The sequence below is a fragment of the Castellaniella hirudinis genome, from assembly GCF_047468865.1.
In the GTDB taxonomy this organism is placed as follows: Bacteria; Pseudomonadota; Gammaproteobacteria; order Burkholderiales; family Burkholderiaceae_B; genus Castellaniella; species Castellaniella hirudinis_A.
On the sequence record NZ_JBLGTV010000007.1, the window covers coordinates 81,691 to 138,924 of the forward strand.

The 57,234-nt window shown below is 62.2% G+C and carries 49 protein-coding genes and 2 tRNA genes (1 of these 51 only partly in view); 29 read left to right on the forward strand and 22 right to left on the reverse strand.

Annotation, left to right across the window (positions count from 1 at the left end):
• Positions 1-1,016, reverse strand: a 1,016-nt coding sequence (locus ACMHYJ_RS10545) for an anhydro-N-acetylmuramic acid kinase (protein WP_414246130.1), incomplete at its 3' end; no start/stop codon positions are given.
• A gap of 124 nt (positions 1,017-1,140) precedes the next feature.
• Entirely contained in the window at positions 1,141-2,481 is a 1,341-nt protein-coding gene (locus ACMHYJ_RS10550; RefSeq protein ID WP_414246188.1) for a peptidoglycan DD-metalloendopeptidase family protein, read from the reverse strand.
• 243 nt (positions 2,482-2,724) lie between these two features.
• On the opposite strand from ACMHYJ_RS10550, the gene tyrS reads away from it, so the two are divergent.
• Together tyrS and ACMHYJ_RS10560 are read left to right on the forward strand one after the other, a co-directional pair.
• Positions 2,725-3,951, forward strand: coding sequence for a tyrosine--tRNA ligase (gene tyrS, locus ACMHYJ_RS10555; protein ID WP_414246131.1), 1,227 nt, complete (start codon positions 2,725-2,727; stop codon positions 3,949-3,951).
• Positions 3,952-4,036: 85 nt separating this feature from the next.
• Positions 4,037-4,669 (forward strand): YbhB/YbcL family Raf kinase inhibitor-like protein, encoded by a 633-nt coding sequence (locus tag ACMHYJ_RS10560; RefSeq protein WP_414246132.1) that lies wholly within the window; start codon positions 4,037-4,039, stop codon positions 4,667-4,669.
• Positions 4,670-4,686: 17 nt separating this feature from the next.
• On the opposite strand, the gene ACMHYJ_RS10565 is transcribed toward ACMHYJ_RS10560, so the two are convergent.
• Positions 4,687-6,957, reverse strand: coding sequence for a hypothetical protein (locus ACMHYJ_RS10565; protein WP_414246133.1), 2,271 nt, complete (start codon positions 6,955-6,957; stop codon positions 4,687-4,689).
• A 319-nt stretch (positions 6,958-7,276) separates the two neighbouring features.
• Here ACMHYJ_RS10565 and glyA point away from each other — a divergent pair, with 319 nt between their 5' ends.
• The 5 genes from glyA to ACMHYJ_RS10590 all read left to right on the forward strand — a co-directional run bounded on the left by glyA (position 7,277) and on the right by ACMHYJ_RS10590 (position 11,089).
• Positions 7,277-8,521: a serine hydroxymethyltransferase gene (gene glyA / locus ACMHYJ_RS10570; RefSeq protein WP_414246134.1), complete on the forward strand. Its 1,245-nt coding sequence runs from the start codon at positions 7,277-7,279 to the stop codon at positions 8,519-8,521.
• A 35-nt stretch (positions 8,522-8,556) separates the two neighbouring features.
• Positions 8,557-9,024, forward strand: coding sequence for a transcriptional regulator NrdR (gene nrdR, locus ACMHYJ_RS10575; protein WP_414246135.1), 468 nt, complete (start codon positions 8,557-8,559; stop codon positions 9,022-9,024).
• Positions 9,011-10,258 (forward strand): bifunctional diaminohydroxyphosphoribosylaminopyrimidine deaminase/5-amino-6-(5-phosphoribosylamino)uracil reductase RibD, encoded by a 1,248-nt coding sequence (ribD, locus tag ACMHYJ_RS10580; RefSeq protein ID WP_414246136.1) that lies wholly within the window; start codon positions 9,011-9,013, stop codon positions 10,256-10,258. The genes nrdR and ribD overlap by 14 nt, the downstream gene beginning before the upstream one ends.
• Before the next feature lie 7 nt (positions 10,259-10,265).
• Entirely contained in the window at positions 10,266-10,889 is a 624-nt protein-coding gene (locus ACMHYJ_RS10585; protein ID WP_414246137.1) for a riboflavin synthase, read from the forward strand.
• Positions 10,890-10,998: 109 nt separating this feature from the next.
• Positions 10,999-11,089 (forward strand) — tRNA-Ser (locus ACMHYJ_RS10590).
• Between the two features lie 152 nt (positions 11,090-11,241).
• Here the strand turns inward: ACMHYJ_RS10590 and ACMHYJ_RS10595 are convergent.
• Entirely contained in the window at positions 11,242-11,571 is a 330-nt protein-coding gene (locus ACMHYJ_RS10595) for a helix-turn-helix domain-containing protein (protein ID WP_414246138.1), read from the reverse strand.
• On the reverse strand, positions 11,555-11,809 hold the full coding sequence (locus ACMHYJ_RS10600) for a type II toxin-antitoxin system RelE family toxin (protein ID WP_414246139.1): 255 nt from the start codon (positions 11,807-11,809) through the stop codon (positions 11,555-11,557). The genes ACMHYJ_RS10595 and ACMHYJ_RS10600 overlap by 17 nt, the downstream gene beginning before the upstream one ends.
• 143 nt (positions 11,810-11,952) lie before the next feature.
• Between ACMHYJ_RS10600 and ACMHYJ_RS10605 the strand changes: the two genes are divergently transcribed.
• The 3 genes from ACMHYJ_RS10605 (at position 11,953) to ACMHYJ_RS10615 (ending at position 13,742) form a co-directional block, all read left to right on the forward strand.
• Complete coding sequence (locus ACMHYJ_RS10605) at positions 11,953-12,201, forward strand: hypothetical protein (protein WP_414246140.1); 249 nt, start codon at positions 11,953-11,955, stop codon at positions 12,199-12,201.
• The gene (locus ACMHYJ_RS10610; RefSeq protein ID WP_414246141.1) at positions 12,198-12,455 is read left to right on the forward strand and encodes a putative metallopeptidase; all 258 of its coding nucleotides are present in this window, start codon (positions 12,198-12,200) and stop codon (positions 12,453-12,455) included. The genes ACMHYJ_RS10605 and ACMHYJ_RS10610 overlap by 4 nt, the downstream gene beginning before the upstream one ends.
• Before the next feature lie 66 nt (positions 12,456-12,521).
• On the forward strand, positions 12,522-13,742 hold the full coding sequence (locus tag ACMHYJ_RS10615; RefSeq protein ID WP_414246142.1) for a methyl-accepting chemotaxis protein: 1,221 nt from the start codon (positions 12,522-12,524) through the stop codon (positions 13,740-13,742).
• Positions 13,743-13,752: 10 nt separating this feature from the next.
• Here ACMHYJ_RS10615 and ACMHYJ_RS10620 read toward each other — a convergent pair whose 3' ends face one another.
• Positions 13,753-14,664 carry a ZIP family metal transporter gene (locus ACMHYJ_RS10620; protein ID WP_414246143.1) on the reverse strand — a complete coding sequence of 304 codons (912 nt, stop codon included), beginning with the start codon at positions 14,662-14,664 and terminating at the stop codon, positions 13,753-13,755.
• 144 nt (positions 14,665-14,808) lie between these two features.
• Between ACMHYJ_RS10620 and ACMHYJ_RS10625 the strand changes: the two genes are divergently transcribed.
• On the forward strand, positions 14,809-14,991 hold the full coding sequence (locus ACMHYJ_RS10625) for a hypothetical protein (protein ID WP_414246144.1): 183 nt from the start codon (positions 14,809-14,811) through the stop codon (positions 14,989-14,991).
• Positions 14,988-16,469 carry a sodium:solute symporter family protein gene (locus ACMHYJ_RS10630; protein WP_414246145.1) on the forward strand — a complete coding sequence of 494 codons (1,482 nt, stop codon included), beginning with the start codon at positions 14,988-14,990 and terminating at the stop codon, positions 16,467-16,469. The genes ACMHYJ_RS10625 and ACMHYJ_RS10630 overlap by 4 nt, the downstream gene beginning before the upstream one ends.
• Before the next feature lie 284 nt (positions 16,470-16,753).
• Here ACMHYJ_RS10630 and ACMHYJ_RS10635 read toward each other — a convergent pair whose 3' ends face one another.
• The 5 genes from ACMHYJ_RS10635 to ACMHYJ_RS10655 form a co-directional block, all read right to left on the reverse strand.
• A complete protein-coding gene (locus ACMHYJ_RS10635; protein WP_414246146.1) occupies positions 16,754-17,728 on the reverse strand; it encodes an Abi family protein in 975 nt (324 codons plus the stop codon).
• Between the two features lie 299 nt (positions 17,729-18,027).
• Positions 18,028-18,102: transfer RNA gene (locus ACMHYJ_RS10640), tRNA-Val, on the reverse strand.
• A gap of 61 nt (positions 18,103-18,163) precedes the next feature.
• Entirely contained in the window at positions 18,164-18,889 is a 726-nt protein-coding gene (gene dnaQ, locus ACMHYJ_RS10645) for a DNA polymerase III subunit epsilon (protein WP_414246147.1), read from the reverse strand.
• 92 nt (positions 18,890-18,981) lie between these two features.
• Positions 18,982-19,428: a ribonuclease HI gene (rnhA, locus tag ACMHYJ_RS10650; RefSeq protein ID WP_414246148.1), complete on the reverse strand. Its 447-nt coding sequence runs from the start codon at positions 19,426-19,428 to the stop codon at positions 18,982-18,984.
• 108 nt (positions 19,429-19,536) lie between these two features.
• Entirely contained in the window at positions 19,537-20,286 is a 750-nt protein-coding gene (locus ACMHYJ_RS10655) for a class I SAM-dependent methyltransferase (protein WP_414246149.1), read from the reverse strand.
• A gap of 15 nt (positions 20,287-20,301) precedes the next feature.
• Here ACMHYJ_RS10655 and ACMHYJ_RS10660 point away from each other — a divergent pair, with 15 nt between their 5' ends.
• The 5 genes from ACMHYJ_RS10660 (at position 20,302) to ACMHYJ_RS10680 (ending at position 25,400) form a co-directional block, all read left to right on the forward strand.
• Positions 20,302-21,201, forward strand: coding sequence for a hydroxyacylglutathione hydrolase (locus tag ACMHYJ_RS10660; protein WP_414246150.1), 900 nt, complete (start codon positions 20,302-20,304; stop codon positions 21,199-21,201).
• A gap of 70 nt (positions 21,202-21,271) precedes the next feature.
• On the forward strand, positions 21,272-22,846 hold the full coding sequence (locus tag ACMHYJ_RS10665; protein WP_414246151.1) for a transglycosylase SLT domain-containing protein: 1,575 nt from the start codon (positions 21,272-21,274) through the stop codon (positions 22,844-22,846).
• A gap of 172 nt (positions 22,847-23,018) precedes the next feature.
• Complete coding sequence (gene fabI, locus ACMHYJ_RS10670) at positions 23,019-23,801, forward strand: enoyl-ACP reductase FabI (RefSeq protein WP_414246152.1); 783 nt, start codon at positions 23,019-23,021, stop codon at positions 23,799-23,801.
• Positions 23,802-23,828: 27 nt separating this feature from the next.
• Positions 23,829-24,302, forward strand: a complete 474-nt coding sequence (locus tag ACMHYJ_RS10675) for a DUF4262 domain-containing protein (protein ID WP_414246153.1) — start codon at positions 23,829-23,831, stop codon at positions 24,300-24,302.
• A 99-nt stretch (positions 24,303-24,401) separates the two neighbouring features.
• Positions 24,402-25,400 carry a hypothetical protein gene (locus tag ACMHYJ_RS10680; RefSeq protein ID WP_414246154.1) on the forward strand — a complete coding sequence of 333 codons (999 nt, stop codon included), beginning with the start codon at positions 24,402-24,404 and terminating at the stop codon, positions 25,398-25,400.
• On the opposite strand, the gene ACMHYJ_RS10685 is transcribed toward ACMHYJ_RS10680, so the two are convergent.
• From ACMHYJ_RS10685 to ACMHYJ_RS10695, 3 genes are all read right to left on the reverse strand, one after another.
• The gene (locus tag ACMHYJ_RS10685) at positions 25,397-27,703 is read right to left on the reverse strand and encodes a hypothetical protein (protein WP_414246155.1); all 2,307 of its coding nucleotides are present in this window, start codon (positions 27,701-27,703) and stop codon (positions 25,397-25,399) included. The genes ACMHYJ_RS10680 and ACMHYJ_RS10685 overlap by 4 nt on opposite strands.
• 12 nt (positions 27,704-27,715) lie before the next feature.
• The gene (locus ACMHYJ_RS10690) at positions 27,716-28,699 is read right to left on the reverse strand and encodes a tyrosine-type recombinase/integrase (protein ID WP_414246156.1); all 984 of its coding nucleotides are present in this window, start codon (positions 28,697-28,699) and stop codon (positions 27,716-27,718) included.
• 67 nt (positions 28,700-28,766) lie between these two features.
• Positions 28,767-30,128, reverse strand: coding sequence for a hypothetical protein (locus ACMHYJ_RS10695; RefSeq protein ID WP_414246157.1), 1,362 nt, complete (start codon positions 30,126-30,128; stop codon positions 28,767-28,769).
• A 329-nt stretch (positions 30,129-30,457) separates the two neighbouring features.
• Between ACMHYJ_RS10695 and ACMHYJ_RS10700 the strand changes: the two genes are divergently transcribed.
• Positions 30,458-32,005 carry a class I SAM-dependent methyltransferase gene (locus ACMHYJ_RS10700; protein ID WP_414246158.1) on the forward strand — a complete coding sequence of 516 codons (1,548 nt, stop codon included), beginning with the start codon at positions 30,458-30,460 and terminating at the stop codon, positions 32,003-32,005.
• A gap of 233 nt (positions 32,006-32,238) precedes the next feature.
• Here ACMHYJ_RS10700 and ACMHYJ_RS10705 read toward each other — a convergent pair whose 3' ends face one another.
• The 4 genes from ACMHYJ_RS10705 to ACMHYJ_RS10720 all read right to left on the reverse strand — a co-directional run bounded on the left by ACMHYJ_RS10705 (position 32,239) and on the right by ACMHYJ_RS10720 (position 34,144).
• Positions 32,239-32,478, reverse strand: a complete 240-nt coding sequence (locus ACMHYJ_RS10705) for a DUF4351 domain-containing protein (protein ID WP_414246159.1) — start codon at positions 32,476-32,478, stop codon at positions 32,239-32,241.
• Complete coding sequence (locus tag ACMHYJ_RS10710; RefSeq protein WP_414246160.1) at positions 32,475-33,422, reverse strand: hypothetical protein; 948 nt, start codon at positions 33,420-33,422, stop codon at positions 32,475-32,477. Before ACMHYJ_RS10710 ends, ACMHYJ_RS10705 begins: the two co-directional genes overlap by 4 nt.
• Positions 33,394-33,675: a hypothetical protein gene (locus ACMHYJ_RS10715; protein WP_414246161.1), complete on the reverse strand. Its 282-nt coding sequence runs from the start codon at positions 33,673-33,675 to the stop codon at positions 33,394-33,396. The genes ACMHYJ_RS10710 and ACMHYJ_RS10715 overlap by 29 nt, the downstream gene beginning before the upstream one ends.
• A 271-nt stretch (positions 33,676-33,946) precedes the next feature.
• The gene (locus tag ACMHYJ_RS10720) at positions 33,947-34,144 is read right to left on the reverse strand and encodes a hypothetical protein (RefSeq protein ID WP_414246162.1); all 198 of its coding nucleotides are present in this window, start codon (positions 34,142-34,144) and stop codon (positions 33,947-33,949) included.
• Between the two features lie 88 nt (positions 34,145-34,232).
• On the opposite strand from ACMHYJ_RS10720, the gene ACMHYJ_RS10725 reads away from it, so the two are divergent.
• Positions 34,233-35,288, forward strand: a complete 1,056-nt coding sequence (locus ACMHYJ_RS10725) for an acyltransferase family protein (RefSeq protein WP_414246163.1) — start codon at positions 34,233-34,235, stop codon at positions 35,286-35,288.
• Between the two features lie 46 nt (positions 35,289-35,334).
• Positions 35,335-36,438 carry an acyltransferase family protein gene (locus ACMHYJ_RS10730; protein WP_414246164.1) on the forward strand — a complete coding sequence of 368 codons (1,104 nt, stop codon included), beginning with the start codon at positions 35,335-35,337 and terminating at the stop codon, positions 36,436-36,438.
• A gap of 295 nt (positions 36,439-36,733) precedes the next feature.
• On the opposite strand, the gene ACMHYJ_RS10735 is transcribed toward ACMHYJ_RS10730, so the two are convergent.
• The 3 genes from ACMHYJ_RS10735 to ACMHYJ_RS10745 are packed head-to-tail and all read right to left on the reverse strand — an operon-like array spanning position 36,734 to position 39,872.
• Positions 36,734-37,648, reverse strand: a complete 915-nt coding sequence (locus tag ACMHYJ_RS10735) for a class I SAM-dependent methyltransferase (RefSeq protein ID WP_414246165.1) — start codon at positions 37,646-37,648, stop codon at positions 36,734-36,736.
• 42 nt (positions 37,649-37,690) lie between these two features.
• Entirely contained in the window at positions 37,691-39,073 is a 1,383-nt protein-coding gene (locus ACMHYJ_RS10740) for an ABC transporter ATP-binding protein (RefSeq protein ID WP_414246166.1), read from the reverse strand.
• A complete protein-coding gene (locus tag ACMHYJ_RS10745; protein ID WP_414246167.1) occupies positions 39,063-39,872 on the reverse strand; it encodes an ABC transporter permease in 810 nt (269 codons plus the stop codon). The genes ACMHYJ_RS10740 and ACMHYJ_RS10745 overlap by 11 nt, the downstream gene beginning before the upstream one ends.
• A gap of 218 nt (positions 39,873-40,090) precedes the next feature.
• Here ACMHYJ_RS10745 and ACMHYJ_RS10750 point away from each other — a divergent pair, with 218 nt between their 5' ends.
• The 3 genes from ACMHYJ_RS10750 (at position 40,091) to ACMHYJ_RS10760 (ending at position 44,806) form a co-directional block, all read left to right on the forward strand.
• Positions 40,091-43,159 carry a rhamnan synthesis F family protein gene (locus tag ACMHYJ_RS10750; protein WP_414246168.1) on the forward strand — a complete coding sequence of 1,023 codons (3,069 nt, stop codon included), beginning with the start codon at positions 40,091-40,093 and terminating at the stop codon, positions 43,157-43,159.
• 65 nt (positions 43,160-43,224) lie between these two features.
• Positions 43,225-43,449, forward strand: coding sequence for a hypothetical protein (locus ACMHYJ_RS10755; RefSeq protein WP_414246169.1), 225 nt, complete (start codon positions 43,225-43,227; stop codon positions 43,447-43,449).
• A gap of 370 nt (positions 43,450-43,819) precedes the next feature.
• A complete protein-coding gene (locus ACMHYJ_RS10760; RefSeq protein ID WP_414246170.1) occupies positions 43,820-44,806 on the forward strand; it encodes an Abi family protein in 987 nt (328 codons plus the stop codon).
• 259 nt (positions 44,807-45,065) lie between these two features.
• On the opposite strand, the gene ACMHYJ_RS10765 is transcribed toward ACMHYJ_RS10760, so the two are convergent.
• Positions 45,066-46,775, reverse strand: coding sequence for a hypothetical protein (locus ACMHYJ_RS10765; protein WP_414246171.1), 1,710 nt, complete (start codon positions 46,773-46,775; stop codon positions 45,066-45,068).
• Between the two features lie 263 nt (positions 46,776-47,038).
• Between ACMHYJ_RS10765 and ACMHYJ_RS10770 the strand changes: the two genes are divergently transcribed.
• The 6 genes from ACMHYJ_RS10770 to ACMHYJ_RS10795 form a co-directional block, all read left to right on the forward strand.
• Complete coding sequence (locus tag ACMHYJ_RS10770) at positions 47,039-48,469, forward strand: hypothetical protein (protein WP_414246172.1); 1,431 nt, start codon at positions 47,039-47,041, stop codon at positions 48,467-48,469.
• 346 nt (positions 48,470-48,815) lie between these two features.
• Entirely contained in the window at positions 48,816-50,513 is a 1,698-nt protein-coding gene (locus ACMHYJ_RS10775; protein ID WP_414246173.1) for a beta strand repeat-containing protein, read from the forward strand.
• A gap of 283 nt (positions 50,514-50,796) precedes the next feature.
• Positions 50,797-52,401: a hypothetical protein gene (locus ACMHYJ_RS10780; RefSeq protein WP_414246174.1), complete on the forward strand. Its 1,605-nt coding sequence runs from the start codon at positions 50,797-50,799 to the stop codon at positions 52,399-52,401.
• A 59-nt stretch (positions 52,402-52,460) separates the two neighbouring features.
• Positions 52,461-53,570, forward strand: a complete 1,110-nt coding sequence (locus tag ACMHYJ_RS10785; RefSeq protein WP_414246175.1) for a hypothetical protein — start codon at positions 52,461-52,463, stop codon at positions 53,568-53,570.
• Between the two features lie 41 nt (positions 53,571-53,611).
• A complete protein-coding gene (locus ACMHYJ_RS10790) occupies positions 53,612-56,575 on the forward strand; it encodes a tetratricopeptide repeat protein (protein ID WP_414246176.1) in 2,964 nt (987 codons plus the stop codon).
• Positions 56,572-57,234 carry the 5' portion of a UDP-glucuronic acid decarboxylase family protein gene (locus ACMHYJ_RS10795; protein WP_414246177.1) on the forward strand. It continues 276 nt past the right edge of the window, so only the first 663 of its 939 coding nucleotides appear in the window; its start codon is at positions 56,572-56,574; its stop codon lies off the right edge, out of view. The genes ACMHYJ_RS10790 and ACMHYJ_RS10795 overlap by 4 nt, the downstream gene beginning before the upstream one ends.

The window sequence follows — 57,234 nt, forward strand, 5'->3', positions numbered from 1 at the left end:
GCATCCGCACCCGGCTCGGCGCGCAGGCCCGCCGCCGCCAAGCGCGACAGCAACCAATCCAGGTTGAACAGATCCCGCCCGGTGGATTTGGGCGGCGGCAGCGCCAGCCAGGGCTCGGCCAGCAGGGCGGCCAGCAGCCCGGCATGGCAGCGCCCGCCGGCCGCCCAGCGCCCCGCCATATCGTATGGCTGACCCAGGTGCCGTTGCGTCCAGGCGTCCATCAGCATATTGGCCGGCCCTGTGTCAAACCCTAGAATATTGCCGCCACCGCCACCGCCACCGCCACCGCCACCGCCACCGCCACCGCCACCGCCACCGCCATCAGCGTCGCCGCCGTCCGCGGCCGCCGCGCCCCCCAGCAGCGTGACATTGGCGATCCCTCCCAGGTTCAGCACCACGCGGCCCGCCTGGCCGCCAAACACCGCCGCATGAAAAGCAGGCACCAGCGGCGCGCCCTGGCCGCCCGCGGCCACGTCGCGGCTGCGAAAATCCGCCACGACGGCAATCCCGGTTCGTTCGGCCAAGCGGGCGGGGGCATTGATCTGGATGGTATAGCCGTCTTGCGGCGCGTGGCGCACGGTCTGGCCGTGCGCCCCGATGGCGCGGATATCTGTCGCCGACAGGCCGCTGTCCTGCAATAGCCGTCGCACCACCTGGGCATAGCAATCGGCCAGCGCATTGGCGGCGATGGCGCTGCGGGCCAGTTCATCGGGCCCGGGGGTGTTCAACGCCAGCAGCTGCCGGCGCAAGGCGCTGGGCAGCGGCAGGCTGGCCTGGGCCCGCAGCGATAAACGGGCGGCGGCGGTCTTGGTTGGCGCCCCCCCCGATTTCTCCGCCGATCCCGGCCTTGGCGCCTGTGCTGTTCTTGGCCCTGATGGCGCCGATCCCGGACTCGCCAGGCTGTCCGGGCGGCCGCCCACCCCGGCGCCATGGGCGCTCACCAGCACGCCATCCACCCCGTCGGTGCTGGTGCCTGACATCAGGCCGATGAAATAAGCGGGCTCGTCGTGCTGCATCGTTGAACATCCAGAAAAACCGCCATGGCCTGCAAAGCGGGCCATGGCGGTTTGTGATCTTGCCGGGGAAACGCCTGGGGTCGCCTGTCCGCCACGCGAATGGCCGCGGACAGGCGGACGGGAATCAGCGTTCGGCCAGCAAATCCACCCGGCTGTCCTGCAAACGGGCCAGCATCTGGATTTGGGGCTGATAGCGCTGAACCTGCGCGGCAAAGGCTTTTTTGTCCGACCCTTCCAAGGGGCGGGCCACGGGCAGATCCACCGCGAGGGGATCCACCTGTTTTTTGTCGATGCGGAATTCGTAGTGCAGGTGCGGCCCCGTGGCCCAGCCGGTGGAGCCGACGTAGCCGATCAGTTGGCCTTGCTGCACGCGGTCGCCTTTTTTAAGCCCCTTGGCAAAGCGGCTTTGGTGGGCATAGGCCGTGGAATACTTGCCGAAATTCTTGAGCACGATGATCTTGCCATAGCCGTTTTGCCAGCCGATGAATTCCACCGTGCCGTCGGCCGTGGCGTGGATGGGCGTACCCGCGGGCGCGGCGTAGTCCACCCCTTTGTGGCCGATCCATTTTTGGTGGATGGGGTGCTTGCGCATGCCGAAGCGTGAGCTGATCCGCGTGAACTTGATGGCCGAACGCAAAAAGGCGCCTTTCAGGCTGGCGCCGGAGAAATCGTAATAACCCCCTTGGCCCTGGGCGTTGCTGAACCAGACGGCGCTGTAGGTCGTGTCCTTGTTGATGAATTCCAGGGCGCGGATGTGGCCCGAGCCCACTTGTTCGCCGTCGTGCATGTAGGCGTCGTAGACGATGCGGAAGCGGTCGCCCTTGCGTAGGTCTTTCAGGAAGTCGATGCGGCTGCTCAGGATGTCGACCATTTCCATGGTGATGGCGTCGGGCACCTGGGCGACGTCGGCCGCCCCGAACAGGGAACTGGTGATTTCGCCTTCGGCCACCCGGGTCTCGCGCATGGCGGCGGTGGTGCGTTCTTGGGCGACGAATTGATTGTCCGCGTCCGGGCGGACTTCGAGCCAGGCCGATTGGATACCGGACTTGACGGCCGCGCCGGGGGTGTGGGCGTAGCGCAGCCAGACCAGGTTGCCCTGGTCGTCCAGGGCCGCCTGCACGGTGCGGCCCGGGTACAGCTTGTAGATGGCGCGCGCATTTTTATTGTGCGTCAGGAAGGCCAGCAGGCCGTCTTCACTGACCCCCAGCCGGTGCAGCAGGTCGGACACCGTGTCGCCCCGGCGGATGCGGGTCGAGGCGATATAAGGGGCGACTGATGCGGCGGCCTGGGGCGCGGCGCTGTCCAGCGCGGGGAGGGCCAGCGTCTGGCGCGCCTGGTAGATGGGTTCGGGAGGGGGGGAGGGTTTGACGACGGCCAGGGCGGCAGCGGTCAGGAACAGGCCACCGGCGGCAAACAGCACACTGCGGGTGACATGGCGTTGGCGTTTTTTATCGGCAGGCGTCATGGGAAAAAAAACGGGTGTCAAGAGGCGGAATCGGGGTACGGCCGACCCGGCAGGCAAGGCCCTTTTTGGGGGTTGCGACGCGGTCGGGGAGACCACCGGGCAAGCGACGCCTCTGCTAATATGGGGCTGCGCCAAAAACCTGGGCGCCCGATTGTTGTACAAAGGCTGCGGTGGCACGTTATGCTAGCGCATTGTGCTCGATATTTCGAGCCTTTTTTTAAATTTTCTGATAAAGCAACCACCATGTCGTCCCCGATCGCCCCCGAAGACCCCCAGATCACCCAGGATCTGCGCGTGGCCCAACGGGGCTGCGACGAGCTGCTCGTCGCCTCCGAATTTGCCGCAAAACTGGCCCGCAGCCGCCAGACCGGCGTGCCCCTGCGCATCAAACTGGGCCTGGATCCCACCGCTCCCGACATCCACCTGGGGCATACCGTGGTGCTCAATAAAATGCGCCAGTTGCAAGATCTCGGCCATACCGTCATCTTCCTGATCGGCGACTTCACCGCCCAGATCGGCGATCCCAGCGGGCGCAACGCCACCCGTCCGCCGCTCACGCCGGAACAAATCCAGGAAAACGCCAAGACCTACTACGCCCAGGCCAGTCTGGTGCTGGATCCGGCCCGCACCGAGATCCGTTACAACTCCGAATGGTGCGATCCGCTCGGCACGCGTGGCCTGATCCAACTGGCCTCGCGCTACACCGTGGCGCGCATGATGGAACGCGACGACTTCACTCGCCGGTTTCGCGGCGGTGTACCCATTTCGGTGCACGAATTCCTCTACCCCTTGCTGCAGGGCTATGACTCCGTCGCCCTGAAGGCCGACCTGGAACTCGGCGGCACCGACCAGAAATTCAATCTGCTGGTGGGCCGCGAACTGCAAAAAGAATACGGTCAGGAACCCCAATGCGTGCTCACCATGCCGCTTTTGGAAGGCACCGACGGGGTCGAGAAAATGTCCAAGTCCAAGGGCAACTACATCGGCATCACCGAAGCCCCGGATTCCATGTTCGGCAAGCTGATGTCCATTTCGGACACCCTGATGTGGCGCTACTTCGAGCTGCTGTCCTTTCAGTCGCTGGATGACATCGCCGCGCTGCAGGCCGAGATCGCCGCCGGGCGCAACCCGCGCGATGCCAAGGTTCTGCTGGCCCGGGAAATCGTCGACCGCTTCCATGGGGCCGGGCAGGGGGATACGGCGCTGGAACACTTCAATGCCCAATTCCGCGACGGCGCCCTGCCCGAGAACATGCCCGAAATCACCGTGGGCGCCGCGCCCATGGGCATCCTCAAGGTTCTGCGCGAATCCGGCCTAGCGGCGTCGGCCACCGAGGCCCAGCGCAATGTCCAGCAGGGCGGGGTGCGGGTCGATGGCGACCGCATCGAGGACAAATCCCTGCAGCTGCCCGCGGGCACTTACGTCATGCAGGTGGGCAAACGCAAATACGCCCGGGTGACCCTGACTTGAACCCGTCCGCCCCCTGTCCCATTGGATCACGTCAGTCAGCTAATTCGTTCGGGTCATCCTGGCCCGGCCACCCCTCGGAGGCACCATGAAACTGCATAGCGAATCCTTTCCCGACCAGGGGGTCATCCCCGAGCGCAACGCCTTCGGCCGCATCGACACGCAAACCCATGTGGCCCTGGCCGGCAACCGCAACCCGCATCTGGCCTGGTCGGACGTGCCCGACGGCACGCGTTCTTTCGCCGTCCTGTGTGTCGATCCCGACGTCCCCAGCCAGCCGGGCGACGTCAACCAGCCGGGCCGCGAAGTCCCCGCCGACCTCCCCCGGGTGGACTTCTACCACTGGGTGCTGGTCGATATCGGCGCCGATACGCGCAGCCTGCCCGAAGGCAGCTACGCCAATGGCATCACGCCGCGCGGCAAGGCCGGCCCCCTGGCCCTGGACAGCACCCGCCAAGGGCTTAACGACTTCACCGGCTGGTTTGCCGCCGACCGCGACATGAACGGCGATTATTTCGGCTACGACGGCCCGTGCCCGCCCTGGAACGACGCCCGGGTTCACCGGTATGTCTTTACGGTCTATGCCCTGGATGTCGCCGAATTCCCCCTGTCCGGGCGTTTTACCGGTGCCCAGGCCCAAGCCGCCCTGCAGGGCCACGTGCTGGCCAGCGCCAGCATCACCGGCACCTATACGCTGAATCCGCGCCTGCACGCCCTGTAGCGGCAGCCGCCCGCGTCTTACAGCGTTAAGGTATATTCCGCGGAAATCGTCGCGTCGGACAGGTCGTGCGTCCCCGACAAGATCACCTGGCTGTCATGCTCGTCGATGACACCCGGCGTGCTTGTTTTACTGAGGTGGGACTGATACGCGTCACTCAGCAAATACGTCTGATCATTGAATGTGCCCCATAAGACGTCCGTGATACTGTCCGTATTCGCGGCCGCCAGGGCACTGAACACCTCCGCATGGGTTGCGCTGCTCGCCAGGCCGGACAGGTCTACTTTGGTGGGGGTGGTCGCGGCGGTGCTGCCACTCAACTGGATTGCGTCATCCACCGTAAAATCCTGGATGGTCGTGATATTGTCCAGGCCGACGCCGGCCGTAGCCATGGTAATGACAAATAAATCATGGCCGGCGTCCCCCGTCAGGCTATCGCTGCCTTGCGTGCTATACAGGGTGTCGTTGCCCGCGCTCCCGGTGATCACATCGTCCAGCGTGCTGCCTATGATAGTCAGCGGCCCCGTAAAAGACGAGCCATTGATGGTCAGGCCAGGGCCGGTTGTCGTGGTCGCAGGCACGGAAAGCCATGCCAGCAAGGCATAATCCCCTGTCAGGTTGATGACGCTGCCGCTGTCTGTCGTCATCTGGGCAAGGGTGATGTCCTCTGGGTGGGTGACGCTGCCCGGGGTGCTATGGAGGTTTATCTCCTCCGCGCCAGTGAGGGTGATAATTCTGCTTTGTAGGGAAGGGAATTCGCTCGCATTGCCGATCAGGTTCAGGTTGAAAATCGTGTGGCCCGCCGCCATGGCCACCGTGCTGGCATCCAGCTTTACGCCGCTGACCGTCAACGAATCCGTATCCTCAAAATTCGTCCCGGTAAACACGCCGGTGCTGTTCATGATGAATTCGTCCTGGGACACCAGGCTGGCATCGACGGCGAATGTGCTGGCGCCATTGACCCGCAGGGCTTCCACCCCGCTGACACGATCCACCAGATTGGCCGCTTCGGTCACTGTGGTGAGGCTGACCGCATCGGTAAAGGCTAAAGTATCCCGGCCCGCGCCAAGATCAATCTGGTCGGCCGCGGTCAGCCCCGCCCACGTGGTGGTCATCATGTCGTTGCCGGCGCCGGTCTTCAGGGTCTGGTCTTCAGCCGCGGAAGCCGCCAAGACAAGCGCTTGATTGCCCGTAGATGCCGACGTATCGACGGTGCGCAAGACTGCGGACGTGACCGTGGCATTGACTGAACCTGTCCCCTCGACCGTCAAGCGGGTCAAGGTGTCCGCCGCCGTGGCAGTCGCGGTGCCCAGGGTGCCCAACACATTGACGCCGACCGCCTGTACCGTCAGGAATTCGATGTGGTCCATCGTGACCCCCGTCGCGGTGGCATCATGCAAAGCCAAAACCGCCGCATCGTCTATCGCCGCCGTTGCGTCGCTAAAGGAAAAAGCCGTGACATCCAGTGCTGTTGTCCCCACTTTTCCTTCCAGGCCGGCCGTTTGATCGGGTGTCAGGGCCACGATGTTATTGCCCGTGGTGCCATGGGTGAGCCAGACTTGTTGCACGTCTGCGTTACCGGACACATCGAGCGCGCCTGCGCCGGCCAGCTGCGCCTTGACGATTTCCACGGCGGTGACCGCCGCGCCGGCAAACGCAGCCCCATTGGCATTGCCGATCAGGTGGATCGTATCGGTGCCCGCGCCGCCGTCAATCTGGTCGCCAGCCGTCAGCGTGGCCAGGCGCGTCCCGCCTGCGTCAATGGCTTCCACCGCCATGATGGTGTCGTCCCCGGCCGTGCCGACGATAATGTCCGTGTCGGTCGTCAGGGTGAAATCCCTGATCGGCGGCGCGTCGTCCTCAGCAGGCGGCGCGTAAGGATCGTATGGCGCGTCGGGGCGGTCTTCTTGGTAGCCGTATCTGTAGAAATGGTTGGCCAGGGCGTCGCGCTGCGCATCGGATAGCGTGGTGGCGTCCGGGGAAATGCCAAAGGCGGCCAGAAGATCGGCGTTGCCCAGGGCATAGGCCAGCAGGCTGGCATCGTTGACCGCCGCTGCGGCGGGGGCCGAAGGCGCACGGCCCTCGTCAATCCCGTAAGTAATGAAATGAACGAACAGGTCGGCGGGAGACAGATCGGCCGCCCGCAAATCGGGGTTGTTGTCCAGATAGTGCTGAATATCAAACCAGGGGGACGGTGCGCGGGAAGCTTCCCCAGCCAGGGCTTCGTCCGCGCCGTGGTTGACGTAGTGCACCCATGCGGCGTCGGGGGTATTGATGCCGGCGGCCCACAAGTCCGGGTTGTTTTTCAGGTAGTATCGGGCGTTGAAAAACGGATCGGGCATATGGCTGAGTCTCCTGGCTGTCATTGTTCAATGTCGCTTCGCAGACCACCTTACCATGGCGTCAGTGTGGTTGTTGTTCTTTGCAAGGGAGAAACGCCCCTGCGCGGGGCGCCGGGATCAAGGCCCAAGGGCAAAACGCTGTCCGGGTTCGCCTGAACCAAAGCCATGGCTGTATGGGCCTCGTGAAAAATCCGGGCTAGAATGATCTGATTTCCCGTGCGGTGTCTGCACATATCACCATCCTTCCTCTCGCTACCAGGAATCCTCAATGTTTGACCGCTCCCGTACTCTGGACAAGGCCGACCCGGCCATCTGGTCCGCCATCCAACAAGAAAACACCCGCCAAGAACAGCACATCGAACTCATCGCGTCCGAAAACTACACCAGCCCGGCCGTCATGCAGGCGCAGGGTTCGCAGCTGACCAACAAATACGCCGAAGGCTACCCCGGCAAGCGTTACTACGGCGGTTGCGAATACGTGGATATCGTCGAGCAGCTGGCCATCGACCGCGTGAAGGAAATCTTCGGCGCCGAAGCCGCCAACGTGCAGCCCAACTCGGGTTCGCAGGCCAACCAAGGCGTGTACATGGCCGTGCTCAAGCCCGGCGACAAGGTTCTGGGCATGAGCCTGGCCGAAGGCGGCCACCTCACGCACGGTTCGCCGGTCAATGCATCGGGCAAGCTGTATGAATTCCATTCCTACGGCCTGGACGCCAACGAAGTCCTGGACTACGACAAGCTCGAAGAACTCGCCCGCACGATCAAGCCCAAGCTGATCGTGGGCGGGGCCTCGGCCTATTCGCTGCACATTGATTTTGAACGCATGGCCCGCATCGCGCACGACAACGGCGCCCTGTTCATGGTCGATATCGCCCACTACGCCGGCCTGGTCGCCGGGGGCCTGTACCCCAACCCTGTGCCGCACGCGGATTTTGTCACCACCACCACGCACAAATCGCTGCGCGGGCCGCGCGGCGGCGTCATCATGATGAAATCCGAATACGAGAAAATCATCAATTCCGCGATCTTCCCCGGCATCCAGGGCGGCCCGCTGATGCACGTCATCGCCGCCAAAGCAGTGGCCTTTGGCGAGGCCCTGCAGCCGGAATTCAAGGCCTACGCCGCCCAGGTGGCGGCCAATGCCCGGGTGCTGGCGGACACGCTGGTCAAGCGCGGCCTGCGCATTGTGTCGGGGCGCACCGAAAGCCACCTGATGCTGGTCGACCTGCGGGCCAAAGGCATTACCGGCAAGGCTGCCGAAGCCGTCCTGGGCGAGGCCCACATCACGGTCAACAAGAACGCCATCCCCAACGACCCTGAAAAACCCTTCGTCACCAGTGGCATCCGCCTGGGCACTCCGGCGATGACCACGCGCGGCTTCAAGGAAGCCGAGGCCGAGCTCACCGGCAACCTGATCGCCGACGTGCTGGACAACCCCGGCGACGCGGACAACATCGCCCGCGTGCGCGAACAGGTCAACCAGCTCACCGCGCGCTTGCCGGTCTACCGTTAAACGGGGGCGGGCGCTTGGCGGCGCCCGATATGCGCATGAAATGTCCGTTCTGCAGCTGTGCCGACACCCAGGTGGTGGATTCCCGGGTCTCCGAAGAAGGCGACACCATCCGCCGCCGCCGGCGCTGCACGGCCTGTGAACGGCGTTTCACCACCTACGAGCGGGTCGATCTCATGATGCCCGCCGTGGTCAAGCGCAATGGCTCCCGGGTGGATTTCAACCCGGCAAAATTGCGCGCCAGCATGGCGCTGGCCCTGCGCAAGCGCTCGGTCAGCGCCCCCGACCTGGATGCCGCCGTGGCCCGCATCCAGGAAAAACTGCTGACCAGCGGCAAACGCGAGATCACCTCGGATCACATCGGCGAACTCGTCATGGCCGAATTGCGGCAACTGGATCAAGTGGCCTATGTCCGCTTCGCGTCGGTCTATCGCAGCTTCGAGGATATCCGCGAATTCGCCCACACCATCAACGAGTTTCGCGCCCCGGACGATGACACACCCTGATCTTCCCGCGCTGCCGGATCCGGCGGCCGGCGGCCTGGTAAGGCCGGCCCCCAAGCCTGCCCAGGCCCAGGCGCCCTGCAATCGGTTTTCCATCGAGGATCACCGCTGGATGCGCCGCGCACTGGCCGTGGCCGAGCAATCCCTGTACCTCAGCAACCCCAATCCCCGCGTAGGCTGCGTCCTGGTGCGCGCCGGCCATTGGCTGGTCGAAGGCCATACCCAGCAGGCGGGCGGTCGCCACGCCGAAGCCCAGGCCTTGTGGCAGGCCGCTCAACAGCATCTGGATGTGCGCGGGGCCACGGCCTATGTCACCCTGGAACCCTGTAACCACCAGGGCCGCACGCCGCCCTGCGCCCAGGCCCTGGTGGACGCCGGTGTGGCCCGGGTGGTGGTGGCCCTGCAAGACCCCAATCCCCTGGTAGCGGGGCGGGGCATCGCCCATTTGCGGGCGGCCGGTATTCGCGTCGACGTCGGCTTGATGGCCCAGGACGCCTTGCTGCAAAACCCGGGCTTTTGCGCCCGCATGACCCGCGGCACCCCCTGGGTATGGCTGAAATCGGCCGCTTCGCTGGATGGCCGCACGGCGCTGCCCGACGGCCAATCCCAGTGGATCACCGGCGACGAGGCCCGCTGGGACGGCCACCGCTGGCGCGCCCGCGCCTGCCTGGTTCTGACCGGCATCGGCACGGTCATGGCGGACAACCCCATGCTGGATGTGCGGGCCGTGCCGACCCAGCGCCAGCCCATCCGCGCAGTGCTGGACACCCAGTTCATCATTTCCGAGCAGGCCCGCCTGTTCAATGGCGATCCCGTCTGGATTTTCACCAATCGCCCTGATGGGGCCAAAGCCGCGCGCCTGGCCGGGCGCAATGTGCGGGTGATTGTCTTGCCCAAGGGGGACAGCGGCGCGCTGGATCTGCCCGCCTTGATGCAGTGGCTGGGCCAGCACGACATCAACGAAGTCCATGTCGAAGCCGGCGCCCGTTTGCAAGGCGCCCTGGTGGCCGCCGGCCTGGTGGACGAATGGCTGGCGTACCTCGCCCCCTGCATTCTGGGCGAAGGCCAGGGCCTTGCGGCGCTGCCCGCCCCCCTGGCCGCGCTGGATCAGGCCTATCGCTATCAGTTCATCGACGCCCAGCCGCTGGGCGACGACATGCGTCTGCACCTGCGCCGCACCGACCACTGGCAGGCCCTGCGCGCTGCCTGCGGCCTGTCTGTTTCTAAAAAAGGATGACATGATCATGTTTACAGGAATTGTCGCCGCCGTGGGCCGCATCACCCAGGTACATCCCTTGGGCGACCAGGCAGAATCCGGCGTGCGCCTGGAGATCGATGCCGGCGGCCTGCCGCTGGACGCCGCCCGGCTGGGCGATTCCATCGCCATCCAGGGTGCCTGCATGACCGTCGTGGCCCTGCACGACGGCCGCTTCGAGGTGGATGTTTCGCGTGAAAGCCTGGTGCGCACCTGCGGCCTGGATGCGCCGGGCGAAGTCAACCTGGAACACGCCCTGCGCGTGGGCGACAGCCTGGACGGCCATCTGGTGTCCGGTCACGTCGATGGCATGGGCCAGGTGACTTGCTTCGACGCCGTGGGCGAATCCACCGAGCTGCGCATCATCGTGCCCGCGCACCTGTCCAAGTACATGGCTTACAAAGGCTCGGTCACCGTCAATGGCGTCAGCCTGACCATCAACCGTGTGGACGACCAGGAGGAAGGCACCGAAATCTCCATCAACCTCATTCCCCACACCATCCAGGTCACCACCTTGCGCAACCTTCAGCCCGGTGCCAACGTCAATCTCGAAATCGACCTCATCGCCCGTTACGTCGAACGCATGGTCGGCAGCATGGGTGCCGTGCTGTAGCCCGAGACCGCGGCGGTTTTCGGGTCACGCGGCCGTCGTGGCCCGCTTGGGTTTTTTCGTGCTAGAATAACGGACTTCGTCTGTTGGGCATTGGCCCGGCAGGGATGCAGGACAGGTGGCCGAGTGGTTGAAGGCGCACGCCTGGAAAGCGTGTATACGTGAATAGCGTATCGGGGGTTCGAATCCCCCCTTGTCCGCCAAAGAATCTTAATAAAATCAAGTGGTTGTAATTTTATCGTATCATTATTTTGGGGCTGTTTTGGCACCAGAATGACACGATAATGACACGCTCACCGGCGAGAATTTCTTCTCCGCCTTGCTGCCCGCTGTATATAATTAAATCAAAAATGCGCTAGGCGTCCAGTTGATCAGGACTGATCCCGAGCGCGGCGGCAATCTTTTCGCGGCTTGCTTTGCGTAGATTCCCTCTGGACTCTTGCTGAGAGTATGCGGACTGAGTCACACCCAGGCGATGAGCCATTTCTTGTTGGGTCACACCCAGGTGCTCACGCCAGGCACGCGCAATGCTCCACTCGTTATCGACCATCAGGGATACAACTTCATGAGGCACATAGGTCTCTGAGCCCTCGCGAGGCTTCACATATTCGTCGTAAGGGATCACCACGAAAGCAGGCTTTCCGTCCGCCCCGTTGATGATCTGGATGTTAGTAGGTGCGTTCATCGCGTTTCCTCACTTCTTCGATGTAAACAATGTGCACGGCGCCATCGAAGTTAAAAAACACTCGATAGTTGCCAACACGCAGGCGGTATTGGTATTTGTGATTGGTCAGTGCCTTCACGTTGCGGGTCTGCGGCATCGTTTCTAGCTCACCAGCAGCGTTCTTGATCACGACCTGCTCAGGGCGGTTGATCTTCAGAAGCTGCTTGATTGCTTTGGTTGACCAGCTTATCGAGTTCATGAGGATATTATAAGATTGAATATAAGGTTATGCAAGGATTTTACGTCATTATTCTTATATAAATGTTGTCTCCTCCCGAGGTCTTGTGGCCTCGTTTCGCGCCCCGCTGATCCTGGTGATTGGCGGGGCGCGGTTTATTTTCCATGGCAGAAAACATCCGTCCTGCGCCGCCCCAGGCCCTGCTGGCCGACGACCTGTTTCACATGATCCTGGCCCCCGCGCCTGATCTGGACGCCCGAACCCAGGACAGCATCCTGGCCGAAGACGGCCCGATCCACAATCCCGATCACATCCGCCTGCTGGACGCCGACATCGGTTTTCTGTGGGCGTCGTCGGCCTTCGCCAAGCGCGGCCGCACGGTGGTGGGCCAGGCCAGGCCGAGCAGGTCATGATCCGCGTCGACGGCTGGCAGACGGCCAGACAGGAACAGCAGCTCATCGAATGGTTCGGCCATGTGCCGGACTTCCTGATCACCCTGGCTGCTGACTACTGCGCCCAATGCAGTGACGCCGAGTTCTGCGCGCCGAAGTTCACGAAGGACGGTATGCCACGGCTGGCCCTGCGCGGTCACGATGTCGAGAAATTCATCGGCGCGGTGATGCGTGCGATTCCCGACGCCGTGAACCCTGCGCAAAAGATTGCCTGATGTTTCCGATTTGATTACTATCATAGTCAAGAAATTACTAATATATTAATTAGTAAGGAGACAAGCATGATGCTTTGGACGAGGGGCCGCCACCAGGCGGCGCTGCAGCAATTGGATGCGCAGGCCTTGCAGGTGGTGGTGGGTAATGCCAGCATGATGTCGGCATTTACCAATGTCGTGTCGGCGGCACAGGAACAATCGGCCGTGCTGGCCCAGTTGCAGGAACAAATGAACCGCCTGGCGGGGCAACTGGACACCGTCGATCAATCCGCCCAAGCCACCCAGGCCGAGGTCGATCGCACGCGCCAGCTGGCGCTGCAGGGCAATGCCTTGCTGGTCGAGACTTCGGCGCGCACGCGCGCCCTGGTGCAATCCGCCCAAGAACTCAACGACCGCTTCGCCAAGGTCAGCCAGCAGGCGGGGGCGATAGAATCCATTCTGCGGCTGATTCAGGATGTGGCCATGCAGACCAACCTGCTGTCGCTCAATGCCGCGGTCGAGGCCGCCCGGGCGGGCGAACACGGCAGAGGCTTTGCGGTGGTGGCGGACGAAGTCCGCAAACTGGCTGCGCGCACCGACGAAGCCACGGCCGAGATCCAGCAGATGGTTTCGGGCATCACGGACAGCACCACCGCAGCGGACGGCTTTCTGAAATCGGTGCTGGACGATATCCAGCAAGGGGCGGCGCAAACCGCCCAGGTCGAAGCCCTGCTGGCCGACATCAGCCAGCATGCCCAGCGCACCGGCCAGTTGGCGGACGACATGGCCGCTGTGGCCCAGGCCCAGGTGGCGCAGGGGCAGGTCATGGCCCGCGACGTGGACACTCTGTCGCAGGCCACCCGCACGGCCATCGAATGGGTGGCCAAAAGCAATACCGAAATCCGCGATATCCAGGGCCTGATCGGGTCGTTCAAGCGCGAAGTCTCGGCCCTGCTGCCCAGCCAGCGCGCCCTGGATGTCCTGGTCTCGTGCGCCGAAGAAATGCGCGCCTGCAACATCCTGATAAAGAACGCCGAATCCTATGCCCAGGTGGCGCCCGTCGTCGAACGCATCGGCCAGATCGACGCGCAAATGGACGGCGCTTGGGCGCAATACTGCCGGCGGCATCCCGCCAGCGACACCCGGCAGTCCTTCCAGCAGGCCCTGCGGGCATACCGCGAAACCCGCGCGCATATCCTGGCCACCGCCCGCGCCGAACGCTTCGCCGAAGTCCGCGACCTGATTTCCACCCAGGGGCGGCCCGCTTATGCCCGCCTCAAAGACTTGCTGAACCAGATGGCGCGGTAAGCCGGCCGGCTTATCCCAGCGCGGTGTCCAGGAACATCATCACCCCGAAGCCGGCCATCAGGCCCACGGTGGCGGCGGTCTGGTGGCCGTTGCGGTGGGTTTCGGGGATGACTTCGTGGGACACCACGAAAATCATGGCGCCCGCGGCAATCCCCAGGCTGATGGGGTAGGCGACGGGCAGGCCGCTGGCCATGCCCACCCCGATCACGGCGCCCAGGGGTTCCATCAGGCCCGAGGCCACGGCCACCCCGACCGCCCAGCCCGGCCCCAGGCCGATGGCGCGCAGCGCCAGCGCCACGGCCAGCCCCTCGGGGATGTCCTGGATGGCGATGGCCGTGGTCAGCGGCAGCCCCACGGACAAATCCCCCTGGGCGAAGCCCACGCCGATGGCCATGCCTTCGGGCAGATTGTGCAGGATGATCGCCAACACGAACAGCCATACCCCGCTGATGCGATCGACGTCCGGGCCGGACAAGCCGCTGTTTTCGTGGCTGTGCGGGGTGAAGTAGTCCAGCCCCAGCATCAGCAGCACTCCCAGCGCCAGCCCCAGCACCACGATGCCGGCCGCCGCCGTGCCGCTGTCGAACAAAGCGCGGGCCGCATCCAGCCCGGGCAGGATCAGCGAAAACGACGCGGCGGCCAGCATCATCCCGGCGGCGAAACCCAGCATGCAGTCCTGCGACCGGGTGTCCACCCGCCGCAGCGCCAGCGCCGACACCGCCCCCAGGGCCGTGGCGCCGAAGCCAGCCAGCCCGCCCAGCACCGCATAGCCCAGGTAGGTGCGGTTGTGTCCGGCGAAAGACTGCAACCCGCTGTCCAGCAGCAGCCACATCATGGCCGCCAGCGACAACAGCAGGCCCAGGGCCGGCACCCGGTGCGCCAGCACCTGGCGACGCCAGGATTGCAGCAAAGTTTTAGGCATGGATGACCCTTTTGGGTTCAGGGTGAAAACATTTCACACTGTATCAGAACCGCCCTGCCCTCCGCAGTGCCTTTGGCCCTGCGCGTGTCCAGAAACTGCTAGGATGGCTGCTTCGTTGTCTTGTCCCTGAACCACACAACCACCATGATAAGAAAACTCAGCCTTGCCTGCGTCTGGCTGCTGGCTGTTCTGTGCTATGTCGTGCCGTATCGGGTGCTGAATCAGGTCAATGCCTGGTATGGCAGCTTCCTGTTCTGGACGTTTGCCGGGGTGCTGGTCATCCTCTGCAATCTGCTGGCCACCCGGGACTGGGGGCGGGACGAATGAACGTCACGGCAATCTGGCTGGGTGCGGCCGTCTATCTGCTGGTGTCGGTGGCCGTGGCCTGGCTGTCGCGCGACGAAACCACCAATGGTCGGCAAGTCAGCATGTCGGGCTATTTCCTGGGGGCGCGGCGCTTCGGCGGCTTTGTCTCGGCCCTTAGCTACAGCGCCACCACCTACAGCGCCTTCATGATGGTGGGCCTGGCGGGGCTGACCTACACCGCCGGGGTAGGGGCCTATGGCTTTGAAATCGTCTACTTCGTGGGGGTCTCGCTGGTGGCCGTCTTTGGTCCGCGCTTCTGGCGCGTGGGCAAGGCCTACGATTTCATCACCCCCAGCGAAATGCTGGGCCACCGCTACCAAAGCCGGGCGGTCGCCGTGTCCACCGCCCTGACCAACTGCCTGTTTCTCATCCCCTACGCCGCCGTCCAACTGGCCGGGGTCGGTTACCTGTTGGCGGGGATGAGCAACGGGGCCATCAGTTTCACCACCGGCACCATTTTCGCCACCGGGGTGGCGCTGCTGTTCTCGTATATTGCGGGCATGCGCTCGGTCATGTGGACCGATGCCCTGCAGGCCGCCTTCATGCTGGTTTCGGCCTCGATCGTGGCCTGGCTGGTGGTGCGGCACCTGGGCGGGCCCGCTGCCATGTTCGACCAGCTGTCCGCCGTCCCGGGCGATGTCCTGACCGTCCCCGGCCCGGGGTTCTTTTCCTTTGCCACCTTTCTGGGGCTGACGCTGCCCTGGTTTTTCTTCAGCCTGTCCAACCCCCAGGTCAGCCAGCGGCTGTTCATGCCCAAATCCCTGCCGGCCCTGCGCCGCATGCTGCTTGGTTTCTTGTGCTTTGGCCTGGTCTACACCCTGGTGTCCGTCACCTGGGGTTTTGGCGCCCTGCTGGCCCTGCCGGGGCTGACCCAGGCCGACCTGGCCACCCCCAGCCTGCTGGCATCGGGCATCATCCCGCCCCTGTTGGCCGAAATCGTCATGATCGGCATCCTGGCCGCCGCCATTTCCACCATTGACTCCATCATGCTGACCTTGTCGTCCATGCTGTCGCGCGACGTCTACGCCCACGTCGCCGGCCACCGGGACGACGCCCGCCAGCTGCGCTTCGGCAAAATCGTGCTGGCCGTGGTGGCCGCCCTGGCCTGGGTGTTCGCCGAACTGCAGCTGAACCTGATTGCCGTCCTGTCGGTGGCCGCCTCCACCGGCCTGGCCGTGGTCGTGCCGGCGATTGTCGGCGCGTTTTTCTGGCGCCGGGGGACAGCGGCCGGCGCCCTGGCCAGCATCCTGGGCGGCAGCGCCGTGGTTCTGCTGCTGTTTGCCAGCGGCGTCCAACCCCTGGGCTTGTCCGCCGGGGTCTGGGTGCTGCCCGTGTCCATCGTGCTGTTCGTGGGGGTCAGCCTGCTGACCCGGGCGCCGGCGGCGTGCGCGGATGAATTCATGGCGCGGGCCAATGCGCGCGCAACGCCTTTGTCATAGCCGCCCTTGATTTGCTCCGGGTTCACAAATCGGCATGGGCCCATCCGGGGCCGCGCTTGCGACAGCGCGCTGGCGCGGGCCGAGCGGCGGTATTATCAGCAGCGTGTCGCCCAGGCTGCGGAGGGTGTCCTATTTTAGCTACCAAGCCCTGGGTTGGTTCCTACTCCGTACAGGATCAAGCCCAGTGACGCGAAAGCCCGATCATGCTTGACTGCATACGGCTTGTACCGTATGATCGGCCGCAATATGCCCGACGCCTCTGCACTCCGTGTACGCGTCGGTTCTCATTTGTACGCTAGGTTTTCCCACGGGGCACTATCTTTCCAGCCAGCAACCAGCCCCATGTCGCTGACCGACAACAGGCCGTCTGGAAATTGCGGAAATCCGTTTTCCAGCAGTTCTGTCATGCGCTGCCCCCAGGTCGAGTTGGGGCAGATCACGCCCAACAGCTGCCGCATCAGACACAAGTAGAAGAACGGCCGGGCATTGTTCAGTTTAGCGGGCCAGCCTGCTGGTACGGGAGACCGTTCGACGACGTTGATGTTCCACAATCTACTGTGATGTGCCGATACATTGCGGATGAAGTTCAAGCTGCGCAACCACTGTGCAAATGCAATGCCGTCTGGCGCTCCGTATCTCTTGGCAACCTGATCCTGATCCGCACGCTTCATGCCGGCAAATAGTTTGGAAAGAAGCCCAAAGTTCCAGATCTCAACGGCGGCCCAGATGGGCAACTTGCCGTAATAATGCTGCATGTGGTGTGAGATAAATGGCTCTTTGCGAGCGCGGTGGAACAGGCCCTGGTATTTCGTCAGCCAGACCTGATGTTTGGTCTTGCCCTTGTCTGGCCCGTAAGCAATGACCCTCTTCACAAAATTTCCATGCAAGCAAGCTGGGTTTTCGTGTGCGGCGGGGTCACGCTGCCCAAGCAGGTACGCGATATCTACACGCACCGCCATTTCTATGCGTTCCAACGCGTCCATTGCCAACAAACGCAGCTTTTTGTCGAAAACATACAGCTGAACGACATGCTCAAAGCGGCTACCAGGCATAAAAGTGTCCCGTCGGATCGGCTTACCCTGTGCCTGCGATGCTGCCTCATCGGTTTCCCGTAGCGGATACCAATAACCGCTCAAACGGTAATACCCCAGCCGTTCCAGGTAATCCAGCGCAGCAGCCGGAGCATCCACTTGCAAGCCGCGCGCTTCCAGTTGACGTAGCTGATCCTCGAACGACAGCCAGGGCTTGAGCGGTTTCAACTTATGAGTCTCCCAGTTTCGTGCGACACACATACCCTATCCTGTCATTCCGATCACGCGGCGAAGTCTGCTACAGAACGGTCAAGTCTACTACCGTGCCCCTTTTCCCTGACCGACACGGAGAAGGACGACGCCTGTGGGTAGGGTTGCTATTCTGGGCCTTTCTGGTGCTGTGTATAGTGCCAGTTTTAGCTACCTCCTTTCAGCCAATTTTCAAGCCCTTTTCTGGCTAAAAAAGCAAACAGGCCAAACCCTGTTTTTCGGTCTGACCTTTAAGTTTTGATTTTATTGAGGATTTCTGGTGGGCGGTACAAGGTTCGAACTTGTGACCCCTGCCGTGTGAAGGCAGTGCTCTACCACTGAGCTAACCGCCCAATCGGGATGCTGTTAGAATCAGCGCAAGAAACGCAAGACAGCCGACTGGAAAGATCGCCATTATACATGATTTTTTTCCCGCCATAGGCAGCGGCCCCCGACGGCTTTGTCCAGGCCGTCCAGGTAGGCTTCGTGGGCGGCCAGATCCGCCGCGCTGACCGGCGCCACGGGCAGGCTCGACGCGTCGAACCGCGCTGCGGTGCTGCCCAGCCGCACCGCGCCCGTCCGCTTGTCGGCATCGTCGTCGGTGTCGCCGCCCAGCAGGGAATTCTGGCCGCGCGTCATCGCCAGCCAGACTTCGCCCAGCAGCTCTGAATCCAGCAGCGCCCCGTGCAGCGTGCGGTGCGCGTTGGAAATCCCGAAACGGTCGCACAGCGCATCCAGGTTGTTGCGCTTGCCGGGGAACATTTCACGCGCCACCATCAACGAATCCGTGATCTGGGCGCATAAATCCGTAAACGGCGGCCGTTTGGCGCGTTTCAGTTCCGCATTCAGGAACTTCACGTCGAACGCCGCATTGTGGATGATGACCTCGGCATCGCGCACAAAATCCACCAGTTGCTGGGCCACGTCGGCAAAGCGCGGCTTGTCCGACAGGAATTCCGTCGTCAGCCCATGCACCTGCAGCGCCTCGGGGTCGCTGTCGCGATCCGGGTTCAGGTACAGGTGCAGATGCTGATCCGTGACCTGACGGTTCATGATTTCCACACAGGCCAGTTCCACCACGCGGTGGCCTTTTTCGGGCTCCAGCCCGGTGGTTTCAGTATCCAGAACGATTTGGCGCATGGCAGTCACTTTCAAAACAAAACAGGCGGAAATGGGTCGGGCGAGGGCAGGGGGCCTGGCGCAGCGGGCGGAACCGCGCTGCCTCGGTGTCTTTATTTCCCCATGAAGGCTTCGACCCCCTGGTTGGCCAGCGCGTCGGCGCGTTCGTTGCCCGGGTCGCCCGCATGCCCCTTGACCCAGCGCCAGTGTAGTTCATGCGCCGCGGCCAAGGCATCCAGGTCTTGCCATAAATCCGCGTTCTTGACGGGTTTCTTGTCCGCCGTGCGCCAGTTGCGCTGCTTCCAGTTGGGCAGCCATTGCGTCATGCCTTTTTGCACGTACACCGAATCCGTATGCACCGTGACCACGCAGCGGCGCTTCAAGGCCCGCAGCGCCTGGATCACCGCCATCAGTTCCATGCGGTTGTTGGTCGTCAGCGTTTCGCCGCCGTGCAAGGTTTTTTCGTGGGGCCCCTGGCGCAGCAACGCGCCCCAGCCGCCTGGCCCGGGGTTGCCCTTGCAGGCGCCGTCCGTCCAGATATCCACTACAGGTTCAGTCATTGAAAATCCTATCAAAACAAGTCAGGGTGGGCCGTGCCGCCGGCAGGCGGGCGGATTTTGCCAGACCGCCTGGCGGTGCCGATGAAAACAGCGGTTGGCGCGGGGCTTTTACCCGCCGGCCACGGGCACCGCCGCTGCGCGACGTACCCGGCGGCGCTTTGATTTGCGCCATGCCGGGCCCACCAGCCGCATGCCGCTGACCCGCTTGACGGCGGCGATGGCATACACCGCGCCCCCGGCGGGCCACCAGCGGTCGCCCGCATGTTCCATGAACTGCCAGCGCTGCAGCCACGCCGCTGTGGCGCACAGCGGGACGTAGCAGCCGAAACGGCCCCGATCCAGCTCGAAAGACAGCAGCTTGAACCAATCCTTCAACCGGGCGGGGGACACCTGCGACGGCACCGGCACCGGCAGTTGCAAGGCCAGCCCGGGCAGGGACTCGCGCAACCCCCACAGACTGTAGGGGTTGAACCCCGTCATGACCACCCGGCCTTCCGGCATCAGCACCCGCTCGACCTCGCGCAGCACGGCGTGCGGGTCGACGCACCATTCCAGCGTGTGCGGCATCACCATCAGATCGACGCTTTGCGTATCGAAGGGCAATTGTTCGGGTTCGCAGATCAGGCGGCCGGCACGCGTGCCATATGGCGCCTCCGGGCTGTGCGCCCAGGTTTTGTACGGAATGCGATTCGCCCGCAGCAAGTCCCAATGCGGCAGGCCGATTTGTATGGCATGATAGCCGAAGGCATTCCCGACCATCGCATCCACCTGGCGTTGTTCCCAGGCGCGCACGTATTGTCCCATCGGGGTGTCCAGCCATTCGGCCAGTGCTATAGGCATTGCGCGCTGCGGTGCCACCGTTGCTCCTTAACCATGAAACCACCCGTCCCCACCGCCATCCCGACCGCTTCCCTGACCCCCATCCCGGCGTTTTCCGATAACTACATCTGGATGGTACAAAAAAACGGCCATGCCGTGGTCGTGGACCCCGGCGATGCGGCCCCGGTGTTGGCGCATCTGCCTCCCGGCATTATCCTCGAAGCCATTCTCGTCACCCACCATCACCACGACCACGTCGGCGGCGTGCTGGCATTACACCAACAAACCGGCGCCCGCGTCTATGGCCCGCGCGATGAAAAAATCCCGCATTGCGACGTCCCTGTGTCGCAAGGGGATGCCTTCCACCTGCCCGGCAGCGGGCTGCGGTTCGACGTGCTGGATGTCCCGGGCCACACCGCCGGCCACGTGGCGTATGTCGGCCAACTGGACATCGCCGCCTCGGCCCACCCGGCGCTGGCGGCGGGCGTCGGCCAGCCGCCGGATGACGGTGTCGACGCGTCCGGCGCAGCGCATGCCGGTACCGCCGCCCAGCCCGTGGTTTTTTGCGGCGACACCTTGTTTGCCGCCGGCTGTGGCCGCCTGTTCGAAGGCACCCCTGCCCAAATGCTGCAATCCCTGGGTAAAATCAGCCATCTGCCGCCAGACACGCTGGTGTGTTGCGCGCACGAATACACGGCCGCCAATATCCGCTGGGCCCTGCAGGTAGACCCCGACAATGCCGCATTGCAGGCCCGCGCCCAGGATACCGCCCGGCTGCGGGCCCGGGGGCTGCCCACCGTGCCGTCGCGCCTGGGGCTGGAGCAGCAGACCAATCCATTCTTGCGCGCCGGCCACCCGGACATCCAGGCGGCCGTCCGCCGGCATGCCGGCGCCGCGCTGGATACCCCGCAGGCGGTGTTCGCCTGCCTGCGGCAGTGGAAAAACACCGCTTGATGGCGGCCCGTGTGTGCCTGGGGCTGTCTCCGCGCTACACGTTCGGCAAAATGATGAATAAAATCCACCCATGAAAATCCTGCGATACCTGCTGCCGTTGGCGCTGTCCGTCCTGGCGGGCTGTGCCACCGGGCCCAGCCCGTCATCCCGCGCCGACAGCCAGCCCTACGTGGCCGCCGATACCTCCCGCACGGTCGACCTGACCCATCCCCCACGCGATATGTGGGATCGCATCCGGCGCGGTTTCGCCATCCCCAACCTGCGCAGCGACAAGGTCGACCACTGGACGGATTATTACGCCAGCCATCCGCAATCCGTGCTCATCATGAGCCAACGCGCCGGCAAATACCTGTATTACATCGTCGACGAGCTCAACCGCCGGGGCCTGCCGACTGAACTTGCCCTGCTGCCATTCATCGAATCCGCTTATAACCCCAACGCGCTGTCGCGTTCGCAGGCGTCCGGCCTGTGGCAGTTCATCCCCAGCACCGGCCTGCACTACAACCTGCAGCAGGACTGGTGGCGCGACCAGCGCCGCGATCCCGTGGCCTCCACCCAGGCCGCGCTGGATTACCTCAGCTACCTGTATGATTTCCAGGGCGACTGGTACTTGGCCCTGGCGTCTTACAACTGGGGCGAAGGGGCGGTCAAGCGCGCCATGGACAAGGCCCAGAACAACGGCCTGGAACCCATCTACACCCAGTTGGCGATGCCGGACGAAACCAGCAACTACGTCCCCAAACTGCAGGCCATCAAAAACATCATCGCCCGGCCCGAAAAATACGGCATCACGCTGCCCGTGGTCAGCAATACCCCATATTTCACCACCGTGCATAAATCGCGCGACATGGACATCGCCGTGGCAGCCGCCCTGGCCGAAATGCCGCTGGAAGACTTCCAGGCGCTGAACCCCGCCTACAACCGCCCCATGATGCTGGCCGAACACCAGCCCGCCCTGCACCTGCCGCTGGACAAGGTCGACATCTTCAACGACAACCTGAAAGCCTATACCGGCCGGCTGTCTTCCTGGCAGGTGGTGCACCCCAAGCGCGGCCAGTCCCTGGCGGGTATCGCCAAGACCTACGGCATCACGCTGGATCAGCTGCGCCAGGCCAACAACCTGGGCCGCAAGCAAACCAAGGCGACCGCCGCCGCCTTGCTGATCCCCATGGACAACCTGCCCGCCGACAGCGGCTTCCGGCTGGCCTCGTATGGGTCGGCGGCGGCCGGCGACCGCCGCGTGGCCCCGGATGCCGCCAGCGATATCCGCATCGTCCAGGTCGCGCCGGGCGAGGCCGGGGACCGCCGCGTCATCCGCCGCGTCACGGCCGCCGCCCAGCCTGGCGGCGGCCGGGCCGGCAGCCCGCACCTGGTGCGCCGGGTCGTCATCCCCGGTCAGTCTGGCGGCGTTACGGCTACCGCCGCCGCGGCGCGGGTCGCCACCCCGCCCGCCCGCGTGGCACACCAGGCCGCCCCGTCCGGCGCCGCCCCTGTCCGCACCCACACCGTGCGCCGGGGCGATACCCTCTATGCCTTGGCAAAGCGCTATAACACCTCTGTGGATACCCTGCGTCAACTGAACAACCTCAAGGGCTCCGCCCTGTCCACCGGGAAACGCCTGCGCGTGCCCGGCGCCCAGGGCTAGTCGCCATGGCAGACCACCTTCGGCGCACATGCCGCCGCTGCACCGGCCCGGGCGCCTTGCGTCCGCAGGGCGGCGCGGGCCTACCGTTTGTGCGTGCCGTTCCCATAGCGGCAGGTATCCGGCCACGAAAACAAACCAAAAATCGCTAAATTACATATAAAGGACACTTATCATGGGCTTTCTCTCCGGTAAACGCATTCTGATCACGGGCGTCCTGTCCAATCGCTCCATCGCCTATGGCATTGCGCATGCCTGCCGCGCCCAGGGGGCCGACATCGCCCTGACCTACGTGGGCGAACGCTTTGAATCCCGCGTGCGCGGCTTTGCCCAAGACCTCGGCAGCGACATCGTCATCCCCTGCGACGTCAGCGACGATGCCCAGATCAGCACCGCCATCGACGCCCTGGGCCAGCACTGGGACGGCCTGGACGGCCTGGTGCATTCCATCGGTTTCGCCCCACGCGACGCCCTGGAAGGCGACTTTCTGGACGGCATGACGCGTGAAAATTTCCGCGTGGCGCACGATATTTCCGCCTACAGCTTTCCCGCCCTGGCCAAGGCCGCTTTGCCCCTGCTGCAGGGCCGCCAGGGCTCGGTGCTGACGCTGACCTACCTGGGGGCTGAAAAAGCCATCCCCAACTACAACATGATGGGCTTGGCCAAGGCCTCCCTGGAGGCCAGTGTGCGCTACCTGGCCAAGTCCCTGGGCAAGCAAGGTCTGCGCGCCAATGGCATTTCCGCCGGCCCCATCAAGACCCTGGCCGCCAGCGGCATCCGGGACTTCTCCAACATGCTCAAATTCGTCGAGGCCCAATCCCCCCTGGGCCGCAACGTCACCATCGAAGACGTCGGCAACGCCGCCGCCTTCCTGTTGTCCGACCTGGCCGCCGGCGTCACCGGCGAAATCCTGCATGTGGATTGCGGGTTTTCCAATACCGTCCCCGGCATGGGCTGACCCCCCCCCAAGAGGCTCGCTATGCCCATGACCGAATCCGAACGTAACCGCCAGAAACTGCAAGGGTTTCTGGAAGACAAGCTGAAATGGCACGAATACACCCATCTGGTGGTGGCCGATGACGATATGCCGAAGGCCGAATGGTTCATCCACACCATCGGCCTGGCCCGCTCCTCGTTGCCGGAACTCATCCTGACCGGGGCGCTGGATCACAGCCTGGCCATGGATGTGATCGGTGATGTCGTGGCTTATCTCAAGGCCCGGGGCGATACGCCAAGCGGGCCGATCGACGCGCCGGGTGACGCCGTGCGCCTCCCTGTGCGCCTCGTGGATGCCACCACGCCCTTCGTGCTGGCCCAGCGCGTCGCCCAGGCCAGCAGCCGCTTTGGCGCGCACATCCGCGTCCTGCAAATCCTGTGGGCCGACGAAAACGGCCTGTTTCCAGACGACCCTGCCTACGATCAGGCCGCCCATCCGCAGCAGTGGCTGGCGGAGGGGTGAAACGCCGTGTATGCCATCCGATGCTTATTCTGCAATAGATGTGCATCGCTTGGCGGTCGCCCAGCGCGGTTGGTCGATTTAATTTGATAACTAGGAATTATGGTGCCCCTATCGCTCCCCAAAACCATAGTGCTGTGCTATGAAGACAGGCACGACTGGACGCAGGCATCAACGCTGCCCCTGGCAGCCGAGGCAGCCCGCTGTCTCGCCCCCAAGGCCGATATCGAGCTGGCCGCCAGGCTGGTGTCGGCCAATGGGATGGAAGCTGTTCACCTGCCTCTGATGTCGGTTTCCCAGAAAGAAATCGTTTCGACTCTCAAGCGCCATCCCATGTCGATGCTATGGAATGTCACGGATGGGCTGACTGTCTTCTGCGGATCATTGATCCCCTCATTCGGTAAAATCCTGAAAATCCCGACATTCGGATCAAGCACGTATGTCCAGGGTCTCTGCCAGAACAAGCATCACTGGCGGGCGGTGCTGGAAACGAATGGAATACGCTGTCTGCCCGGGGCCGTAGTCCGGCAGGGAGCGCAGGATGAGCGCCACCGGATTGAGCAACTCGCGCCGCCTCTTTTCGTCAAAGTAGCCACCTATGGAAACAATGCCGGCTTTGCAGTGGCAAGCCCGATTGCGGTGTCTCATCAAGAGGCCTTCGCCAAAGCCCGTCATTTGCTCGATGGCGGCTTGGGGCCCGTTCTGGTGGAAGAATATGCGGCAGGCCGGGAATATTCTGTCTGGTGTTTTGAAACCCAGGCATGGAATACGGTCGTGTACGAAAAGGTCATGGATACCCCTTACCTGACCACAGCGGCCAAGGACAGAAGCCCGCATGCGGGGTGCTACCATTTAAGACAGTGCGAAGCCGCGCATATTTCAGCGCTCGCACTGCAGGTAGTGGCGGCGCTGGGGATTCGGGATTATGTCCGCCTGGATATCCGCGAATCCGAAGAAGGAGTGCCTTATCCCATTGACGTCAACACAGGGGCCTTTCTTGTGGGGAGAAGTTTCGAGCTGGCATGCACAGCCTTGAAGGGAAGCCCTCAGGCGATGTTTTCCGCCCTGGTGCGGCAAAGCTGGCGCCGCCAGACAAGCTAATGGCAAGTGGATTGCAGGGAAACCACTTCGTCTTGAGAGATCACGTGAAACGGATAGTCGTAAAAGCTGAGTGTCATGAGATTGGGCAGAAATCTTGTGTATAACCACGCAGCCTTGTCATAATCCTTTTTCTCAAGGCCTATGGCCTGATCACGCCGCGTGATGGCGGCTTTGATGGCCGAATGCCGCGCTTCCCTTTCTGCCAACCGGCGCGCGAATTGCAAAGGAACGACCCGTTCGATTTTTTCGTGGGCGGTGGTAAACCTGCCCAATTTCAAGTAAACCAATGCCATGTTTTCATAAAGACAATTATGCAGCAGGCGATCCCCAAGCGGGATCGGAGATGCCATCAGTATTTTTCCGGCTTCCTCCAGCGCATTTTTTGCTTTTTCATGATTGCCGACAAGCATGAAGCAACAGCCTAGATTATTCAGCATCCCAAAACGATCATACTGCTCTCGACAGAGGCACTGCGCATCCACCAGCCGCTCGATGGCCTGATCAATTTCACCGCGCGCAACATCCGCGACGGCAAGACACACAGCGGAATACGTGACAGAGACCGGATTGTCGCGTTGAAAAATTTCCTGGGCTGCTTGCAGACGTCCGACGCCCTCCACCCCATCGGAAATCAGCATTTCCTGTACGCCAAGGTTGTGGGCAAGACGCGCCTGGCCAACCCCTGTCGCCGCAGGCTGGGCCAAGTGATCCCGCATTCTTTCGATGGCCAGTTCTGGCGGTGAAACCAACTTGGCATTGAGCCGTGCCAATTCCTCGGAAAGATCGGCAAACCCGAATCTGGCCGCCCGGGCGACGGCATCCTCGAAAAAAACCCAGGCCTGTTCCTTGTGGTCGAGCTTGATGTCATTGGCAATTTTTATCGCCAGCGCAACCACAGCGGAACGGGGGTCGAGATCGGACAGACAGCCGTCGATCAGGGCATTGGATGTCTCGGCATCATTGCATTGGTGCAATGCCATGGCCCGCAAAACCACGGTTCGCGGATCGCCGGACAATAATTCCTCGGCGGCATCCAGCTTGGCCACCGCCACATCCGATCGCATGAGTTGATTAAGCGCCTGGATTTCCACCATTTTGACAATGCGCTCCTGGCGAACGGACAATTTCCCCTTACTCAGCAAAGCGTCGGCAAAGTGAAAGATTTCCGCCGCATTCTGGTTACGGTATGCGTTAACCAGACCACGCAGTCCATGAAATGTCACGGCATCCTCGTTATTCAGTTTTTGCGCAACCCGGACGACCGAAAGAGAATGCTCAATCGACTGATCAGACAAAGACTCAAGGTGAGTCAGGGTTTTAAGAAGAATTTTCCGATCCATGTGTGCACTTGGGTTTCGGCGCACCACAAGGCGGAAGGAGGGATGGCAGAACATTATTCCGGCCTCGTTTTCCTTGCATATGTTCGATCTTAAAAGACGCATGAAGACGGATTCGAAATCGCTTTTTTCATAAACCTTAGAAAAATATGACACGGGACACGGTTCTTCGAGACTGCTCAGGATATACGCCATTTCCCAGCAGCTCTGATCCAATTCTTTCAGCTTTTTATCGACCCAGCTTAGATTGAATTCGTCTGCATCCACGGATGCCTGGTATTCAACGGCAAGCGGCAGACCATGGGTGCGCTTGAAAAGATCGGGCGGGGGTTCGGCATGATGCAAGAAACGGTGAAATTCCAGGGTTTTTTCCCTGTCGAACTCGGATAGCTCGAAGATTCCCCGGTGTATCTGCGCCTTGGATATATGCCTGATTTCATGGCTTATTTTTTCCAAAGTCCCGACCTCAAAGATGATTCTTATATTTTGGCTGGCCAGATTGCCCAGTGCGCACAGCACCTGGATATCGGCGGGGTCTCGGCAAAGTTCGATGTTTTCTATGCACAAGGCGCGGTAGCCGGCCTGAAACAGGCATTTGAAAAGTGATTCGCAATAATTTTCATCAATTGCGCCTGGAACAACTTTAAAATAAGCCCCAAGCAAAGAGGGGATTCCAAGCCCAATCTTATCAATCCCGACTCTGAGATTTCTTTCCAGAGAAAACGGGTTGTTTCGTTTTTTCAGATCGACAAGAAAAGAGGATAAGGATGTGTTTTGATTCGGATTTTTTGGTTTGAACGAGAAAAAGATTGTGTTCAGCGATGCCTCGTTGAGGCATTTTTTCACCAGCACACTCTTTCCGACCCCAGAGTTCCCGAGCACAGTGACAGGGCGATACGGATTTTCTCTGAGAATCCGCAGTATCTCTTTTGTTTCCAATTCCCGGTCGAACAGTTCTCGGCCCATAATTCCTAGTTATCATTCCCTCCCCCGCTCGATTCGTGACAAGGCTTTGCGCAGTCCTTGATCCGTGACCTGTGTGTAAATTTCCGTTGTTGAGATGCTGTGGTGGCCGAGCAGCTTCTGGACATAGCGGATGTCCAGCCCATCTTCCAGCCATTGCGTGGCGCAGGTGTGCCGCAGCATGTGGGGCGTGATGTGGGTTTCGATGCCGGCGCGTGTGGTGATTCGGCGCAGCGCCTTGCGCACCAGGGGGGGCGTCATGACCCGCCCGGTTTGGGTAATGAACAGCCGTTCGGTGTTGGCGGCGCATTGCCGGCGCTTGGACAAATAGTTTTGGAGGCTGTCGTAAGCGGCCATGGAAATCAGGTAGGCAAAGCGTTGACGATTGCCTTTGCCGTGGATGCTGATCCGGCTGTCGATGAGCGAAACGTCGTTGATTTGGATGCTGGCAAGTTCGCCGACGCGTATGCCTGTTTCAAGCAGCAGGCATACCGCCGTTTTTTCGCAGAGGGCGTCATAATCCTCGTGCCCCTTGAGCGCGATGGCTTTTCTGAGCCGGGACGCGTCGCCCCGGCCCATCGCCCGTGGCAGGTTTTTTGGCAGGCGGATGCGTTCATTCAGCGTGTCGAATGGGTTGTCGCCCAGCATGCCTTCCTGTCTGGCCCACCGGAACAGCAGCTTCAGGCTGGCGATCCGGCGCTTGATGGTGCTTTCTTTCAGCGCCCTGTGCGTGCGCAGGTGCAAAATATACTGGCGCAGATTTTCCTTGCCGATGGCCGCCAGCGTGCTTTGGCCGCCAAAAAAACCCTGGAAATCATTCAGATCGCCGGCGTATGCGCGCAGTGTGTGCGAGGAAAGGTTGATGGCTGATTGGCAATGGCAAAGGAATTGTTCATGGGCTTGGTACAGCGTCGTCATGCGGGTCTCCCAAGGGGCTTCGATGTGCATGCGCGACGCCGCCCTGGCGATGACCCGGATGGCCTCCGTGAACCGATTCACGTGATCTCTGGCCCTCGGTTGAAAGCCGGGAGCCGGCTGCCGCGTTACCCGAAACCGCCACCCGGCATCAAGGATGCGGCCTGCCGTGCCAGACAAGAGAATGCAGCGCCCAGGCGGTATCGGGGTTGATGACCTCGCCGTGGCCCGTGATCTGTCCGGAGCCCGAGCCGTCCAACCCATAGATTTTGGTGTGGGGCTCTAGCCGGTATGGCTTGGCGGCGGTTTGCAAGGGGATCAGCCGTTCGCCCGATTGGCGCGGGCCATAGCCGCCCAGGGCGGCATAGCGGTTTGGCTGTTCGTTGAGCAGCCATTGGATGTCGACTTCTCCCACATCGGCATTGCGGATCAGGCCCCAGTGAAAGAACCGGTACAGCGCGCTGTCTTGCGAACTGAACGTTGAAAAGATGGGGGCCTCGACCCGATCCGGCAGGCCGTAGTAGCCGCCTGTCCCGCTTTTTCCCGGCAGGCGGTCGGCAAAGGCCAGATGAGAGATGGCGGGTTGCAGCAACAGGGCGGAATGGACTTTCCTGGATTTTGGATCGGTGTTGCCCAGCGCCGACAGCATGACCTTGGTGCCGTAGGAGTGGCCGATCAGATGGATTTTGGCCTGGCTGTGGTCAAGCAGCTGTTGCAGGACGGTGCTGACGCCGACGCGGCCGATCACCCCCGCCCGGTCTTTCATGGGGGCGAAGGTCAGCAGGCGGGCGATGCTTCGAAGGGGCGCCAGTGGCTTGAAGATCTTGCCTTGTATCTGCGCGTTCATGAGGTACGGGCCCTGGTTGCCGCCCCCGCCCCCGATGTCGATGCCGGTGGCTTGCGCCCAGCTGTCCAGCAATACCTGGGGGTTGACGTCCCCTCCGGCATGATCGCGTTCCCCCAGGGTGTCGGACATCCCTTTTGCCAAGAGTTCGGCCAGCTGCCGGGCCTCGTCGTGGCCGAAATCGGGTGCCCGCACAAGCGCATAGAAGAGCTCTCGGTCTCGGTCATCCAGGCTTTCGGCGATTTCTTCAAGATCGCTCAGGAACTGATCTTCGGCGTAGTCGGCGTCCATGTCCTGAGCCGCCATGTCTTGGAGCGTCATGTTGGTTGGGCCGCGCTCTGAGGCGCCGAAAGCAAGGGCGGCGCTGGGCCAGAACACGCCCACCATCATGGGCTTGTATCCCTTGGGCGTGGTCAAGTGGTGCTGTTGTCTCAGCTTTGAATATTCTTCAAAAAAAGACTCGTACCGTTTGGTTGCCCAGGACCAGTCGTTGTTCCATCCGTGTGCGAAGAAGAAAATATCGGAGGCTGTCCTGGCCTTGTCGATGATTTCGGCGATGGCATTCGATGCGTCGGATTTGCCCTGTTTGTCGAAGCGGACGATATAAAACGGCACGCTGATGCCATCGTGCGTGGTAAGAGTCTTGTATGGACCAGGCTGCGGGCGCATGGCGCATCTCCTGCCGTCTAACAAGCGGATTTTTGTGCCAAGTTGGCATGTTCGGCAAAGAACCGCAATATAGGGGAAACCCTTCTTGGCCGGCCGGGCAGGGCGTTGCCCGGGATGCCCTTGAAAAATCAGCCCGGCCTCGCCGCGACAGGGCGCGCAGTGGCCGGTTTTCTGGTTTTTCTTCAATTCCTTGCGCGGCGGCCCGCGGCGCGCCATTTTCGCGCCGCTCTTTTGCGTTGGATCGCCAAAACGCCTGAGATTTCCCCAATTTTTCCAGGATTTGCTTTAAAGTAGGCATCCATTTTCCACCTGACACAAAGTGAATCGACATGGGCGTATCCTGGAGCCAAGGCTACTTTACCGACGTAGGCTATACCTACGGCTATTACCGCGACATCAGTCCGGCATTCCAGCGGTTCTGCCTGCTGCTGCGCGGGTTCGATGCCCTGCAAGCCACGCCGGATGCCGTGCATTGCGAACTGGGTTTCGGCCAGGGTATATCGGTCAATATCCATGCGGCGGCCACGCCGGGACACTATGTCGGCACCGATTTCAACCCGGCGCAGGCCGCCCATGCCAACCAGCTGGCCCGGGCGTCCGGCAGCGGGGCGCGGCTGTATGACGACAGCTTCGAACAGCTGCTGGCTCGGCCTGATCTGCCCCAGTTCGATTCCATCAGCCTGCATGGCATCTGGACGTGGGTCAGCCGCGACAATCACAAAGTCGTCGCGGAATTTGCCCGCCGACACCTGAAGCCCGGCGGCGTGTTCTATGTCAGCTACAACTGTTTTCCGGGCTGGTCGCCCGCGTATCCCTTGCGACAGATATTCGCCCTGCACGACCGTTTTGCCAGCACCCACCCCGGCGCGGTAGAGCGGGTGGAACAAGCCCTGAAATTTTCTGAAAACCTGTTGGCGGCCAAGCCGGCCTATCTGCGGCAGGTGCCCGGCCTGGAAGACAAGCTGAAAGCCATTGCCGGGCAAAATCGCCATTACCTGGCCCATGAGTATTTCAATCAGGAATGGAACTGCATGTATTTCACCGACGTGGTGGATGCGCTGGAATCCGCCAAGCTGGATTACGCCGGCACGGCGGTGCCGCTGGATGTGGTGGATGCCATCAACCTGACCGCGCCGGCCCGGTCGTTTCTGGGCACCATCGAGCACCCCATCCTGCGTGAGCAGACGCGGGATTACTTCGTGGGCCAGCAATTCCGCAAAGACCTGTACATGCGCGGCGCGCGGCGTCTGACGCCTGTAGAGCAGCGCCAGCTGCTGCTGGAAATGCGCTTTGCCCTGCTCAAAGCGGCGGACGCGGTTACTTACAAGGTGACCACCCCCCTGGGCGAAGCCACGATGCAAGAGGCCCTGTACGCTCCGCTGGTTGCGGCGCTGGCCGACAAACAATACAGCCCCAAGACCCTGGCCGAGCTTGCGGCCCAGGCGCCGGCGCTGACGTGGCCGCAGCTGATCGAAGCCCTGACCGTGCTGGTGGGGATGGGGGCGGCGACGCCCTGCCAGACCGAGGCCGCCGCCAAACAGGTTCACAAGCGCTGTAGCGCGCTGAATCAATACCTGATTGGCCGCGCCCAGTTGGGCAATGACATCCAGGCTCTGGCCAGTCCGGTGGTTGGGGGCGGCGTGGCGGTCAGCCGCTTCTGCCAGCTGTTTTTGCTGGCGCGCCAAGGCGGCCACAAACAGGCCTCCGATTGGGCCCAGTTTGCCTGGAAAGTTCTGCAGGCCCAGGGCCAGCGGCTGTTGCTCGAAGGCAAGACAATCGAAAGCCCCGAGGACAACCTGGCTGAACTGACCCGTCAGGCGCAGGAATTTCACGATAAGCAGCTGCCGATTCTGCGGGCCTTGCAGGTGGCGGGATAACCGTTTAGGCGCGACTCATCGCGCCTAAACGTTTGTTTTATTTGAGCACATCTTCCATCGTTCGTGCATCCAGGATATTTAGCGGCCAGGTTTCCCATGATGGCCTTCCGATTGCGTTCAGAAGGAAACATGATGGGGGCTTGAATTCCGGTTGTGGGGGCGCTTGGGACGGTTTTGTTACATCGTGGGCCAGAGAAAGCCGACTACCATGGGCTTGCAGCCCTCGGGGGCCGTTAACACCCTTTGAACACATCCTCCAAGACCTGGGCATCCAGAATATTCAATGACCAGACTTCCAACTGGGCGTTGGTGGCCGAACGGACTTTTTCATGGATGTCAGCGGCTTGTTCGCCAAAGCGGCGTTCGATCTGGCGCAGTAACAGATTGGCCTGGCCTTGCTCGATGCCCTGCTCAATCCCCATCTTCAGCCCCTGCTGGGTATACACCCGCTCGGCAATCGTCACGTAGCTCATTTCATGCTCCTGTTCCAGCTGCCGGGCAGCCTGCAAGTAATCAGTTTCCAGATCGGTGGGCAGGCGCACCACCCATTCCACCAGGCGCACCAGTTGACCAATTCGATCCCGGTCGTAGCCATAGCCGTACAAGCGTCGCACCAAATCGACCAAAGGCCGCAACCGCGTGGCCTTGTCCGGGTGGCGGGACGCCTGGATCGATTCCGATCGTAGCCATAGCCGTACAAGCGTCGCACCAAATCGATCAAGGGCCGCAACCGCGTGGCCTTGTCCGGGTGGCAGGACGCCTGGATTTGCGCCATCACAAACACCGCGAACGGGTTGTGCGGGGCCAGGGCGTCCAAGTCGTCCAGCCGATTGGCCCATTGCCTTAATTCTACAACCGGAAAGACGAATTCGGTCTTTTGCGACAGGTACTTATCCCGGTGGGCCAGCTGCGTGACCGGCGCCTGCCCAGCGCCGGGCTGGTCGATCAGTATGCCCAGACTGTAGATGGGCGGCGGAGCTGCCAGACCCTGCCGGCGCATTTCACGGATCTGCAGCAGCGTGTGGTACTGGAAGACGCGCCAGGAAAACGCCCGAAAATCCGCCTCGGTGGCCAGCCGTCCCTGGACTTCCAGATGCACCTGCAAGTACGCGGGATGCCCGGACAATAGCCGTACCTTGACCAGCTTGTCCACCATTTTGCGGCCCTTGGATGGAACCGCCGCATGTCGGATAGCCTGCAATTCCTTGTCCAGAAACTCAATCGGGGCGCACCAATCGACCAGCGCGTATAAGTCCGGGGCCAGCAGCTGGATGGCCTGCGGGAAGAACAATTCCAGCGCCTCTTTCCAGGGACTGTCGTAGTCGTTGCGGGCCTGGGCGTCTGGCTCCGGCGAGTCGGGGGGTGTGGCGTGATCAACCGAGGCGGGGTCATGCTGCCGCAGCGGCGATGATGACAAAGACGATGGTGATGGCGACGGCGGTGGTGATGGCGACAACGATGCCGACAACGATGCCGACGACGATGCCGACGACGATGCCGACGACGACGGCAATGGTGATGGTGATGGCGGCACCGATGGCGACACCGATGACGACGCCAACGCCGGTGCCGATAGCAATGGCGAGGTCGATGACAGCGACGACGAAGACGACGAGCCAGACGGCGGCTGGGCCGAACGCGGACGGCGGGAAGACATGGCGGGCATCCAAAACAGGGTGCAGCCATTGTGGGTGCCGGCCCGGAAAACCACTATCCCGGAAAAATCCTGACAGCTAAAAATGTCATGGATTGTCGTGCTGGTATGCGTGTTACGACCTTCCCCTTGAGCGAATGGCTTACTCCTTGACCGAATGACCCTCCCCCTGAACGAATGACATCCAGGCAAGAATCAAAATCTGTTAAAGCCGGAGTATTGCCCCGGTTGAGTCTTGTTATTAAGATTCAACCCGGCCGCGCATTAGGCAATCGCGGTGACGCACCTTACTCCTTGAACACGTCATCCACCTGGGCATCGACAAAATCTGGCGCTTTCAGTCCTTGACCGCGCCACCCAAGGCCTGGGCATCCAGGATATTTAGCAATCAGACGTTCAATTCCGCTGCCTGTGCCGTGCGGATGCGTTGACCATGAACGGCGCGCCGATTCCCTTTGTGCTTTTTCCCATAAAATAGCGCCCATGCGCTGCTCTGTACCCACCAAACCCAAGAAGGAATGCCGTCCGTGTCAGTCGTCATCGCCGTTGTCATCCCTTGCTGTCGCGTGACGCATGCGGGGTAGTGCATTGGATGCGCCGCGTTCGCGGGCGGGTTCCGGCATGCCGGGGGTCATTGATCTGCAGCAGGCCCGCCTGGGCGGCTTGCAAAGCCTGCGGGCCATTGCCGCCTTTGGCGTCGTGTTGCAGCATGCGATTTATTATGCCTGCCAGGCGCTGGGCCTGGATTATATGCAATACCTGCGGATTGGCTTCGGCGGGATGGGCGTCAATCTGTTTTTCACGATTTCCGGGCTGGTCATGGCCGGCTGCCTTTACCAGGGAAACCAGTTTTTCTGGAACCGGCTTCAGCGCATTTACCCCGGTTATTGGCTGACGATCGCGGTATCGGCTGTGCTGCTGGCCAATCCCGTTCATCAATGGTCGTTCAGCTGGCCCAGTTTTTTTCTGGCCCCTGCCGATCTCAATAACAGCTATCGTATCCCGTATTGGACGCTGGCCTACGAACTGGGGTTTTATTTCCTGGTGGCCTGCGTGATCGCCCTGCGCTGTTCGGTGCGGACGATGACCCGGTTGTGTGTCACATGGCTGCTGTTGATCGTGGTGGTGTCGCGGTATACCGAGGTGTCCGTCGTGGCGCCCGGGCTGTGGCTCTGGCTGTCGCCCTATAATATCTTCTTTATTGCTGGCTTCTTGCTGGGCCTGCACTATCAGGCGGTTCGCAGCCTGCCTTCGGTGCCCTTGGCGCTGGCCGCGGTCGTGCTGTGCGCCTTGGGCGAGATCCTTTATACGATTTCATCCGCAGGGGCATGGATGCTGTATGCCATGGGGCTTTGCGCGGTTTTGCTGCTGGGGGTGCGCCATTTGCACGTGCCCTGGCTGGAGCGCGTGGGGGATGCCTCTTATGGCATTTACCTGGTGCATGCCCCGATCATTGTCTTGTTCATTGATGCGGCGCAAGGCTGGCTGCCCGGGTTTTATGCGCTGATGCTGGCGTCCCTGGTGTTCTCGATGCTGGCCGCCACCGCCTATGGTCTGGGGGAATTCAAGTTATACAGCCTTCTCAAGAAAAAGACCCGATCCCTGGCGGCCCTTCGCGGCCGTGAGTAAGTAGCGAATCAAGCCGCCGTATAGCTAATACAAGCCACCGTAGAAAATGAAAAGTCTGAATACAAGCTATCTGCCCCGCCTGGATCATCTCAGGTTTTACGCCGCCGCCCTGGTTCTGGTCTATCACTATTTTCATCATTTTGTCGGCAATGTGGTGTTTTCCAACCCGGTCGCCAGCCTGGTCAATGAAGGGCATGTGGGGATTGGCCTGTTCATGGTACTCAGCGGCTTTATATTTTCCGTGATTGCCCAGCACAAGACCGTCCGCTATGGCTGGTTTGTCTATAACCGATTCATTCGGATTTATCCGCTATATATATTCGCTGTTTTCCTGGCGGTGACCTTGATGGTCTACAACCAGGGGCAAAACCGCAGCGTGTTCGACATCATTGCCTGGCTGCTGGCGTTCAGGCCCGAAACCATCGCCCAGTTGTCCTATTTTTCCCATCTCTGGACGATCCCGGTCGAGTTTTCTTTTTACCTGCTGTTCCCTTTTTTGCATGCGTTTTTCCAGCGCTGGGGGGTCAAGTATTTCGTCGGCCTGTCGCTGCTGCTGCTGATCGTCCGTTCCGGGGTTTATCTGGAATTCGGTTCCGTGCGTTTCCTGGCATACGAAACATTGTTTGGCCGCCTGGATCAGTTCCTGATCGGCTACGTTTGCGGCTGGCTGTACAGCGCCGGGGGCGGCCGGCGCTGGTTTTCAAACGCGCTGGCGCTGCCCGTGTCCCTGGGCGTGCTGTTGTTTGCCGTCCGCTGGCTCAATCACCATGGGGGGTCGCCCAATATGGATGCCGCCTGGTGGATTGTCTGGCCTTTGGTCGAGGGCCTGGCCTGGGCGCTGTTGGTGCTGTCTTATATGTATTTTCGTTTTCGCCTGCCGGCGGCGCCGGGAAGGTGGCTGGCCAAGCTGGGGGAATTCAGCTTTTCCATCTATGTGGTGCATATGTTTGTCGTGATCGTCGTGGCCAAGCACATCCCGCTGATTCCCCTGCTGGGCGACGAAGCCGCCAATGTGGTGCTCAATGCTCTGCTGGTCGCCTTGCCCGCCACGCTGCTGGTGTCCAGCCTGACGTATTACCTGATAGAAAAGCCGTTTTTGCAGTATCGGCGCGTCTATGTGCGCGACCTGCCGCCGCCTGGTCAATCGTAAGCGCGTAGATCCCCAGGCCACAGCCGTGTCCGAGCCAAAGCCACTCGAGTTCGACAGTTGCGCTTACAACTTATTGATTGATAAGGAGCCAGCTTAAAAACACCCCACTACAAATTGATTTTTTTCCATCTCACGCTATCTTCTACGAAGATGATGTCACTATGACCCATATTTATAATCCGGTCAGCATATTTAAGCGGCTGTAGTGGCACGTAAATTTTCATTTAAATCAATGGATTAAATCCATACTGTCGAACTCGGGAAGCCACGCCCGAACCAAAGCCGCCCCGGGCTACTACCCTCGCCCGCGGCGCAGAAAAGCCGTCCAGCGCCAGGATCTCGACCGCTGCATGGCGTCCAGTCGCTCCGCCAATTGGTCGCGTTCTGTGGCGGCGGTTTGCAGGGCCTCGCGCAGCGCATTCAATTGGCCGTTCAAGGCGTCGATTTCCGCAAAGGGGATCTGCCCCCAGGTGCGCAGCCAGGCGGCTTGTGCCGCTGTCGGCGGCTCGGGCCGGGGGTCGGCGACAGCGTCGGACGGGGTCGCCCGCATGATGATCTGGTACGCCCGGCCCGCGGGGTTGCCGGCCAGGTGCTGGCGCAGGGGCGGGGGCAGGGCATCCCAATAGGCGGCGAATTCCGGGTGGTGCGGCCCGGTGTCCGCGGTGCTGGCCTGGGTGACGGCAAACCCGGCCTGCAGCAGCATCTGGCGCAGGCTGTCGCGGGTGAAAAAATGCACGTGGGTGCGATCCAGCAGGCCCGTGTCGCGGTACGGGAAGGCATCGCACAGCAATGCCGCCAGTACCCCGCTGTGGGCGATGTTGGGCACCGAGACAATCAGGTGCCCCCGGGGGGACAGCAGCCGGCGCAGCTGCCGCAGGCAGGCCAGGGGGTCGTGCAGGTGTTCCAGCACATCGGCGGCCAGGATGGCGTCGAACGCGGCATCCGCCAGGCCGGCGGCCCAGTCGGGGGATTCCAGATCCGCAACGCGGGCGTCGATGCCCTGGGCGCGGGCGGCCTCGGCTGCGGCGGGGTCGGCTTCCAGGCCGATCAGCTGGCACTGATAATGCCGGGTCAGCACCACCGACATCGCCCCGGCGGCGCAGCCCAGTTCCAGTACCCGTTTTTCACTACCCACCAGCCGGCAAATCTGCGCAGGGGTGCTGTCGTCATCGGGGTCGAATTGATAGTCGTAACGTGATGCGCTGGACATGGCTCGGGCCTTTGCGGCGGATTCAAATAGGGTGGGGATGACTTAAACCCCGGTGTCCGGTTCGGGCGGGGCGGTTTTCAGTTCGATCCCCAGCATGGGGATGCCCACCAACCCAGCCGATACCGCGCTGCATTGCGAACGAAACAGCAGCGCGTCGTGAATCCAGTGATGTTGGACGTGGTCTTCCTGGGTGCCGTCGGCCACGGCCACGGCGATTGAATAATCGCCCACCGGCAGCAGCGGCATGGGAAACCGGAAATGCGCGACCAACTGCTGGCTGACCGTGGCCGCGACGGGATTGTCGGCGGTGCTCAGGTAGGTGTTGTCGCCAAATAGGGTCTGCCCCAGGCGGTCTTTGACGTAAAAACCCACAATGGGGCGATCCAGCGGCTGATGGATGGCGATATGGATGGTCAGCACGGCGACTTCGCCGCCCACCACCCAGGCCAGGCGTTCGCCGTCCGGGTTGGTCAGGAAAACATCCGTCACCTGCGCCCCGCCCTGGCCGAAGCCGGCCTGCCCGGGGTCGAAGCGAAAGACTTCCAGGTCGTTGCGCAAATTGCTGGCATTGAGATACGGCAGGCGGGCGTCGCGCCATTGTTGGGGCTGGGCGGTTTCCGTCTGCCTGCCGCGCACCGCCTGCCGCTGGTTCTGGCTGCCGAACAGCCAGGCCAGATAGGATTCGCAGACATCCTTGGCGCTGCCTTGCTGCTTGATCTGCCCGTCGGCCAGCCAGATGGCCCGCTGGCACAGGTTGGTGACGGCGCTGCTGTCGTGGCTGACAAACAGAATCGTGCCGGTTTCGCGGAATTTCCGCAGGAACCGCATGCATTTCTGGGTAAACAGCGCATCGCCCACCGCCAGGGCCTCGTCGATCACCAGGATATCGGCATTGACATGGGCGATCACGGCAAACGCCAGGCGCACGTACATGCCCGATGAATAGGTTTTGACCGGCTGATCCACAAAATCGCCGATGTCCGCGAACGCGAAAATGTCGTCCAGGCGTTCATCCACCTGGCGGGGGCTCAGGCCCAGGATGGACGCATTGAGATAGACGTTTTCACGCCCGGTGAATTCGGGGTTGAAGCCCGCGCCGAGTTCCAGCAGCGCGGCGATGCGGCCTTGCACCGCGACCTCGCCCTGGGTGGGCGTCAGGGTGCCGCAGATCATTTGCAACAGGGTGGATTTGCCCGACCCGTTGCGCCCGATGATGCCGATGGTTTCGCCGCGCCGCACCTGGAAGCTGATGTCGTCCAGGGCGTGGAATTCACGAAACAGCGGGCGGCGGCTGAAGTGCTGCAGCAGGCGATCCTGCGGGCGCTTGTACAGGCGGAACGTCTTGCCCACCCCGCGCACGTCGATGGCGATTTCGGCGGCTTCGGGGGGTGTGGGCGTGGCCGGCCGGCTAAGATCAGAGCACATCGGCAAAGCCTTTTTTCAGTTTATGGAAGGCCGCCAGCCCCGCCCAGGCCACCCCGCAGGCCACCAGCAGGTACAGCCCCAGGGCGGTGAAATTCGGCGCCTGGCCATGCAGGATGACGGCGCGGGCCTGCTCGATGATGACCGTCAGCGGGTTGAGCTGAAAGAAAATATGAAACCGCGCAGGCAGGTTGGAAATCGGGTAGAACACCGGCGACAAAAACATCAGCACCATGCTGACCAGCCCCATCAACTGGGCGATGTCGCGCAGATACACCCCCAGCGCGGCCAGCAGCCAACTGATGCCCGCCAGCATCACCAGATAGGGCAAGAGCACCACGGGCAGCCACAGGGCCGTCCAATACAGGTGGTGTTCCAGTGTGGCGAAGAACACCAGCAGGACAATCACGCTGATGGCCGCGTGAAACAGCGCCGAAATCAGGTTGACCACCGGCAGGGTATCCAGCGGAAACAGCACGCGCTTGACGTAGCTGACATTGGAGACCACCAATACCGGGGCGCGGTTGAAGCATTCGGCCGCCAGCCCGTGGATGATCAGGCCCACGAAAAGCTGCAGGGCATAGTCCAGCGGCGAGGTCGAATCCGCCGACCAGCGGGCCTTGAAGATGCCGCTGAACACAATGGTATAAACCGCCAGCATCAGGATGGGGGTGAACAGCGACCAGGCCAGGCCGCCGGCCGACCCGCGATAGCGCCCGAGGATGTCGCGCCAAGCCATGCGGGCGATCAGTTGCCGGTGTCGCCACAGGGCGGGAAACTGGGTGGTCAGGGTGGAGTTCAAGACAGGAAGAATCGTGAGGACAGGTAGAATCGAAGTTTACCAGTTGACGCGGAAATCCTTGGCCGCCCGGCGCGCTCGCGGGTGTCGCGTCCGCTGGCTTCATCGAGAAAAAACGCCGCCCCGCCGGGGATGGGCGCACTGGGAAGCAGCAGACGCTTTGCCTGCTGGTTTCGCCCCGCCGTGGGTGTGCATTGGAAACAATAATCGGGATAATCGAGATGGGCGATGAACTGGATGCCGACCGGCGCTTGCAACTGGCCAAGGCGCGGGCGCAGGCGGCGGATGTCTGGCGGGCGCAGGTGGAAACCGGCGCGGTATTGCACCGGCAGCGGGCCGCGCATCTGGATGCCCAGGCAAAGCGGCAGCAGGTGGTGGCGCGTCGCCTGCAGCATCATGTGGATGAACTCAATGCCGTGCTGGATGCGCGGGATGCGGACATCAGCCGCCAGCAGCGGGAAATCGCCTGGCTGCGGGAACAAATTCGCCTGTGGCGGCTGGGGGGCATCCGACGCGCCCTGCGGCGCGCGCGCGCGATCCTGCTGCGCCGGCCCCTGGGATCCGACCTCGATCAGGGCCGCCCGGCTGCCGATGCGGCGGCGGCCCCAAGCGCGCAGGCAATCTCCGCCTTGACTGCGGGCGGTTGCGCCGCCGCGCCGGGTGCGGATGGCGCTGCCCCTGAAGCCTCGGCCTTTGCGCCGGATGCGGATGGCGCTGCCCTCGAAGCCCCGGTCTTTGCGCCCGAGGCCCCCTTTGCCGCAGGCCGGCAGGCCCGACGGGACACGCTGCCCGATCTTTGGCTGATCACCGCCCTGGGGCACACGCCCGCCGTCGCGGCGCAGTTGACGCCGATGCTGGCTGCGCTGGTCGGCCGGGCCAATGTGTTTCTGTGGGATCTGGGCGAGGCCGCCTCGGCGGATGCCGGCCTGCCCGATGCCATCCAGGCGCAGGTCGCGGGCCATGCGACGGTGCCGGGCATCCGGGAAGACTACGCGCTGGCGCGCCAGCGCGTGCGCCAGGCCCATGATTGGCTGGCCCGGCAGGCCCCGGAATGCACGGCCTTGGTGCTGGGGTCGCACTGCAAAAGCGTGCTGCCCGCGCTGGCGGGCTGCCCAGTGCCGCTGTTGTGCGTGCTGCCGGATGCGGCCGTGTACGCCGATGACATTTATTTCTGGCAAGAGCTGTTCTTCTGGTCGGATTACACGGCGTTTACCAGTGCCCCAGCCCGCCGCCAGGCGCTGGCGATCTGTTCCTACCTGCGGTCCGACCATGTGGGCCTGTTGCCGGGCGCGCCCTGGGCGCCCCCCGTTGCCCCGGATGCCGCCGCGCCCGCCGTTTCCGCCGTTCCCGCCGCGTCGAATGCCGCTGCCATGCCAGCGGCCCCGGGTGTCGTTGCATCGAATGACCGCGCCTCATTGGTGGCCCCAGATGCCGCCGCGTCCGCCGCGCCCCTGGCCACGCCTGCCGCCGCCGATACGCCTGCCACCGTGCCCCCCGCCGTGTCGCAGGTGCTGGGGTGGGGCCCCGCCAGCCGCGCCGGGGGGCTGGATGCCTTTGTGCAGTGCGCGCAGGCGCTGCACAAAACGGGCGCCGCCGCCGGTTGGCATTTTCTGTGGCTGCTGGACGATGCGGGCACCGCGCCAGACCCTGAATTCCTGCTCGACCTGCGCGAGGAAATCGCTCAGGCGGGTTTGTCCGATCTGGTCACCCTGGACGTTCTGGCCGAAAAGCAACGGGCCGATCCCGGCCTGTTCCAGCAGGCGGCGGTATGCCTACTGCCCGCCCGCGCCGACCTGTCGGGCTCTCCCGCGGGATACCTGCTGGGCCAGGGCGTTCCCGTGCTGGGGTTTGCCGGGACGGGGGCCATGGCCATGGCAATCGCCGACCAGGGGTTTGCCCAGCCCTGCCTGGCCCCTCCGGGGGATGTGCCCGCCCTGGCCCAGCGCCTGCGGGCTTTGACGGAAGATGCCGTGGCCCGCCGGACGCTGGCGGCGGCCCTGGCGCGGGCGGATTGGCGCGCCTTGGGCACGGCGGCCTATGCCGATGCCGTGCTGGGCTTGTGCGCCCTGGCCCGCGCCCGGATGCAACAGGCGTGGCGGGACGAGGCCGTCCTGGCGTCTTCGGGCCAGCTCGATGCGGCCTTCATGGGCGAAATCGTCAATCTGAAGGACGAGCCCGTCTGCAGCGACGCCCTGAACTACATTCAAGCCTGGCGCTGCGGCATGGGCGCGCGCAGGCCCCGGGCCGGGTTTCATCCGGGCATTTATGCGCAGTATCATGCTGCCACGCCCACGCCCACGCCCACGCCCACGCCCACGCCCACGCCCACGCCCACGCCCACGCCCACGCCCACGCCCACGCCGTCGGTCGCGCCGCCCACCCCGTTTGCCGATTACCTGGCCCGGGGCTGCCCCGCCGGCCCGTGGGATTATCCGGTGATCCGGCCTGCGCCGGCCCCCGTCGCATCGGCTTCCCCCGTGCCTCCCGTCGCATCGGCCTCCGCTGCACCTCCCGTCGCACCGCCCGTCGCGCCGGCCCCCGCCATCTCTCCCGCCGCGCCGTCCACCCTGCGCATCGCCTTGCACATCCACGCCTATTACCCGGACATGCTGGTGGACATGATCGAGCGCCTGCACGTCAACCAGACCCGGCCCGATGTGTACGTCAGCGTGCCGGGCCAAGCCCAGCAGGCGCAGGCCGCCGACCTGCTGGCGGATTACCGGGGGCGGGTGCGGGCCATCGAAATCGTGCCCAACCGGGGGCGGGACATCGGCCCTTTCCTCACCACCTTCGGCCCCCGGCTGGCCCGCGACTACGACCTGATCGGCCATCTGCACACCAAGCGCAGCCCCCACGCCGACCGTCAGGTGATCGACCGCTGGCGCGTCTTCCTGATGGAAAACCTGCTGGGCGGCCCGCAGGGCGGGGCCATGCTGGATCAGATTGCCGCGCAGATGGCGGCGCACCCCCAGTGGGGCATGGTATTCGCGGATGATCCGCTGCTGCTGGGCTGGGATGGCAATCTGCAGTGCGCCCAACTGCTGGCCCGGTGGATGGGGGTATCAACACTGCCGCAGCAGTTTCTGTTTCCGGCGGGCACCATGTTCTGGCTGCGCCCCCAGGCTTTGCAGCCCTTCTTGAACCTGGGCCTGCGGTACGACGATTACCCGGATGAACCCCTGCCCGTGGATGGCAGCGTGCTGCACGCGCTGGAACGCTTGTTTGGCGCCATCCCGCCCGCGCTGGGCCTGCCCGTGGCCGTCACCAGCGTGCCGGGCCTGAGCCGTTAGTCCAGGCAACGGTTTTGTGTGAATTTTGCCTAATGTAAAGTCGAAAATGAAAAAAGCAGGTTTTTATGCAGGCCATGCCTGCGGATATCCATTTGCCCACTGCGTCTTATGCCGATGATGGGGAAATAGTTCTTCCTTGGTTCCTGGGCCAGCGCCGTGCAGAGATGTCTTTTCTCGGTGAGGGTCAAATCGGCTGCACGATGCGTGAAAATGGGCGCTATGTTCCTGGCGCTGAAACGGCCAGCCCATCCTCTTTTCCTGCCGGTCTGCGGGATTACCTGCGCCGTTGACATGTGTGGGCCTGTCTGTTTAAAGGAACAACAGCCGCAGCATCAGTGTCACCATTGTTACAATATGCTATCGTCTGTCCTCGGGAGGAGGCTTTCGCCAGCAAGGCCCGAGGCTAACAAGCATGAGCATGGTGCTGTGCGTTGTGGCGAAGTGGCAGCCACGAGTTTGGTCTGGGGGGCGCAAGGAGAACCGCTGGCTCTGGGGGCCATGCCGATGATCTTGCAGAAGAACCCCAAAGATGCCTGGCACAAAGGAAAACGGCCACTTGCGCGGCCGTATCCTCTTTTGCGTCTTGGAGCCTAGCGTCCGTCCGAGGAGGGAGCTGCCAAACTATGTAACCCAAGCGCTTACGAGGCAATAGTAGCACACATGCTTAAACAGATCAAAAACAACACGGCAGGGAGCCAAGCACGTGTGCTGGCTTTATCGCATGCTCGCTTAAGCAGCTACCGCATCTTCTTCGGTGTGGTGGATGATGCCCAAGTGCTCGGACTTTATCAATGGAACGATGAACTGAGTGCGGTGCTTTTTCGCACGATCTCATTGGTTGAAATCGTGCTGCGCAACCAGTTTCATCGCGCGATGAGTTCACGGTACGGTGTTATCGGCGCGCAGGGCTCCAAAGACTGGTATGCGCATGTGGTCTTAGAACCTCGTTCTCAAGCAAAAATCACAGATATCACTCATCGTCGTCGAGGTAAGCAAACAGTGCCTCGTGTGCCTGCGCCTTCCCCTGACGATGTTGTGTCCAGGCTGACATTCGGCTTCTGGCCGCATCTGCTGAATCTGAAAAAGGATGCCTATCAGCAGCCGGTAGATTGGGGGTCGATTCTGGTTGATGTACTCCCTGGCCATCGGCAACGCCACGCTACGCATTGGGCCAAGCCCAAGCATCGTGATGCGTTGTTCGCACGGCTGGATCTGTGCAACGAACTACGCAACCGTATCGCGCATCACGAGCCCATCTGGAAACTTGGGCCTTTGATGAGTGAAAGCCGCTCCCGCCATGGGACACAGCAGGCTGTCCAGGCGCCAGCACCGTCTACGCCAGACGAGGCGTTGATCCGTCTTCATCTGCTGTACGGTCGCGTGATAGAACTATTGACTTGGCTGTCGCCAGACATTGCGGCGCAGCATGCTGTGAGTGATATGCACTTGCGCTGCTTGTATCTGCTGCAAAGCAAAGCGCTGAGTGCTTATCAGCGAACATTGCCGCTCGCTGAGGTTGACTTGGCTGTCTTTGCGAATTTGCGCACGCTACGTAAAACCTTGCGCTATGTCGCTCGACATCAGCAGCCGATCCTGCTTAAAGACGGCCACCGATTGATTGGTCATTTGAACTGCGCAGTCCGCTGAGTGGCCGTCAACCTCTGTTTTTCGGGACTGCCATCCTTCGTCGTCCCTGAAGTATTTATAAGCCATTGATCGCATGAAGGTGATCGGCTGAAAAGCGATCATCGTATGAGTCGCTGTCATTTGAAGGGCCAGACGAATTCCATAAAATTTACCTGTTTTTATAAGAAATCTAAATTTACAGGTAAATCTCTTATATAACAACAGTTTGACTCGTCCGCACAAAGGGGCATCCCCCCCGTGCGCCACCCCGCCCCAGCCGTCACCGCCCCTGACCCTGCAAAAAATCCGCCGTCTTACGCAGCAAAGTCTGCTGGCAGTCCGCAATCATCGTCAGATACCGCGAATTGCCAATCCCCCACAGGGTGGAATCCAAATCTTTGCGCAGGCTGGCGATAAACGGCAGGGCGATCACCGCCCGCAGCTGGGTGCGGCTGCCCAGGTATTGGTCGATGGTGTTGCTGTGCTCGTCGGCCGCCCCGGGGTGCCAGTCGGCCAGCAGCCGCAGCGCGCGCGGGCTGTAGATATTGCATACCGTGCTGACCATCCGGTTGACGGTAATGAAGCGCATGCCTTCAAAATCATCCACCCGCGCAATCCGGGTATCGTCGTGCACCACGGCGATCAGCCCGCAAAACACGTCCCAATCCCCGTCCAGGCTGTCCAGATAGCGGTGGACGACGGCCATCTTGGCCTCGAAATCCGGGCCGACCTCGGCGTCGTCTTCCAGGATGGTCAGGCGATCCAGCTGCTGGCGCATGGCGTGGTTGGCCATGGCCCCGTAAGACAGCCCGCAGCCGATCCAGCCGGGCGCATAGCGCACCCCGTCGAACACCAGGCTGTCGGCCACCGGGGTGGCCAGATAATCGCGCCGCCGCGTGATGGTTTCGGGCAGGGATAGGATCAGCCGGGGGTTGGGGTCCACGGCCTGCGCGGGCGGGTTCAGGTACAGCGGCTGGTGGTTCAGGTGCTGATAGGGCAGCAGCTTGGCCCCCACCATGAAGCGGTCGAACATAAAACAGAAACGCTGCCAGCTTTGGTGCGTGCTGCGCGCAATGGCATCGGCCGGCACCGGCTGATCCAGCGCCTGGCGCACCGCCGCCAGCATGGCGGCGGCATCCCCTTGGGGAAAAAACCGCACCGCGCCGTCCAGTTCCGGGTAGTCCGCCTGATCCTGGGCGGCTTCGGACACCACCGGCACCCCCAGGGACAGGCATTCCTGGATGCGCGGGGTTTCCAGCAGCGCGTTGTCGTAATAGTGCAGATTGATCACCACCCGCGCCCGGCGGATTTCACGCTGCATGTCGTCGCCGAAGATTTCGCTGCGGCAATGCACGTCGAACTGATCCTGCAGCGCCTGCAGCAGCGCCTGGCGGCGCGGCGAACTGGCCGCATCCCCGTAGAACAGCACGTCATATTGCTTGGGTTCCGGCGTCAGCCCTGCGGTGTAGTCCGGGTCGGCCCCCACCGGCAGATAATTAGTGTGCGGAAACCGGATCTGCTTGCCCTGCAGAAAATCCAGGTTGACCAGGGCGTAATCCAGCACTCCCCGGCAATTCAGCAAGGTGGTCAGGTAAGCCTTGGTAAACCAGCGCGAACTGACGGATTGCTCCATCTGAAACAGAAACGTGCGTTCCGGCGGGGGCAGCTGGGTAAAGATCTGCGGGCAGAGCACGATATAAAAGTGGTGCTCTATCTTGTCCGGCGGATGGGTGCTCACCTGCACGCTACAGCCCAGCTGGGACAAGCGCCGGGCCAGCAAATGGGCCACAAACAGCGTATGCGGCGGCGTGATCACCCCCCAGCGCAGAATCGTGCCCGGCAGCACATCGCCCGGGCGCTCGGCATACAGCGGCGCCGCCTGGCGCAAATGCCGGATGCGGGCCAGCAGGCTTTTGAACTCGCCGCGGGCGACATAGCCCAGGGCATTGCGGGCGCGGGTAAAAAAACGGTGCACGGGGGTCGACGACATAGGTTTTCAAGGCTTGAAGGTGGGGCAATTTTAGCGGTTTGAGGCAAAAGGCCCAATGCGACTTGTAAAAAGCCCCGAAAACCCTGTGGAAACAAGCCGCAAGCGCCCTATCGCCCCGGTTGTCAGACCATCCAATTTTATTAAAAATCAGTCATTTAACAGTATTTATCAAAAGAATAAAATTCATGGTTTTCCTTACACTGACAAAGCATCTATTGATGCTTGAAATACTTTCGATCGTTTAAACATAAGGAAACCGCTGAATGTCATCCCACATCCCCGCTGCCTTCGACGCAGCCCGCTATATCGCCGCCAACCCGGATATTTTCGCCGCCGGCGTCAACACCGCCGACGCCGCCTGGCGGCACTACATCGACCATGGCGCCGCCGAATCCCTGCAGGGGGCCGCCAGCCGCGCGCCCGCCCCCTGGTTCGACGCCGCCTGGTATCTGGGCCAACACCCGGATCTGGCCGCCGCGGGCCTGTCGCCCCCGGACTTGTTCATCCATTTCCTGACCTGGGGCCTGGCCGAAGGCCGCCTGCCCAAGGCCGGCCACCGCCTGACCCAGGACGAACGCATCGCCGTGCAGGCCGACTACACCCTGACCCCCGGGCATGACGACCTGACCGGCAGCGCAGGCGACGATACCTTCCACGCGCCCCTGGCGATGCTGGACAACACCCATACCGGCACCCTGCAGCCGGGCGACCGCATCGACGGCGGCGCGGGCTTCGACACCCTGGTGGCCCAGCTGGCGGGCAACGTGGTGGCCCCGCGCCTCGACAGTGTGGAACACATCCAGTTAAGCGCCTATTACCCCTCTACCCTGCAGGCCGCGCATATCCAGGGCCTGCAGCAGTTAAGCATCGGCCAGACCTTCGCCGCCCTGGCCGTGCAGCAGCTGCCAAACCTGGTGTCTTTGGATTTAAGTGATATCGCGGCCGTGCAGGCCGGCGGGCAGGCCAACCACATCACCCTGGGATACCAGCCCCAGGCGCTGGCGGGCCACAGCGTGCAGACCATCACCCTGGACAATGTCCAGCTGCAGCCGGGCGGCGCAAAGCTGTACCTGGACGCCGATGGCCCCGCCACCCTGGACGTGCTGGACATCACCGTCGCCCGCGCATCCACCCTGGCCGGCATCGAAGGCGCCCCCAAGATCGGCCTGCCCGCCGCCTCCGGCATCCTGCACGGCACCCACCGCGTGCAGATCACCGCCCACGAAAGCGTCGACCTGGGCCTGCTGGCCGCCCCCAACCTGCAGCAGTTGGATGCCGGCCCCTCCCGGGCCGGGGTCTCGGTGGACCTCAGCCAGGTCGCCAGCCCGCACCTGTTCATCCAGGGCGGGGCGGGGGACGATAGTTTTGTCCTCGGCGCCCAGGCCACCCAGCTGGTGCACGTCGTCACCGGCGGCGGCCATGACACTCTGGTGCTGCAGGGCCTGGCCGTGACCGACGCCCCCGTGGTGCTGCATGGCCCGCACACCGCCGCCGACGCGGATGCCGCCCTGGCGGCCCGCCTGTCCGCGCCCGATCCCGTCCTGGTCTACTGGCAAGACGCCGGCGGCCAGGTGTGGCTGGGGCTGGACGACAACGGCGGCCAGGATGATAATGGCGCGGGCATCCAACTGCTGGCGGGTATAGACGATCTGGCTATATCACAAATTGCGGGGGGGATTACCCTGATCTACTAAATATTAGGCTTGAAATCCGCCTGCGGGTGCCGTAAACCCTTCGGGCGGCAAGCAAGGCGGCCTGCCCGGCGCGTGTTGCAAATCCGCAACCCGCGCCGGGTTTCACCGCAAGAAATTGGGAACTCAGCCGCTTGATGCGGGTCTGATCAGCACAGGATAGGTAAACTATCCCGTACTTGTCTATCCGGTTGGCTGTCTTACCGTCTGCCGTTGACAGTTTTTTTCATAATGTTTAGACTCCGCCTTTGTTACTGAAGGCTGGGTTTGACGACATAGGGTCAGTTGGCCGGCAACAGCTAACATCCATCGATGGGTTCGACCCGCAACAACTAGGATGAATATTCACATGGCTAATCCGTATTTCGACGCTGCCTACTACCTGGCACACAACTCTGATCTGGTCAAGGCTGGTATTACCGCTGCCACCGCCGAATGGCACTATGACACCTATGGCGCAGGCGAAGGTCGTGCGCCCAATGCTTGGTTTGACGCCAACGCCTACCTGCTGGCCAACACCGACCTGATCGCCAACGGCGTGACCATGGCCACCGCCCTGGCGCACTTCGCTAACTACGGTGTCAACGAAGGCCGGATTTTCAATAACAACCCCGCACTGCAGCCCGGCAACTTCAGTGCCAAGGCCTATGCCGACCTCAATGCCGACGTGGCTGCCGCCTTCGGCATTACCGATACCAGCGCCATCACGCCCGAGCAAGCCAACCAACTGCTGGGCCATTTCCTGGCCTATGGCCTGCCTGAAAACCGCGATGCCGGCGCCGCCAACGCCGCTTTCGTGGCTGCCGCCGTTGCCACCATCACTGTCGCGGAAGGTGTTGTGACCGTTGGCACCAGCGGTAATGATTCCTTTGTGTGGAATGTGGATGCAATCACCGGAACCCACGCGGCACACGACGCAGTGAGCGTCAATGGCCTGGATGGCACGGATACCCTCACCATCAACGGTAATGCTGCTGGTGCTGACAACCAAAGTTTGGTCGTCAACGTGGCTTCGGTGGAAAACGTTGCCTTCAAGGGCGATGTCGATGATCTGGCTGGCGGTGCTACTTCTCACCTGCAGGTCAATGGTACGGGCGTGCAGTCCCTGACAATCGACAATGATGATGCCGCCGTTGCGTTTGTCTATGCCGGCGCCAAAGTCAACACCCTCAACCTGGTGGACGGTGCTGCTACCCTGAACTTCGCGGCTGCTTCTGTGGCCGGTACGGCCGATGCCTTGGCTGTCACGGTGGGTAAGGAAGCTGGTAACCTGATCGTCAACGGTATCGAACAAGTCAGCGTCGCCGTGGCGGCGGGTGCAACCACTGCTAATATCACGGATAACGGCGTGGCAGGTGACTCGCTGGTGTTCAACGTCAGCGGTGGTAAAGCGGGCACTGGTACCGCGCTGACCGTCGAGAGCACTGGCTCCGCTTCTTTGGGCTCCGCTACGGTTGATGGTTCTGCCTTTGTTGGTAACTTGACTGTCAACATTGGCACTGCCTTGGCAGGTGTCAAGGCCATCAACGTCACCACTGGCTCGGGCGACGATGTCTTGAACGCTACCACTGCAGTTGACACGTTGACGGGTAACGCAGGTGCCGACACGTTTACGTTCGCAGTCGCCGACAATGCTCTGATGGCGTTGTCGTCTACCGGCAAGATTGAGGGCGTCGACACCATTACCGACTTCTCCACGTCCACTGCCAGCACTGATGTGTTCACTTTCACCGGCGTTACCGCTGGTGGTGCTAGCTCCGCTATTAAAATCGGCGCCGACACCATCGCCAACACCGATGCCAATAGCGTGGTGACATTCGATACCGGGTTCCTCGCGGGCAAAGACTTGACTGCCATCGTCACTGCCTTGAGTTCTTCTGATTTGGCTGATACAGAAGGCGTTATCTTTGACTTCGGCGGCAGCACCTACGTCTTTGTCTCCGATGGGGTCACGACCGGTATCACCGGCGACAGCTTGGTTCAACTGACCGGCGGTGTCAGCGCTGCTGATTTGGCTGTTGGTGCTAATGCCATCACATTTGCCTAACTGGCTTTACAGGCTGGTTCTGCAGTGCGCTGCAGGCAGCACGGGGCTAAATGACCCTGCTGCCAGATGGCAAAACAAATGGAACATGGCGTAAGCCAAGCCTGAAGCAATAAAAACCAACCCCCGATACCATCAGGTTCGGGGGTTGGTTTTTGTGCTTCCGGCGGAGAGGCGTAATTAAAAATTAAGCTATTGAACAACTGGCATAGATTGCTGCCACTGGCAAGACTGGCGCGGCTACGATTAAAATCATCCCACCATCGGCACACAGGATAAAACTCACATGGCTAACCCGTATTTCGACGCTGCCTACTATCTGGCCCAAAACCCGGATCTGGTCATCGCCGGCGTGACCCTCGCCACGGCAGCGCAGCACTACGACAACTACGGCGCTGCCGAAGGCCGTCAGCCCAACCCCTGGTTCGACCCCAACGCCTACCTGCTGGCCAATACAGACCTGATCGCCAACGGCGTGACCCTGGCTACCGCACTGGATCACTTCACCGCCTTTGGCGTCTACGAGGGCCGCCTTTTCAATAACAACCCTGATCTTCAGCCAAGCAACTTTGACGCCGCCGGCTACGCCCGCGACAACGCCGATGTGGTCAAGGCCCTGGGCATCGAAGACATCGCCCACCTGACCCCCGGCGACGCCCACCTGCTGATGGCCCATTACCTGGCCCATGGCGCGGCCGAAGGTCGCGGCGGCGCGGGGGACGCCTTTGCCGAAGCCGTGGCTGTCGCGCCGATTGTCGTCAAAATCAATGGCGATTTCACGGTGGGAACCGCCGTCAACGACACCTTCTTGTGGACTGGCGCCGCGGCCGGCGATGGCGTGCTGGCGACTGACGCGGTGTCCATCAATGGCCTGGCGGGCATCGATACCCTGAAGATCATTCATGACAATTCGGCCAGTGTCACGGTTGCCGAAGCGGTCGTGCTGGCTTCGGTGGAAAACATCGCGGCGGTGCTGGCCGGCGATCTGGCCCTGGAATTCGCAGACGGCGCGGCCGTGCAGTCCATCCGTATCGAAGGCGGCAATATCCTGGATGTGGGTTTCCTGGCCGGTGCGGCGGGCGCTGCAGATAGCCTGAATGTGTCGCTGGACGGCACCGGCACCGGCTTGGTCGTCGATGGCATTGAAACCATCAATGCCACGCTGGGCAAAGGCGATCACGTTTACACCCTCACCTCCGATTTCGCCTGCGGCGACGCAATCACCTTCAATCTGGCCGGCGGCCAGGTCGGCAACACGGCCACGGTTACCGTCGAAAGCGTGGGCTCTCCCACCCTGGAGACAGCCACGGTCAATGGCGCGGCTTTTTCCGGTAACCTGAATATCGTCATCGGCGGCGACTTGCAAGGCGTACATGCCGTCGTCATCGCTGCCGGTGCGGGCAACGACGTGCTGAACGCCACTAAAGCAGCCGATACGCTGACGGGCGGGGCGGGTGACGATGTGTTCGAGTTCGGCGCGCTGGCCGCTGGCAACGCCGGCGTTTCTTTCAACGCAGCCGGTGACGAAATCGTCGCCCACGATGTCATTACCGACTTCAAGCAAGGCGATTCGATTGAATTCGATGCGCTGACCGCGGCCAATAGCGCGGATGCCTCGATTGGCACGGTAAACGCGGGCGTGCTGACGTTTAGAACCGGATACCTTCCTGGCAAATCCCTGGCCGACATCTTCACCGATCTGTCGATGAACGGCGGGGTTATCACGGACAGGGGCCTGCTCTTTGATTTTCACGGCAGTGCCTATCTATATGTATCGGACGGTAGCGCGGCCGACCTGAATGACGGTCTTATCCAGCTGACCGGCGGTGTCAGCGCCGCAGACCTGAGCTTCAACAGCAACGCCGTCGTGTTTGCCGCCCCTGTCGTCTAAGCCCCGGGGAAACCCATCCCGCCCCGGGTTTCCCCATTACACCAGAGGCGTCATCTTCCGTGTCCACCAGCCGGCGTCTGCGCCCTTTACTGCCTAACGAACCCAGCCTGAGCTTGTCGGCCGCCGAGCGGGCGTTGACCGAACAGCATTTGCTGCCGGTTCTGGCGCATGTCGAAGCCTGTTTTCTGGCCGTGCGGTTGCGCCTCGACCCCGAACTGCGGCGGCTGCAGCCGGTAAAATTAGGCAAGCCTTATCCATTGGGGCAGTGCCTGGAAATTGCCCGGGCGGTAAAGAAGCAACTGCGCGGTGTGGATCGGGACACCTTGCCCGCCGAGGCCGCCCGGGGCTTGAGCGCCTTGCGCGACTTCTTCGGCGCGGGCGGTTCGTTTCGCCTGGTGTGGGGCGATCTGCGCGGGCAGTTTTTCCAGAACGCTTTTCAGCTGGGCAGCCTGTATGTCGATGTGGCCAACGACACCGTCGTGCCGAGCAAGCCCAAGGTGGAAATCCTGCCTTTCGAGGCGGCGAATTTTGTCCCCATCACCAGTTTTACCCAGTTTCGCCAGGTGGCTGCGGACTACTGGCAAGATCAAATTTATCCCAACCATGTGCTGCCCGAGCTTGCCCCGCATTGCCCGCTGATTCACGTCAGCCCAACCGGGGGCATCAAGCTGCATGAGGCCACGAAATACATGCTGGCCCTGACGCATGCGGATGCCTTTCGTCCCAGCGAGGCCGTGTTGCGCGATGTCCCCATGCCGGCGGCGCTGTTCAACCGGATATGCCGCCTGCTGACTGCGCATGGCTATAATCTGCCCGCCGATGCCGCTCAGGGGCGGCGGCTTGCCTTGCAGCGCTGCAGCCAGTTTCGCGCCAAGCGCCTGCACCATCAGCCGGGGACTGCCCCCCAAGTGATTGCAGCCGTGCAGCAAATCAATCGTCAACTGGCCCAGGCCCGTTTTGCCCAGCGGCAACAGGAAAAACCCATGCCCACACTCAAGATTGACGATGTTGAATATGATCTGGACGGCCTCTCGGACGCAGCCAAGGCGCAGTTGCAAAGCATCCAGTTCGTTGACCAGGAACTCGCCCGCCTGCAGCGGCAAATCGCAGTCATGCAGACAGCGAGAAAATCCTATCTGGCTGCACTGAAAGCGGCGCTGCCGTCATAGTCATCCTCCGGCCCCATCGCCATCACCGCCCTGACCCGCCCATGAAACCCAACCCGACACTCACCCTTGAACAAGCGCTGCAGCGTGGGATTGACTGCCACCGGGCGGGTGATCTGCCAGCGGCCGAGCGTGTTTATCGCGCAATTTTGGCGGTTGCGCCCCGCCATGCCGATGCCAACCACAATCTTGGTGTGCTGTTGGCGAAAACGGGGCCTTCCCAGGCCGCCTTGCCGTTTTTCAAGGCGGCCCTTGAGGCCAGCCCCCAGACCGAACAGTTTTGGGCCAGCTACGCCAATGGCTTGTGCCGGGCGGGCAGGGCCGACACGGCGCGACAGGTGTTGGCGCTGGCCGAACAACGCGGCCTTGGCGGCCCCGCCATCCAGCAGGCCGCTGCGGCGGCCGGCGTCGGTGTCAACGCCAGCGTACCGGCCGTCGCTTCAACCGGCGTCAGCGCCAGCGCACCGGCCACCGCTTCGGCCGACGCCAGCGCCAGCGCGTCAGTCGCCGCTTCGACCGCCGCCAGTGCCAGCGCGTTGGCCCCCGCGTTTCAGGCCCGCGATACCGGTCAATACCAGGCGGCGGCCCGCTGGCTTGAAGAATGGCTGCGGACGCACCCGGATGACGCGGCCGCCTTGGCGCTGCTGGCGCAAGTGCTGTTGCTGGATCAGCAGGACAAGCGCGCTGCCGACGTGCTGCGGCAGGCGCACGCCCTGGCGCCCGGTCTGCCTGCCGTCCAGCATAATCGTGTGCGCTTGGCGCTTAAAAGCAAGCAGTTCGACAGTGCGTTGGAAATCGCCGGGCAAACGCTTAAAGATGATCCCGACAACCCCGAAACCTGGCTGATCTGCGCGGCGGCCTTAAGCGCCAAGCAGCGCGACGCCGAAGCCCTGGTGCTGGTCGACCGTGCGCTGCGGGCCCGGCCGTCTTACGCCGAGGCCTGGGCCAGCCGCGCCCTGATTAGCCAGCGCGCCGGCAACCGGGCCGGTGCGCTGGCCGACTTACAGAAGGCCCTGGCGCTGAAGCCGCACTTGTTGCAGTGCTGGCAGTTGGCCGCCAGTTTGCATTACGCCGATAACAACCTGGCGGCGGCGATCCATGCGCTGCGCAAAGCGCTGGAAATAGAACCCCGCAATGTCCATGACATGGTGCGGCTGGGCGAATGCCTGCGGCAAAACAATCAGCTGGATGCCGCAGCCGCCTTGTTCGAGCGCGCCGTATCCATCGCCCCCGCCGCGCCCGCCGCGTGGGCTGGCCTGGGCACCGTGCTGCACGCGGCCGGGCAGTTTGAAAAAGCCCGGACAGCCTACGACACCGCTTTGCGCTTACAGCCCGATCAGCCCGAAGTCCTGCATAACCTGGGGGCGATGGCAAAAGAGGGCGAGTCCTGGGAGGCCGCGCTGGCCTACTTTGAGCAGGCGTCGCAAAGGGATCCCAAACGGGTGCAGTTTCTGGTCAGCAAAGGGCAGGCGTTGCTGAAACTGCGGCGTCCGCCCGCTGAAGTCGAGGCGGTGATCCAGCAGGTTTTTGCCCTTGCGCCCGGGCACGAGGCCGGCCTGGGCTTGCTGGGCGAGTTGAACAAAGCAATCGGCCGGTTCGCCGATGCGGTCACCTGCTTTCGCCAGGCTTTGGCTAAAAACCCGCAATCGGCCCATGCCAACGCGGCCTTGGGCGCGCTGCTGAAAGATGTGGACGACTCCATCGCCGAAGCGGAAACCTATTTATCGCGTGCGGTGGCGCTCGACCCAGACAAAATCGGCTTTCTTAGCGGGTTGCTGTTTGCGCGCAATTACCTGGCCGACCAGACCCCGGCCCAGCGCTTGCAAGAAGCCCGGCGATATGGCCTGCTGGCCAGCCGGAAGGCGCGGCAGGCGTTGGCCGGCGCGCCGCAGACTACCCCGGCGCGCTTGCGGGTGGGCTTGGTGTCGGGCGACCTGCGCGACCATCCGGTGGGCTATTTTCTGGACAGTTTTTTGCCTTATTTGGACCGCGACCGGCTGGAATTGATCGCTTACCCCACCCACCATGACACCAGCGCCTTGACGAATCGCCTGCGCGCCCGGATGAGTGCCTGGACGCCGCTGCATGGTAAAAGCGATGCCTGGGCCGCAAAGCAGATTGCCGACGACAATATCCATGTTTTGCTGGATTTGTCCGGCCATACCAAGCGCAACCGCCTGCCCGTCTTTGCCTGGCGGCCGGCCCCTGTGCAGGCCAGTTGGCTGGGTTATTTTGCCACCACGGGCGTGGAGCAGATGGATTTTCTGCTGGGCGACCCGCATGTCACCCCGGCGTCCGAAGCCGCGCATTTCAGCGAGCGCATCTGGCCCTTGCCCGAAAGCTATCTGTGCTTCGGCCCGCCCGCGTTCGATTTGGACGTCAACCCTCTGCCCGCCCTGGCTGCCGGGCAGATTACTTTCGGCTGTTTCAATAACCTGACCAAGATGAACGATGCCGTGGTGGCGCTGTGGGCGCGGGTGCTGGCGGCCGTCCCCGCGTCGCGGCTGTTTCTGAAAACCAAACAACTGGCCGATGACCAGCAGCGCCAGCGCGTCGTCCAACGTTTTGCCGCGCACGGGGTGCCGGCGGATCGCTTGGTGCTGGAAGGCCCTTCGGATCGGGCGGAACTGCTGGCTGCCTACCACCGGGTGGATATGGCGCTGGATCCTTTCCCTTACCCCGGCGGGACGACCAGCGCCGAAGCCATCTGGATGGGCGTGCCGGTATTGACCCGGCGCGGCGACTGTTTTCTATCGCATGTGGGGGAAAGTATTGCGTACAATGCGGGCTTGCCGCAGTGGATTGCCCGGGACGATGCCGATTACATCGCCAAGGCGGCGGCGTTCGCCCAGGATGTCCCGCGTCTGGCCAGCCTGCGCGCCGGCCTGCGCCAGCAGGCACTGGCGTCGCCCCTGTTCGATGCGCCCCGTTTTGCCCGCCACTTTGAACAAGCCCTGTGGGGGATGTGGCACAGCGTCGTCAACCAGCAAAAAGACACACAAGCATGACAATGACCATCCTGGTGACCGGGGGTGCCGGTTTTTTGGGTTCGCACTTATGTGAAAGGCTGCTGCAAGATGGCCACGAGGTCATCTGTGTCGATAATTTTTATACCGGCAGCAAAGACAATATCCGCCACCTGTTGGCCCACCCGCGTTTCGAGCTGATCCGCCACGATGTCTGGCTGCCTTTGTACATCGAGGTCGACCGCATCTTCAATCTGGCTTGCCCCGCCAGCCCGGTGCATTATCAAAACGACCCGATCGCCACCGTCAAGACATCGGTCTTGGGGGCCATCAATATGCTGGGGCTGGCCAAACGCCGCAAGGCCCGCATCCTGCAGGCGTCCACCAGCGAGGTCTATGGCGACCCGCAAGTGCATCCGCAGCCCGAAGCCTACTGGGGCCATGTCAACAGCATTGGCCCCAGGGCCTGCTACGACGAGGGCAAACGCTGCGCCGAAACCCTGTTTTTCGATTATCACCGCCAAGCCAAGGTGGATATCCGGGTGGTGCGGATTTTTAATACTTACGGCCCCCGGATGCACCCCCATGACGGCCGGGTCGTCAGCAATTTCATCGTCCAGGCGCTTAAGGGAGACCCCATCACCCTGTACGGCGATGGCAGCCAGACCCGGTCTTTTTGCTATGTGGACGATCTGATTGAA

Coding starts and splice junctions, on each gene's coding strand:
- ACMHYJ_RS10550 (WP_414246188.1), bottom strand. CDS start 2,481: ATGACGCCTGCCGATAAAAAACGCCAACGCCATGTCACCCGCAGTGTG.
- tyrS (WP_414246131.1), top strand. CDS start 2,725: ATGTCGTCCCCGATCGCCCCCGAAGACCCCCAGATCACCCAGGATCTG.
- ACMHYJ_RS10560 (WP_414246132.1), top strand. CDS start 4,037: ATGAAACTGCATAGCGAATCCTTTCCCGACCAGGGGGTCATCCCCGAG.
- glyA (WP_414246134.1), top strand. CDS start 7,277: ATGTTTGACCGCTCCCGTACTCTGGACAAGGCCGACCCGGCCATCTGG.
- nrdR (WP_414246135.1), top strand. CDS start 8,557: ATGAAATGTCCGTTCTGCAGCTGTGCCGACACCCAGGTGGTGGATTCC.
- ribD (WP_414246136.1), top strand. CDS start 9,011: ATGACACACCCTGATCTTCCCGCGCTGCCGGATCCGGCGGCCGGCGGC.
- ACMHYJ_RS10585 (WP_414246137.1), top strand. CDS start 10,266: ATGTTTACAGGAATTGTCGCCGCCGTGGGCCGCATCACCCAGGTACAT.
- ACMHYJ_RS10595 (WP_414246138.1), bottom strand. CDS start 11,571: ATGAACGCACCTACTAACATCCAGATCATCAACGGGGCGGACGGAAAG.
- ACMHYJ_RS10600 (WP_414246139.1), bottom strand. CDS start 11,809: ATGAACTCGATAAGCTGGTCAACCAAAGCAATCAAGCAGCTTCTGAAG.
- ACMHYJ_RS10605 (WP_414246140.1), top strand. CDS start 11,953: ATGGCAGAAAACATCCGTCCTGCGCCGCCCCAGGCCCTGCTGGCCGAC.
- ACMHYJ_RS10610 (WP_414246141.1), top strand. CDS start 12,198: ATGATCCGCGTCGACGGCTGGCAGACGGCCAGACAGGAACAGCAGCTC.
- ACMHYJ_RS10615 (WP_414246142.1), top strand. CDS start 12,522: ATGATGCTTTGGACGAGGGGCCGCCACCAGGCGGCGCTGCAGCAATTG.
- ACMHYJ_RS10620 (WP_414246143.1), bottom strand. CDS start 14,664: ATGCCTAAAACTTTGCTGCAATCCTGGCGTCGCCAGGTGCTGGCGCAC.
- ACMHYJ_RS10625 (WP_414246144.1), top strand. CDS start 14,809: ATGATAAGAAAACTCAGCCTTGCCTGCGTCTGGCTGCTGGCTGTTCTG.
- ACMHYJ_RS10630 (WP_414246145.1), top strand. CDS start 14,988: ATGAACGTCACGGCAATCTGGCTGGGTGCGGCCGTCTATCTGCTGGTG.
- dnaQ (WP_414246147.1), bottom strand. CDS start 18,889: ATGCGCCAAATCGTTCTGGATACTGAAACCACCGGGCTGGAGCCCGAA.
- rnhA (WP_414246148.1), bottom strand. CDS start 19,428: ATGACTGAACCTGTAGTGGATATCTGGACGGACGGCGCCTGCAAGGGC.
- ACMHYJ_RS10660 (WP_414246150.1), top strand. CDS start 20,302: ATGAAACCACCCGTCCCCACCGCCATCCCGACCGCTTCCCTGACCCCC.
- ACMHYJ_RS10665 (WP_414246151.1), top strand. CDS start 21,272: ATGAAAATCCTGCGATACCTGCTGCCGTTGGCGCTGTCCGTCCTGGCG.
- fabI (WP_414246152.1), top strand. CDS start 23,019: ATGGGCTTTCTCTCCGGTAAACGCATTCTGATCACGGGCGTCCTGTCC.
- ACMHYJ_RS10675 (WP_414246153.1), top strand. CDS start 23,829: ATGACCGAATCCGAACGTAACCGCCAGAAACTGCAAGGGTTTCTGGAA.
- ACMHYJ_RS10680 (WP_414246154.1), top strand. CDS start 24,402: ATGGTGCCCCTATCGCTCCCCAAAACCATAGTGCTGTGCTATGAAGAC.
- ACMHYJ_RS10685 (WP_414246155.1), bottom strand. CDS start 27,703: ATGGGCCGAGAACTGTTCGACCGGGAATTGGAAACAAAAGAGATACTG.
- ACMHYJ_RS10695 (WP_414246157.1), bottom strand. CDS start 30,128: ATGCGCCCGCAGCCTGGTCCATACAAGACTCTTACCACGCACGATGGC.
- ACMHYJ_RS10700 (WP_414246158.1), top strand. CDS start 30,458: ATGGGCGTATCCTGGAGCCAAGGCTACTTTACCGACGTAGGCTATACC.
- ACMHYJ_RS10705 (WP_414246159.1), bottom strand. CDS start 32,478: ATGAGCTACGTGACGATTGCCGAGCGGGTGTATACCCAGCAGGGGCTG.
- ACMHYJ_RS10720 (WP_414246162.1), bottom strand. CDS start 34,144: ATGGGCGCTATTTTATGGGAAAAAGCACAAAGGGAATCGGCGCGCCGT.
- ACMHYJ_RS10725 (WP_414246163.1), top strand. CDS start 34,233: ATGCGGGGTAGTGCATTGGATGCGCCGCGTTCGCGGGCGGGTTCCGGC.
- ACMHYJ_RS10730 (WP_414246164.1), top strand. CDS start 35,335: ATGAAAAGTCTGAATACAAGCTATCTGCCCCGCCTGGATCATCTCAGG.
- ACMHYJ_RS10735 (WP_414246165.1), bottom strand. CDS start 37,648: ATGTCCAGCGCATCACGTTACGACTATCAATTCGACCCCGATGACGAC.
- ACMHYJ_RS10740 (WP_414246166.1), bottom strand. CDS start 39,073: ATGTGCTCTGATCTTAGCCGGCCGGCCACGCCCACACCCCCCGAAGCC.
- ACMHYJ_RS10750 (WP_414246168.1), top strand. CDS start 40,091: ATGGGCGATGAACTGGATGCCGACCGGCGCTTGCAACTGGCCAAGGCG.
- ACMHYJ_RS10755 (WP_414246169.1), top strand. CDS start 43,225: ATGCAGGCCATGCCTGCGGATATCCATTTGCCCACTGCGTCTTATGCC.
- ACMHYJ_RS10760 (WP_414246170.1), top strand. CDS start 43,820: ATGCTTAAACAGATCAAAAACAACACGGCAGGGAGCCAAGCACGTGTG.
- ACMHYJ_RS10765 (WP_414246171.1), bottom strand. CDS start 46,775: ATGTCGTCGACCCCCGTGCACCGTTTTTTTACCCGCGCCCGCAATGCC.
- ACMHYJ_RS10770 (WP_414246172.1), top strand. CDS start 47,039: ATGTCATCCCACATCCCCGCTGCCTTCGACGCAGCCCGCTATATCGCC.
- ACMHYJ_RS10775 (WP_414246173.1), top strand. CDS start 48,816: ATGGCTAATCCGTATTTCGACGCTGCCTACTACCTGGCACACAACTCT.
- ACMHYJ_RS10780 (WP_414246174.1), top strand. CDS start 50,797: ATGGCTAACCCGTATTTCGACGCTGCCTACTATCTGGCCCAAAACCCG.
- ACMHYJ_RS10790 (WP_414246176.1), top strand. CDS start 53,612: ATGAAACCCAACCCGACACTCACCCTTGAACAAGCGCTGCAGCGTGGG.